This window comes from Virgibacillus litoralis, from assembly GCF_017873675.1.
In the GTDB taxonomy this organism is placed as follows: Bacteria; Bacillota; Bacilli; order Bacillales; family Amphibacillaceae; genus Lentibacillus; species Lentibacillus litoralis.
This window is the reverse complement of sequence record NZ_JAGGKK010000002.1, coordinates 57,672-115,342: the sequence shown is the minus strand read 5'-3', so window position 1 is coordinate 115,342 and position 57,671 is coordinate 57,672. Positions and strand designations below refer to the sequence as shown.

Here is a 57,671-nt window from a genome sequence, read left to right as displayed (position 1 = left end):
AACGGAAACTTGTTAATTTAAATGCTCCGTTGTTTGCATTATCTTTAATTCAATTCGATTCCCTACATAGCAATTTTCGTTTGACATATCATATACATACAAATAAAAAGGACTTACAGTATTTAGATGAAGTGATGGAAAGCAGCTTGAATCAACTGATGAGCCAGATTAAAAATACGTCTGATGAAACAGAGTTATATGAAATGCATTTACAAATGTATGAAGTATCTTCTTCATCTATGATAGAATTAAAACTTACTGTTAATGGTAATTTGCCTAGTATTGAAAAATTAATGAAAAATATAGAAAGTATGGGACAGGGTATAGAAGTACATCAGGAGCCGGATGGTTTCGTGTGTACTATAGAAATCCCATGCTAATGAGGTGAGCAATAATGTTTGTAGATCAGGTTAGTGTATATGTTAAAGCAGGTGATGGCGGAAATGGCCTTGTTGCATATCGGAGAGAAAAATATGTACCTTTAGGTGGACCTGCCGGTGGTGATGGTGGTAATGGCGGCGATGTTGTTTTCAAAGTTGATGAAGGACTTAACACGTTAATGGATTTCCGGTATAACCGCCATTTTAAAGCTAAACGCGGAGAGAATGGGATGAATCAAAATCAGCATGGTAAAAATGCAAATCCATTAGTAATAGCTGTTCCGCCAGGCACAACGGTGGTTGATGAGGATACACAAGAGGTGATTGCTGACTTAACCACACATGGTCAAGAGACTGTAATAGCTAAAAGTGGCCGTGGCGGGCGTGGTAACTCCCGTTTTGCTACTCCAAGAAATCCTGCTCCAGAGATTGCTGAAAATGGCGAGCCTGGGCAGGAACGTAATATTAAAGTAGAATTAAAATTACTTGCAGATGTAGGGTTAGTCGGTTTTCCAAGCGTTGGAAAGTCTACATTATTATCCGTAGTTAGTGCTGCGAAACCAAAGATAGCTGACTATCACTTTACAACGTTAGCACCAAATCTTGGAGTCGTTGATACAGCAGACAATCGAAGTTTTGTGATGGCTGATTTACCTGGTTTAATAGAAGGTGCCCATGAGGGGATTGGGTTAGGTCATCAGTTCTTACGTCATGTTGAGCGTACGCGAGTAATTTTACATGTGGTTGATATGTCTAGTTTTGAAGACAGAGATCCATATGATGATTTCGTGAAAATTAATCAGGAATTAGAAGAATATGATAATCAGTTGATGAACAGACCACAAATTATTGCGGCTAATAAGATGGACATGCCTGGGGCTGAGGAAAACTTACAGGAATTTAAAGCGAAATTAACAGATGAATACCCCGTCCATTCTATCTCTGCGTTAACGAAAGATGGATTGAGAGATATATTGTTTGAAATTGCAGATACATTAGATAAGATACCGAAGCATTCGAACGTGATAGAGGATGTTGATGAAAAGGTTGTCTATCGATATAAAAAAGAAGAAACTCCATTTACGATTACGCGAGATTCTGATGGTGCATATGTCTTGTCAGGTAGTAAAATAGAAAAATTATTTAAGATGACTGATTTCGCAAAAGATGAAGCAGTGCAGCGTTTTTCTAGGCAAATACGCGGAATGGGTGTTGACGACGCTCTGCGAAAACGTGGAGCTAAAGACGGTGACACTATTCGAATTATGGATTTTGAGTTCGAATTTATTGAGTAGACATAGTAGATATTTGTGATAAGGGGGACTAGGATATGGTGAAAATAGGTTATTTAGGACCGCGTGGCACATTTACAAAATTAGCTGTAGATACTGCATTTAACGGAGAAGATAAACACAGCTTTGATACGATTCCAGAATGCATCGATGCTGTTGAAGAAAATCGGATTGATATTGGTGTAGTTCCACTTGAAAATGCAATTGAGGGAACAGTACAGTTAACAGTTGATTATCTTGTACATCAAGTGAGGTTACCAATCATTGCTGAAATCGTTGTACCAATACAACAGCATTTACTTGTAGACCCTAATTTCTCAGGTGATTTATCAAACTTGGAAGAAATTCATTCGCATAGTCATGCAATTGCACAGTGTCATCAATTTATTCATAAATATATGCCTGATGCAGCAATAAATTTCACGTCTTCTACTGGTAAAGCAGCTGAGGTAGTTAGTGACAGTGACAGGAATATTGCTGCTATTGGTAATAAGCTGGCAGCCAAAGAATACGGATTAAGAATTTATCAAGAAAATATCCATGATTACCCAAACAACCATACAAGGTTTGCAGTGCTGGCAAAGAATGAAGATATTGTTAAGATTAGACACGATAAACAAGCTGAAAAGACCAGCCTATTAATAACGTTGCCAAGTGATTATGCTGGTGCACTTCATCAGGTGCTTTCTGCGTTTGCTTGGCGCAAAATGAATCTGTCAAAAATTGAGTCAAGACCCATGAAAACTGGTTTAGGAAATTATTTTTTTATAGTAGATGTTAATCAGCCATATGATGGTGTCCTTTTCCCGAGTGTTCAGGCTGAATTGGAGGCACTGGGGTGCAAGGTAACAGTTTTGGGTACTTATCCCGTTTACCAAATGAATATCTAATATTAGCCGTTTACTCCTTTAAATAGGGTAAACGGTTTTTAATTTTTGGCTAGTTCGTAAGTTTTTTTGCTTTTTAATCGTCACAGTTGATATAAACTGCGAACCAACTTAAAAAATTGCTGAGTGCTATGACACCGCTTCGGAAATACACTTCGCGCACCTAGGGCGGCTGTCGAGCCTCCTCGTGCTGCGCACTGTGGGGTCTCTTCGATGCCTTTCCTCCCGGAGGAGTCTGCGTGTATTTCCTCCGCTGTATTTGCTCACTTATTCAATAAAATAAAACGTCTAATTCAGCAGATGGAATATGCGAGACTCCTGTGGGACAGCGATCCTAAGAGACCCCACAGGGAGCGTTCTTTGCGAGCGAGGAGGCTCGTGGTGAGCCCACGGAAAGCGAGTATATTCCAACTGCGTGGTTAGAGAACTACACTATAAATACGAATTGGTTACCTTCAGTCTACTTCGCAGTTTATATCAACTACGTATTGATTTTATTTATTTACAAGGCAATAATTTGTCTTCAATTTTTGGAGATAGGAAATTGAAATTTTTGGTAACCAATATAAGTGCAGCTAAGGCTTTTGTCATTAAACCCTGGCAATAGCAAAAGATTTTAGAAAAATTTATTTCAACTTTTACAATTTCTTTGCATATGTTGTTAATGAGTGATTTGCCCAGTTTTAAATTGAAACGAAAGGAGTATGGTTTGATTTGAAAATTCACATTGTACAAAAGGGCGATACATTATGGGAGATATCTAAAAATTATGGAGTAGATTTTGAACAAGTAAAACAGTTAAACCCTCAATTATCTAGCCCGGATATGATAATGCCTGGCATGAAAATTAAAATACCCAGTACATCAAAGCCGGTTAAGAAGGAAACAATGCAGATGAAAGAAACTCAAAAGCCTACCACACAGCAACCGTATAAAGACACCTCTCCAAAGCCTATACCAGTTGTTAAAGAAGATGATGAGAAAAAGCCTAAGAGCGTACAACCGAAAATGCCAATGCAGCCGAAAATGCAACCAAAATTGCCTATGCAACCTATGTTTCAAATGCCAATGATGGAACAAGAAATGAATAACTATACCACCATAAACTTGCCAGAGATGCCTCAATATCCAATTCAAGAGGAAGAGCCAGAAAAGATGCAACAAATGCCTATGCAACAGCCAATGATTCCAATCTATTGTTTCTGCCCTCCACCTCCGATGCACCACGCTGTTCCAAATGCAATGGGGAAGAAAGATTGTGGATGTGGCGGTCCACAACCAATGGTAAGTCCAATGCAAAGTAATCAAATGCCAAATCAGTACCCGAACCAGTACGCAGGTCAGAGTCAAATGCCAAATCAGTACCCGAACCAGTACGCAGGTCAGAGTCAAATGCCAAATCAGTACCCGAACCAGTACGCAGGTCAGAGTCAAATGCCAAATCAGTACCCGAACCAGTACGCAGGTAAGAGTCAAATGCCAAATCAGTACCCGAATCAGTACGCAGGCGAGAGTCAAATGCCAAATCAGTACCCAAACCAGTACGCAGGTCAGAGTCAAATGCCAAATCAGTACCCGAACCAGTATGCAGGTCAGAGTCAAATGCCAATGAATAATAATCCATACCATTATGGAAACATGATGGAATCAATTGAGCCTTCGCCTAGTATGGAGATGCCCGTGAAACCAACACAGAGCCCTCAGTTGAATGATTACAGTCCTTTTAATGCACAGGTTCCTCCACAGACAATGGGCGCACAGCAAGGGTTTCATTCACCAAATATGCCGCCACAATCATACCCACATTTTGCAAATGCCGCTAATAATAATATGCCATATCCATCACCACCAGGTTTTGCTGAGAATTCAATGTTGGATTTCCGCGAAGATGAAGAAGAGGACGATTCGAAAGGTGAGTAGCTTTATTCAAGGAGACGAGATGAATTATGATCGTCTCTCTTCTTTTTTATATAAACATGGAATGCTTGATACAAGAAACATGACTAATATCAATCGTAATGTATTTTATTTGAAAGCTTTTAATGATAAATCTTTTATTTTAAAAAAGCATCGTAATAAGATACGAATGGAACAACAATGGAGTTTTTTTGAACAGATAAAATCTCCTGATATAATTTCGTTTGAACACTTTCCGAATCAGAAGAAGTTTATCTATGATGAATCATACTATTGGACAATATCGCCATTTATTCGTGGAAAAAAATTAAATTATTTAGTTGATAGAGATAGAATAGAAAGCCTGGAAACGTTAAAGAAATTTCACGGGCAAGCTACAGGAATTAATGTGTTAAATCGTTTAAAAAAAGATATATTTTACCTTCGTTGGTATAAAAGATTACAAACATTTAAAAAGACAGATTATATTTTTGACAATTATCATTTTAAATCATTGTTTGAGGATATAGTAAAAACGACAGAAATACAGCTGCAGATTGTATCTAAAATTCCCTGGAATAGGTTAGAGCAACAAGCTAAAATAAATGGTGATTGGGTACATGGGGATGTCGCTTCACATAATTTTATTCGTAACCAAAAAGGGATATATATCATCGACTTTGATCTTCTATTATGTGCACCGCAATTATACGATTACATTCAGCTGGGACAGCGCTTTTTACCATATATAAACTGGGACCTAAATAGGTTGCTTTCTTACAATATGGTTGAGGAAAGACATTTAAAGGCATGGTTATTAGCTATATTGATACCAAGTGACGTGCTCAGGGAATGGATACACTTTTTGTATAACACCTCAAATAGATCAATTCACATTTATTTATCCAAAATGGAAGCGGACTGGTTGAAAAGGCAATCTTTTTTAAATAGTGTTAAATTAATGCTAAAATCAATGTAGAAATCTTTACTTTAGTTAAGGGAGCGGAAAATATTATGGAAAAAGTAGTAGATGAGATTGTGCAATGGTTGCAGGAGCGCGTGAAAGAAGCTGGTGTAAACGGGTTGATGGTAGGTGTAAGTGGAGGTCTTGATTCTGCAGTTGTAGCACACTTAATTCAGCGCGCATTTCCTGAAAATTCCCTAGGTGTAATGATGCCTTTGGATAGCAATCCAAACGATATGGTTCATGCCAAAAAAGTAATTGAAAGCTCTGGAATAAGTGAACTTACTGTAGATCTTACAGAAACACATCATGTGATGTATGAAAATATTAAGAATCAATTAAAACAAAAAAATGAATTCAAAGAAAAAAATGATCAGCTGGCAGGAGCTAATCTTAGAGCAAGATTACGCATGAGTTCGTTATACACTGTTGCAGCTAATTATAATTACCTAGTTGTTGGAACAGACAATGCAGCAGAGTGGTACACAGGATATTTCACAAAATATGGCGATGGTGGAGTAGATATCTTACCAATTGTAGAATTTACAAAACAAGAAGTAAGAGAAATGGCTAGTTATTTAGGTGTTCCGGATGAAATTGTTCATAAGGATCCAAGTGCAGGACTTTGGGAAGGACAAACAGATGAAGCTGAGATGGGTACAACTTATGATAAGATTGATGCCTATTTAAAAGGTGAAGAAATTCCAGGAAAAGATAAAGAGGTTATTGAAAGAATGCATAGACGTACAGCACATAAGCGAAATCCTGTAAAGCAATTTAATTTACCGAAATGACAATTCCCTTAATTTAACTGTTTAAAAAAATCTCTCTTATACAATCTAATGGTAAGGGAGGTTTTTTTATGTCGATAAAAATTCTAACATTAATTTCTGTCATTATTTTTGCTTTGGTTGGATGTGGAACAGAAGAAGGAAAGCAAGATAACCCTGAAAATATGACTTCACAGCCTATTAATTATGAAACAAAAGAAGAGCAAAAAGAACGAACTGGTAATAAAGAACAAAGTCTTGGCGAAAAAGGTGGATATCCTCAAAGTGATCAGACTCAGATGAACGAAGGTGACGCTAGTGGACAAAGTGATTTATATACCAATCAAACATCCATTTCAATAACTAAGAAATTAAAAGAGCGAAAGGAAGTTATTCAAGCCCAAGTTGCTGTAACTGATGATAAAGCAATTGTTGGAGTGATCATTAGCCCAAATTCTCCTCCTAATATGAGGAAAATCATAAAACAAGAGGTTCATGAAATGGTACCAAACCGAGAAGTTGAAGTATATACAGATGACGTCTACTGGGATCGTATGCGAAATAAGGATGCAAAGCTGGACCAGCTGAATGGTGATATGAACGAGTTTCTAAATGAATTTTTTAATACCACTAGAGATTAAAGCGGAAGCGCTGTTTAGCCTGTATGGATTATTTCCTCATACCGCGGGTGGGTCGACGTTTCGCAACAAACTGCGGTTTTAGTCTATCTTCCATTTCCCTTGAGAATACATGAACTTAAATTATCGCCAATGAATAGATGAAGTTAAAGTGAATCCTATACTTGTAAAGCGAAAAGGACACACAAAGAGCGGAAGTGTGTAAGGTATATTGAATAAAAACGCCATATTCTGTGGCAACATCGAACTACTTAACACGTGAAGGGCATTATTGTAGACGCAGGAGGGAAGTCTACTAACCATCAGGCGCTGGGTTAGCTGGTTCTTGTTCAGCTATCTACAGTTCTTCCACTACATAATTTTTAAGTGAGAAATTAAAGAAATTAAAGTCTTTGCCATGCAAGGGCTTTTTTTATACTACTTTTTACTACTATCGTTTCTCATCCTGTTTTGGTGGCATTGTTTTAGAAAATATTTTTTAGTTTTAGATGACACTTTTTTAATCTGGATTTCGATTGTAGTAGTAGAACCATCACTTTAATGATTCAGCTATTTTTGGTATAGTTAAAAAGGGAAATATACAGAGAGGAGAATGTCCTATGGCTGGTCATTCTAAATGGAAGAACATTCAAAAGAGAAAGAATGCACAAGATGCTAAAAAAGGGAAAGTATTTATGCACCATGCTAAAGAAATCTATACGGCAGCCAAACTAGGTGGAGGAGACCCAGAAATGAATGCCTCCTTAAGATTGGCAGTTGACAAGGCTAAAGCTGATAACATGCCGAACGAAAATATTGATCGAGCAATTAAGAAAGCAACAGGAGCATTAGATGGTGCAAGCTTTGAGGAAATAACGTACGAAGGCTATGGTCCAGGTGGTGTTGCTGTTATTGTTAATATTTTAACAGATAATAAAAATAGAACTGCTGCTGAAATAAGGCATGCCTTTAAGAAGAATAATGGGAACTTAGGTGAAAATGGAAGTGTATCTTTTATGTTTGACCGAAAAGGATATATTGTTATTACAAATGAGGACGGAACAATTGACGAAGAAGAAATCACATTGGAGGCCATTGAAGCAGGTGCAGATGATATAGTCACAGAAGAGGGCGCATATGAAATAATTACAGCACCAGAGAATTTTAATGCAGTGTGTGAACATTTACGTGAAAGTGGCTATTTATTAGAGAGTTCAGAGATTACATTCATTCCGCAAACATATAGTTCTCCCTCGGAAGATGATGAGAAGAATATGCTAAACCTGATTGAAATGCTTGAAAATAATGAAGATGTTCAGGACATTCACCACAATTTAGAGGAATCAGAATAAGTGAAAAAACTTCTATTCTTGGGATTCGAGAATAGAAGTTTTTTCTTCCTTATGTGTATAGTTATGTTAAAATAGGAGCAGAAATGTAAAGGAGAAGGTCGGATGATTGCATACATAAAGGGGACATTATCAACTATTCAGGAAGATGCAGTAATTGTGGATGTACAAGGTGTTGGGTATGAAATTGTTTGTGCTAACCCTTTTTTATTTCAATCTGAATTAAATAATGAGTTAACGATAAATACGTACCATTATGTGCGGGAAGATACACAAGTACTATATGGCTTTAAAAATGAAGATGAAAAATATCTATTCACAAAGCTTATTTCCGTTTCAGGAATTGGACCAAAAGGTGCGTTAGCAGTTTTAGGAAGTGTTGACGTAACAGGCTTTGTTGAAGCTATTGAGCGAGAAGATGATAAATTTTTGACAAGTTTTCCTGGAGTAGGTAAAAAAACTGCCAGACAAATTATTTTAGATTTAAAAGGTAAATTAATATCGATGGTTTCCGTTTCAGGTGAACAAGAAATGCCGGATACAAGTAGCCAGGAGACTAAAGATGGGTTAAAAGAAGCTCAAGAAGCATTAAAATCGTTAGGTTATACAGAACGTGAAATTAAAGCTGTCGTTCCACAGCTGCAATCAGAAAGTAATAGTAATACGGATGAAATTATTCGAAAAGCGCTAGCACTACTAATGAAAAATTAACAAGGGGGGGATAATATGGATGAGCGAATGGTCACAGGTGAATTACAAAATGAAGATTCTACTGTTGAGCTTAGTCTCCGCCCTGTAAATCTGAATCAGTATATCGGTCAACAAAAAGTTAAAGAGAACTTAAGTATCTTTATTCAGGCAGCAAGAATGCGTGAGGAACCACTTGATCATGTACTTTTATACGGACCACCAGGTCTTGGCAAAACAACACTGGCGGCAATTATAGCGAATGAAATGGGCGTACAGTTCCGATCCACTTCTGGTCCTGCGATTGAAAGAGCCGGGGATTTGGCAGCTATTCTGTCATCACTGGAACCAGGTGATGTACTTTTTATCGATGAAGTGCATAGACTTCCAAGAGCTGTCGAAGAAGTGCTGTACCCTGCAATGGAGGACTTTTTTCTTGATATTGTAATTGGTACAGGCCCCAGCGCACGATCAGTTAGAATCGATTTGCCTCCATTCACGCTAGTAGGTGCAACAACACGTGCCGGTCTACTGTCAGCCCCATTACGAGATAGATTTGGTGTACTAAGCCGGCTTGAATTTTATGAAGCTAAAGATCTATGTTCAATTGTTGAACGGACTGCAGATATATTTGAAACGACAATTACCAAAGAAGCAGCTGGTGAAATTGCGCGGAGATCAAGAGGAACCCCACGAATTGCCAACCGTTTACTAAAGCGAATTCGTGATATCTCTCAAGTGAAGGGTGAAAACGAAATCAGTTTAAAAACTACTGACCTTGCATTGGAAATGCTGCAGGTAGATGATGCTGGATTAGATCATATTGATCACAAGCTGTTAAAAGGTATTATAGATGGCTTTCAAGGCGGACCAGTTGGCTTGGATACGATTGCAGCAACAGTTGGAGAAGAGTCCCAAACGATTGAAGATGTATATGAGCCATATTTATTACAAATTGGATTTATTCAGCGTACACCAAGGGGTAGGTTAGTAACCCCAAAAGCTTATCGACATTTTGGAATAGCAGGGAACGATACATGATGAACGCAGGAAAATTATTTATTCTCCTAGGTATTATATTTGTAGTGATTGGGTTGATTTGGACTTTTATTGGCAGGCTTCCTGGTGATATTAGTTTTAAGAAAGGAAATTTTTCCTTTCATTTTCCAATCATGACTTCCATTGTTGTAAGTATTATTTTGACACTTGTGTTTTATATCCTGGGTAAATTTCGGTAAGTATAGTAAGGAGAGCATCATGAACATAGAAGATTTTGATTTTGAATTACCAGAAGAATTAATTGCTCAAACACCACTGAAGGAACGTGCTTCATCCCGTTTATTAGTATTGAATCGGGAGAAGAAGGAAGTTTCGCACAAGTATTTTAGGGATATTAAGCAATACCTTAAAAAGGGTGATTGTCTTGTATTAAACGATACGAGAGTTTTACCGGCAAGGCTGTATGGTATAAAAGAAGATACAGGTGCTAAAATAGAAGTACTGCTTCTTCATCAGCAAGATAAGGATGAATGGGAAGTACTGGCAAAACCAGCCAAAAAAGTTAAAGTAGGGACAACGCTCGTATTCGGTGAAGGTAAAATTCGTGCAACATGCACGGCGCTTAAGGATCACGGTGGCCGAATTTTTGATTTCTCATATCAAGGCATTTTTTACGAAGTTCTCGATGAGCTAGGTGAAATGCCATTGCCTCCATATATAAAGCAACAGCTATCTGAAAAAGAACGCTATCAAACTGTATATGCAAAAGAAGAAGGATCAGCAGCCGCCCCTACTGCAGGCTTACACTTTACAAATTCTCTGCTGGTCGAGTTGAGGGGGATGGGTGTAACTATTGCATTTATTACATTACATGTCGGGCTTGGCACATTTCGCCCGGTCAGTGTAGATAATATTGATGACCACACGATGCATGCAGAATTTTATCATATGACAAAAGAGACTGCTAATACATTATCACAAGTTAAACAAACAGGTGGAAGAATTATTTCGGTTGGTACAACTTCTACAAGAACACTTGAAACAATTGCCAGAGATAATAATGGACAATTTGCAGAATCAAGTGGCTGGACTGATATATTTATTTATCCTCCATATCAATTTCAAGCAATTGACGGGCTAATCACCAATTTTCATTTGCCTAAATCAACATTGATTATGTTAGTAAGTGCACTCGCTGATCGGGAGAGTATTTTAAATGCATATAATGAAGCTGTTAAAGAAAAGTATCGATTTTTCAGTTTTGGTGATGCGATGTTAATCTTATAAAAAGGAACGAATACAATGACAGCAATTACGTATGAACACATTAAAACCTGTAAACAGACAGGTGCAAGACTTGGAAAAGTACACACGCCTCATGGTTCATTTGATACACCTACATTTATGCCTGTTGGTACATTGGCTACAGTTAAAACCATGAGTCCAGAAGAACTCCAGCAAATGAATGCAAATATTATTCTGTCTAATACATATCATCTTTGGCTAAGACCTGGTGAGGACATCATTAGAGAAGCTGGTGGTCTTCATAAATTCATGAATTGGGATGGAGCAATATTAACTGATTCTGGCGGATTTCAGGTTTTTAGCTTAAGTAAAATGCGTGACATTAAAGAAGAAGGTGTGCATTTTCGGAATCATTTGAGTGGTGAGAAGCTTTTTCTGTCACCAGAAAAGGCAATGGAGATTCAGAATGCATTAGGGTCAGATATAATGATGGCGTTTGATGAATGTCCGCCATACCCTGCAACGCATGATTATATGAAAGCTTCTGTGGAACGAACGTCACGCTGGGCTGAACGCTGTTTGAATTCACACCAGCGCCCCTCTGACCAAGGTTTATTTGGAATTATTCAAGGCGGGGAATACGAAGCGTTGCGCAAACAAAGTGCAGCTGATTTAACATCTATGGATTTTCCTGGATATGCTATTGGCGGACTTTCTGTTGGTGAACCCAAGGATGTTATGAATCGTGTTCTGGAATTTACCACACCACTATTGCCAAGCAATAAGCCACGGTATTTAATGGGGGTAGGGTCACCCGACTCGTTAATAGATGGAGCTATTAGAGGAATTGATATGTTTGATTGTGTACTACCGACACGTATTGCCCGCAATGGTACATGCATGACATCCAATGGCAGACTTGTCGTCAGAAATGCGAAATACGCACGAGACTTTAGTCCAATTGATGAGAATTGCGATTGTCATGTATGCAAAAATTACTCCCGTGCTTATATCCGACACCTAGTCAAATGTAATGAAACATTTGGATTCAGACTTACTACTTACCATAATCTCTATTTTCTGTTAAAATTAATGGAGCAAGTACGAGCAGCTATTAGTGATGATCGACTTGGCGATTTTAAAGAAGCATTCTTTGAACAATATGGTCTTAACCAACCGAATGCAAAAAACTTTTAGGAAAGGGGGGAATTATGAATGGATATGCTAATATCTCTAGCACCGATTATTTTAATGTTTGTTATTTTTTACTTCTTGCTTATTCGTCCGCAACAGAAAAAACAAAAGCAGGTTAAACAAATGCAGTCTGACCTTCAAAAGGGAGATGCAGTTATAACAATCGGCGGCTTTCATGGTGTTGTTCATGCAATTGACGAGAGCACTGTTATTATTCAATCTGGTGATGGTGTTAAGCTTACGTATGATCGTACAGCCATCCGCGAAGTAAAAAGCAATCAATAATAAATAGCAGCACTAATACTTTATGATTATACATAAAGGAAACAAAAGAAGCTGGTACATTATGTACTAGCTTCTTTTTTAATTGCTTTAATTATTATTTTCTGATGCAACAAAATTAACTCCGATGACTCCACCTATAACTGCTGCTAAGATAAATCCAAAATGATGGAGTGACTGTTCGAGCGAGAAAGCCTGCTGATAACCAAGATACTGAACAAGGAATGTAAAAAGTGTGAAACCAATCCCTGTTATAGAGCCGATGATCCAACCCTTTTGCTTACTCTTGACCCCTGCAACAAGCCCCCCTATAAATAAGCAAATTAAACCTATTGCTAATGTTAGCCATGATAGAGTGGTTTCTTCCATTGTTGTGAAGCGAAGTAAGAAGGCCAGAATAATGCTAGTTAAAAGAATTAAACCGAGAATTATAATCCAGCCATACATCAGGGCAGTAAATTGCTGTCTTTGCATGATGCTAATCCCCCTTTCCATTGTTTGTCCATGTACTTTCATTCTATTCAGGTAAATAAAAAATAGACTGAAAATATTTTGCATATCTCAGCATATATTTGTAATAAGAGATTAACTTTATGATGAAAGAGGATGCTGCATGGAAGTAATATTAGCAACTGTTATTTTTATAATTAGTTACATTTTTATTATGACTGAGAAAATAAATCGCGCTGTTGTTGCACTTTCCGGCGGTGCATTATTGTTGTTAACAGGTGTTTATAGTGCCAATGAAATGTTCATACACTATATTGATTGGAATACCATTGCTTTATTATTCTCTATGATGCTACTTATATCGATAACGGAAAAGACAGGGCTATTTTCCTTTATTGCTATTCGTTTTGCACAAAGAGTACGTGGGTCACCTATTCCATTGTTTATTGGTGTAAGCATATTGACTGCTATAGGATCAGCATTACTTGACAATGTTACAACGGTCTTGATATTTGTCCCGATTATTCTTAAAGTCACAAAACAATTAAGTCTTCCCGCATTTCCATACCTGCTAATCATTATTTTTAGTTCTAATATTGGAGGTACTGCCACACTAATTGGTGACCCACCAAACATAATGATTGGACAAGCTGTTGACCATCTAACCTTTCTATCGTTCGTTAACCATCTGGCACCTCTAGCTATAATTATCTTTATAATTATGTTGGCAATAATGGTAATGCTGTTTAGAAGCACATTAAATGCTCAACAAATAAACATAGATGAATTATTAGCGATGGATGCATCGTCTTTTCTGGTGAAGTCGCCTATGTTATATCAATCTATTGTTGTATTAATTCTTACATTATCAGGTTTTGTGCTTCACTCATTCCTGCATATTGAATTGACAATTATAGCTTTAAGTGGTGCGATTCTGCTTTTGCTGTTAACGGAAAAAGAAGTTGAAACTGAGTATATTTTTGCAAAAGTTGAATGGGTTACATTGTTTTTTTTCATTGGGTTATTTACCTTAGTTGGTGGTTTAGAAGAGGTTGGGATTATTGATGAAATGGCCAGAGCGATTGTTCTTTCAACAGAAGGTGATTTTTCAAAAACTGCTATACTTATACTATGGATTTCAGGTCTATTTTCAGGAATCGTCGATAACATACCATTTGTTGCAGCAATGATTCCAGTAATAGAAGAATTTGAAAGTTATGGAATGGTTTATTTGGATCCCATATGGTGGTCACTAGCATTAGGGGCATGTTTAGGAGGGAATGCAACACTGGTTGGGGCCTCTGCAAATGTCGTGGTTGCAGGATTAGCTGAGGGTTCAAATCAAAAGATACCATTTATCAGATTTATGCTGTATGGAATACCATTTGTCCTGCTCTCACTTCTTATATCCACTGTATATGTGTACGTTCGTTATTTAATTCCCTATATGTCACAAGGATTATAAGCAACATAACGCTTAGTAAAAGTGTTATGTTGTTTTATTTGCAGTTAAGAAGTATAAAATACTTTCTTACTGGCATAAGTGCAACTAAGGCTTATCTATATTAAGGCTTGGCGAATGCCAAGTTTTCTAATTACTGAATAAATATTGGTATAAACTGCGACATAATGCAGGAAAATACTTGAGTGCTATTTTTAAACGCTCTGGAACTACACTACGCTTTCCGCGGAAAACGCTTCGGCTTCGTCGAAAACGCACTTGTTACCTGATCCTGAACAGTGAAAACGAGTATATTCCAGTTGCGTGTTCAGAGTGACACACGAAATTTCACGTATTAGTTACCCTAGGTCTGTGTCGCAGTGATTTGTTATGCTTCAGGCTTGGAAAGCAGCTTTTTAATGTACCCATTTTTGGAAGAAAGGTATCTGACGTAACTCTTCTTTTGTAATAAACCTTAAAATAAACAGAAGTGCAATATATATTATCGTTATGGTTAAAAGAATAAGTATAAAAAGGAAAAGATTTGATTCAAATCCGGAATATATACTCTTGAAGAAGTTTCCAACTACATATGTTAGTGCTAATAATAATCCCATTTTCGTTAAATCTTTAACAGGTATTGAAAACCCGATTTCCTTATACAGACTAGCCAAATGTAATATCGTTACTAAAACTACGCCAACTGACATCGCGATAGCAACACCCATGATTCCAAATTCAGCATTAGATGCTAACAGAAACAGTACAATAAACTTACATGCAGCCCCGAATAAACTATTCCACATTGCAGGTTTTGCTAAATCTAACGCTTGTAATGCTGCTTGTAATGGAGCTTGAATATAGAGTAAAATAAAAAAAGGTGCCATTAATACTAAAAATCTGCTAGCATTTCCTGTTCCGTACATATACGTTAGTATTGGCACGGCAAATAATGAAAGGACAATGGTTGCTATCGCACCTGATGCAAATGAAATCCTGATGGACTGATGAATTCGGTAATGAATCAGTTTTTTGTTCTTAGTTGCTTCAGCTTCTGAAATTGATGGAACTAAAGCGATTGACAGGGATTGTGTAATAAATGTTGGCAAAAATAGTAATGGTAATACATACCCGGTTAGCTCTCCATACTGTTTTGTTGCCATGGAACTTGATACTCCAGCAATGAGTAAGCTTTGCGCTACAATTATTGGTTCAAGGAAGTAAGAAAAAGATCCAATTAACCGACTGCCTGTGCTTGGTAATGCAATTGAAAATAGCTCTACTAATGTGTTTTTGCTCGATTTTACGTATTTGAAAAAGCGGTGCCGAATACTTACTATTTTCTTTCGTCTAAACAAGTGAATCATAAATAACAGTGATGCAAGCTCACCTAGAATTACACTGAACATTGCTCCAGCTGCAGCAAATTCGACTCCAAATGGAAGTAATAATTTAATAAAGAATGCCACACACGTAATCCGGACGATTTGTTCGATTACTAATGCATAACTTTGTGGCTTCATATTTTGCCTACCTTGGAAGTACCCTTTAAGCACTGAAGAAATGGCTACAATAGGTACGATTGGACTTATTGCTATTAGTGGGTACATTGTACGTTCATCAGTAAGTAAAGTTGTGGCAATAAATGGCGCAGCAGCGATCATGCCAATTGTAAAAATGACACTTGATATACCTGTAACGAGTAATGATATCACAAGAATTTTTTTTATTTTATGTGTATCATTTCTGGCTTCGGCTTCTGATACCCGTTTGGAAATTGCGACAGGAAGGCCGAGCTGTGTTAATGTAATCACAAGGAAAAGAGTTGGCAGAGCCATCATGTAAAGACCAACACCTTCTTCGCCCATAAATCTGGCTATTACCAGGCGGTTGATGAAGCCTAATAAACGTGTGATCATACCTGCTATTATTAAAATTAATGTACCTTGTAAAAATGTTTGTTTGGTCAATATTGACGACCTACCTTCTCAAAAAATAATTTTTCATATACAATGATATATATGCAAAGATGTGGGCCAAGCATGACAAGCATTATTATATAGATTGGATTGTCTACAGGGAGGGAAACATGTGGAAGTTATAAAAAATGTGAGTGAGTGGAAACCGGAAATATTGTTAGCTTTAGAAAGTAAAGTAAATGAGTTCCAATTAATGGGCTATGCGAAGGCAACAAATGAAAATATATGGAAATGTTTAACTGAAAAAGTATGGAAAGGGAACCCTCCTAAGCGTTTATATGAGGTAATTCAAGATATTCTCCATCTTTCATCAAACATTTACATGAGTTACTTAACGGTTAATGCATATCAAGATAATGATTTAATGGCTTCAATCAATGCACTAACCGGAGGAAATCTGGAAGAGGCTGAATAAATTTTACATAATGTATTACCCACGGGATATAAAGGGAGGCAATTGGAAGATGAAAAACAGAGGCAAGATCGTTGCCTTTTTTCTAATCGTATTAATATTTGCGGGAACGATTGGGTCAACGATAACAGGAATCGCGAAAGACGTTAATCTAGGATTGGACCTTCAAGGCGGGTTTGAGGTTTTATATAAAATTGAACCTGTTGATGAAGGAGAAGAAACAGATAGAGAATTACTTGAATCCACAGTACGTATACTTAATGAACGTGTAAATCGTTTAGGAATTAGCGAAGCAAATATTAATATTGAAGGCGAAGATAGAATTCGGGTACAACTTGCCGGTGTGGAAAATCAAGGTGAAGCAAGAGAGCTGCTATCCACATCAGCAAGACTTACTTTAAGGAACGTTGAGGATGAAGTGCTTCTTGATGGGGCAGACATACAAGAAGGTAGTGCGAAACAAGATTTTAACCAGAAAACGAACCAGCCTATTGTCACCTTACAATTAAAAGATGCATCAAAATTTGGGGAAATAACAAGTAATCTTGCTGCCAAAGCAGACCCGACGGTTCCATATCCTCAAAAAAAGAACTTGCTCGTGATCTGGATGGACTATCAAGAAGGAGATTCATTTGCTGAGGAAGTGAAGAAGGAAGATCCGAAATATGTGTCAGCCCCTAAAGTTGATGAAACATTAAACACAACAAATGTTATGATTAATGGTGACTTCACAGTGGAATCTGCTCAACGACTGGCTGATATCATCAATGCAGGCTCACTTCCTGTGAATATGACAGAATTGTATTCAAATACGGTGGGTGCACAGTTTGGTGAAGAGGCGCTTAATAAGACCGTATTTGCAGGAGTTATTGGTATAAGCCTAATCTTCATATTTATGATTGCATTTTATCGCTTTCCAGGATTAATAGCTGTAATCAATTTAAGTATTTATATATATTTAATTCTATTAGTTTTTGAACTGATGAACGGGGTGCTTACGCTGCCAGGAATAGCCGCGCTAATACTTGGTGTTGGTATGGCTGTTGATGCGAATGTCATTACATTTGAACGAATTAAAGAGGAAATTCGCGAAGGTAAATCATTACTTGCATCGTTTAAAGCAGGAACGGCAAATTCATTACGGGCTATTGTTGATGCAAATATTACAACGATGCTTGCTGCTGCTGTTTTATTCATATTTGGTACAAGCTCGATTAAAGGGTTTGCAACGATGTTAATTGTTAGCATCTTAGTAAGCTTCATAACAGCTGTTTATGGTTCAAGGCTATTATTACGGTTATGGATTAAAGCAAAGTTTCTTAAAAATCGACCAGCATGGTTTGGTGTTAAGAAGAAGGACATTAAGGATATCGCCGATGCAAGTGAAGTAGAACCTAAAATCTTTAATCGGAAGGTTAATGTTGTTCAACATAGAAAAAAATTCTTTATTGCATCAGCGTCAATGGTTATTCTTGGTGGTATTTCACTAGGTATTTTTCAGTTAAACCCTGGAATTGATTTTACCAGTGGGTCAAGAATTCAACTTGCTGCAGAAGATACATTAGACACAGAGGCAATCAAAAACAGTCTTGAAGAGCTGGATTTAGAGGCCAAATCTGTTGTTCCTGCCGGTGATAATGGCGAGAATGTAATTCTTCGTTATGAAGAGGTAATTGATGAAGATAGAATATCAGAAGTACAGACGTATTTTCAGGAGAATTACAATGCAAATTCCAGTGTGAGTGTCGTTTCACCAGTTGTTGGTGAAGAACTAGTTAAAAACGCCCTTTATGCACTGGCCATTGCATCAATTGGTATGGTTATATATGTCACACTTCGATTTGAACTATTCTTTGGTTTAACAGCAATAATTGCTTTAATCCATGATGTTTTCTTCGTTTTAGCAATATTTAGCCTTACCAGAATTGAATTTGATGTTACAATAGTTGCTGCGATTCTAACCGTCATAGGTTATTCAATAAATGATACGATAGTTACCTTTGACCGGATTAGGGAAAATCTACGCAAAAAGAAACGCGTCAAATCATTTAAGGAACTTGCTGGCATTGTCAACAAGAGTTTGGTACAAACCTTTACACGCAGTATAAATACAACACTTACTACAATGATTGCTGTATTGGCGTTCTTATTCCTTGGAGCACAGCCAATTACTGGTTTTGCGATTGCACTGGCTCTAGGGTTGTTAATAGGTACGTATTCATCCTTGTTCCTTGCTTCACAACTATGGCTAGTATGGCGCGGGAAAAATATTAAGGATAAACCTGTTGTATTTGCTAAGAAGAAAAAAACAGAAGGACCACAAGTGTAATAGAAATAAGACCCCTGTTGTTGTAACTGAACTACAGGGGTCTTGTATATGGTTAATAATTTAGAAGAAAGGGTACTTTAGTAGAAGCATTGTTTTTAAAAGGAGGAATTGGAATTGAGAGGACAATCATATGTTATTCTAGCAATTATATTTGTTATTATTGTTGCAGTGTTTGCAGTAATAAATGTTGACCCGGTTGAAGTTAATTATTTATTTGGAAGTGGTGAGGCGCCATTAATACTAGTAATTCTGTTTTCAGTATTAATGGGTGGAATTATTACAGCTTCTGTTGGTTTAATTAAAATGATTCACTTGCAGCGTGAGCGGAAATATCTTCTGGCTGAGAATAATCAGTTAAAAGAATCAGTAGAGGAGGACCACACAACAGAAGTTGAAAACAAAGAAAATCCAGATGCGGAACAGAACAATCTATAAACGTTAATTGCGACCCTTGGCTCAGTCTAGTATAATGGATTAGTCAGGGGTGAATTTATGTTACAGAGTAAGACGAAATGGAAATTTCCAAGTGCGGACAATGAATTACTAGATTGGGATTCAAATCAAATATCTCCACTTATTAAAGAACTTTTAATACAGCGCGGAATTGCTTCGGAAAGAGATGCAAAAGAATTTTTGTCACCTGATTTAGAAAAATTATATAATCCACATGGCTTTTCAGATATATTAAAAGCAACGGAACGTTTACATAAAGCAATATCCAATAAAGAAAAAATTCTTATATTTGGTGATTATGATGCGGATGGCGTCAGTTCAACAACTGTTCTATTAACAACGTTGCAGGAACTTGGCGCGGACTGTGATTATTATATACCAAACCGATTCACAGAAGGTTATGGTCCAAATGAACAAGCTTTTAGAACTGCTTTTGACAATGGTTTTAGCTTAATCATAACAGTTGATACGGGAATAGCATCAACTCACGAGGCAACTGTTGCGAAACAACTTGGAATTGATTTAGTGATAACGGATCACCATGAACCACAAGAAAAATTACCCGAGGCGTTTGCGATTATTCACCCGAAGTGCTCACCTGATTATATGTTTAAAGAATTGGCTGGTGTAGGTGTGGCTTTTAAATTTGCTGAAAGCTTACTCGGTTATTTCCCAAAACATTTACTTGATTTAGTTGCTATAGGTACGATTGCTGATCTTGTCCCCTTATTAAGTGAAAATCGGATTTTGGCATCCTATGGTTTAAAAACGTTATCAGCGACTAATAGACCAGGGTTGATAGCTTTGAAAAAGGTATGCAATATCAACGGGGATGTCAGTGAAGAGGATGTTGGTTTCATGATTGGCCCAAGGCTTAATGCGGTCGGCAGATTACAAGATGCGAATCTTGCTGTACAGCTCCTTATGTCTGATGATCAGGATGAAGCAGAACACATAGCAGAAATGGTACAATCCATTAATCAGGAACGTCAAAAAATAGTTAGTGATATTGTAAAAGAAGCAGATCAAATGGTAGGCTCGCTTGAGGAACAAGGAGTGATTGTTGTAGCAAAAGAAGGCTGGAATCAAGGTGTGCTGGGGATTGTCGCCTCAAATCTTGTCCGAAAATATGACAGACCAGCAATCGTGCTGACAATTCTGCCAGAAAAAGAACAAGTAAAAGGTTCTGCCAGAAGTATCCCTGCATTTGATTTATTTTCCAACTGTATGAACATCAGAGACACGTTCACTCACTTCGGTGGGCATTCACAGGCAGCAGGTATGACCTTACCATTAGAGAATCTTCAGTTACTGCAAACAGAACTAAACAAAATCATTAATCAGCAGCTTTCCAAAGAAGACTTTTCTCAGGAAATTGAGGTAAGTAAAACAATTGCCATTCCAGAAATAAATGAAGAGCTGGTGAATGAAATTACCCGACTGGCGCCATTTGGTATGGCTAATCCAAAACCGATATTTCATTTGAATGATATCCCATCTGATATACGGCAGATTGGGAATTTGAAAAAACACTTAAAAATGCAATTTAAGCGTGAAAATCAGCTGCTTGATGGAATAGGGTTTAGCTTAGGTGGTTTATATCACCATATTTCTCCACAAACACCATTATCAGTTGTAGGCGAGTTGGGTATTAATGAGTGGAATGGTAATAAAAAGGTTCAAATAGTTATTCGGGATATGAAAATTGAAGAGAGACAAGTCTTTGATCATCGAGGAAAAAAACGTTTTGATATCACGCCTTATGTTAATAATAATACTAGTCATTTAGCAGTACATAATACGCTCCTGAATGAAAGTGGCATTGTTCCTGATGAGGTGACTTGTATTAAGTATGATGCAGACATTAGCCTGCTAGATGAAGTCAATACACTTTACCTTTTTGAAATGCCGACAAATCTGAATTCTCTTCAGGACTTGGTATGTAAAACAAATCCGTCAAATATTCATGTATGTTTTCAATTGGAAGATAGTGTGTTTATGAAGGCATTTCCTTCACGCGAGGATTTTAAATGGCTATATGCTTTTGTAGCTAAACGAAAACAAGTCAATTTGCAAAAAGAACTGCCGATGATCATGGATGCAAAAGCATGGACGAAGGATAGAATCTTATTTATGTCCAACGTGTTTTTTGAATTAGAATTTGTTAAAATAGAGAATGGTATCATTCAATTAAATGCAAATCCTATGAAGAAGGATTTATCAGATTCACCATCATATCAAGAACGGCTGAATCAGGCTGAGGTTGAAAAGATTCTATACTATTCAACCTATGAAGATTTAAGAATGTGGTTTTCAAATTGCATAAAAGATGGGGAAATGCCCAAGGAGGAAGTAACACATGGACTATAAAAAATACATTAAAATCGTTCAGGATTGGCCGAAAGAAGGGGTCCAGTTTAAGGATATTACACCACTTATGGATGATGGAAAAGCATTTAAATCAGCTGTAGATGAGATAGTTGAATTTGCTAGACAAAAAAATATTGACCTTGTGGTGGGACCAGAAGCACGTGGTTTTATAATTGGATGCCCAGTGTCTTATGCATTGGAAACCGGTTTTGCTCCAGTTAGAAAAGAAGGGAAATTGCCAAGAGAAGTTATAAAGGTTGATTATGGACTGGAATATGGCAAAAATGTTTTGACCATTCATAAAGATGCAATCAAGCCAGGTCAGCGCGTATTAATTACGGATGATTTACTTGCAACAGGTGGTACAATAGAAGCAACAATCAAATTAGTAGAAGATTTAGGCGGAATTGTAGTAGGCTGTGCATTTCTAATTGAACTTTCCTACCTTAATGGACTGGAGAAACTTAAAGGCTATGATGTATTAACATTAATGAACTATTAATATTCTTTCAAAATGTTTTAGGTCTGATTGAACTTAAGTACTGTTCGTCAGACCTGTTATTATCTTTTATTTTAAGAAATAACAATTATTCCAATGATATTAACGGTTTTTCCTTTACATTTACACAAAATTTTTCGATACTATTAGAAAGTATTCTCTAACGCGAATTTAGGTGATTATATGGCAAAAGAAGAAATATTGACAATTGAAGATGTAATCAATGAGGCTCGCCGGTATCTTACTGAAGAGGATGCTCTGTTCCTTCGTCGTGCATATGAATTTGCAGAAGATGCACACAAGGAGCAATATCGAAAATCTGGTGAGCCTTACATTATACACCCAGTTCAGGTGGCTGGAATTTTAGTTGAACTAGAAATGGATCCAGAGACAATTGCTGGTGGTTTTTTACATGATGTATTAGAGGATACAGACATTACACTTGAAGAAATGAAAAAACACTTTAGTACTGAAGTTGTAATGCTTGTTGATGGTGTTACCAAACTTGGTAAAATTAAATATAAATCAAAAGAAGCTCTGCAAGCAGAAAACCATCGAAAAATGTTTGTGGCGATGGCCAAGGACATTCGTGTAATTCTAATTAAACTTGCTGATCGATTGCATAACATGCGGACACTTAAACATTTACCTCCTGAAAAACAACGGAGAATTTCAAATGAAACATTGGAGATATTTGCACCTTTAGCGCATCGTTTAGGTATTTCTACCATCAAATGGGAGTTGGAAGATACAGCCTTACGTTATTTAAATCCACAGCAATACTATCGAATTGTTCAGTTGATGAAACAAAAACGTGATCAGCGCGAAACATATATAGATGATGTTATGAATGAGGTTACAAGCCAACTGAAAGATGTAAATATTGAGGCAGATATATCAGGAAGACCAAAGCATTTATATAGTATATATACCAAAATGGTTAAACAAAACAAGCAATTTAACGAAATATATGATTTATTAGCAGTACGTATAATTGTTGATAGTATTAAAGATTGTTATGCAGTCTTAGGAATTATTCATACATGCTGGAAACCAATGCCTGGAAGATTCAAGGATTATATTGCAATGCCAAAGCCAAATTTATATCAGTCATTGCATACAACCGTAATTGGACCAAAAGGCGATCCGCTTGAGGTACAAATTCGTACGAAAGAGATGCATGAAATAGCTGAATTTGGTATTGCTGCTCACTGGGCATATAAAGAAGGACGTCAATTGGCACGTGATAAGAAGTCATTTGAAGAAAAGCTGACTTGGTTTAGGGAAATACTTGAATGGCAAAATGAAACGCATGATGCAGAAGAATTTATGGAATCTCTTAAGGTCGATTTATTCTCTGACATGGTTTATGTATTCACTCCAAAAGGAGACGTCATAGAGCTGCCATCAGGCTCCGTACCACTTGACTTCGCATATAAAGTTCATACCGAAATAGGCAATCAGACGATTGGTTCTAAAATAAACGGAAAAATGGAACCACTCGACTATGAACTTAAAAATGGGGATATTATCGAGGTAATGACTTCCAAGCACTCTTATGGACCATCACAAGATTGGTTAAATATTACACAGACATCTCAAGCGAAAAACAAGATTAAGCAGTTCTTTAAGAAACAGCGACGAGATGAAAATATAAGTAAGGGTAAAGAGGCTGTTGATAAGGAAATACGTGCACTGGGAATAGATCCAAAAGAAGCACTAACTCAAGAAAATTTAAAACGTGTTTATGAACGATTTAATTTTATAAATGAAGATGAAATGTATGCTGCTGTAGGTTACCAGGGAATCACAGCTGCACTAATAGCTACTCGTCTAACAGAAAAGATTAGACGGACAAAATTAAAAGAACAAAACTTAGAAGAGACGCTTGAAGAAGTAAAGAATGAAGCACCAAATAAAAAAGTGCAAAAGCGTGATTCAGGTGTTCAGGTGGAAGGTGTCGATAATTTACTAGTACGGTTATCGAAATGCTGTAACCCGGTTCCTGGTGATAATATTATTGGATATATTACAAAGGGGAGAGGGGTATCTGTTCATCGTTCAGATTGTCCTAATGTCCAAACAGAAGAGGCAAAGCAGCGTTATCTCCACGTTGAATGGGAAGGATCACAAACAGATAAAAAACAGTATCATGTGGACCTGGAAATATCAGGATATGATCGTCGAGGATTGTTGAATGAAGTATTACAAGCGGTAAATGAAACGAAAACGAATATAACACAAGTAAATGGTCGATCCGATCGAAATAAAATGGCTGTAATTCATATAACAATTCTAATTCATAATACAAATCATCTAAGAAGAATTGTGGAACGGATAAAGCAAATAAAAGATGTTTATACAGTAACAAGAACAATACAATAGTTTTTTCGTTAAGATCCCCGTAGTTTACAAAAGCTTCGTGATAAGAAAAAGGAGTATGAATTTATGAAAGCAGTCATCCAACGTGCAAATAACGCCAGTGTTTCCGTAGCAGAAGATGTAATCGGGGAAATTGATAATGGGTTTGTTGTTCTACTTGGTGTAACACATGAGGATACGGAAGAGGATGCTGTCTATCTAGTGAACAAACTTGTAAATCTTCGTGTTTTTGAGGATGAAAATGAAAAGATGAATCTTTCATTAAAAGATGTATCTGGTCAGGTACTGTCTATTTCACAATTCACATTATTTGCTGACACCCGAAAAGGCAGGCGGCCAAATTTTCTTCATGCAGCAAAACCGGATCACGCGAATAAATTATATCAGCATTTCAACCAACTAGTTCAGCAACAGGGAGTTCGTGTTGAGACAGGTGAGTTTGGTGAAATGATGAACATAAAACTAACGAATCAAGGCCCGGTCACAGTTATTTTGGATAGCAAGGACAAATAGTTAGAATGAATTGCATTAAGGTAAAGCAGTTCAATTTTGGGATGCAAAAACGCAATTTGCATCTTTTAATTGAACTGCTTTTTATTGTCTAGGAAACACGACAGCCCATATTTGGCAGAAATGTCCCTAGTTTACTTTGGTCTATGTAAACAAGGGGCCTCATGTTTCCGCAAGATACTATTAAGCGTACGGGTTTCCTAATTGTTTTTAAAATATTTGTTCAATCCGTTTACAATCCCTGTGACCAACTTTTTTTGGTATGCATTAGTTTGAAGAAGTTGTTCTTTTTCCGGGTTGGAAATGAATCCTAATTCAACAAGTATAGAGGGTTTGAAATTTTGCCTGATAACGTGAAAGTCCCCGAATGTGGCGCCACGGTTTCTTGCACCGGTTTCTTTTGCTATTCCCTGAAGAACATCCTTCGCTATCTTTTGATTTTGATCATGATAATAATATGCTCCGATCCCTGTTACATTAGGCATTTCAGGAAAACTGTTGTAATGAATACTTATAAAAGCATCTGTATCGAGAATGTTGGGAAGGCTTGTCCTGCTGCCTAATGAAATGAATTCATCATTTTTTCTTGTTAAGACTACGTTCGCCCCAAGCGCAGTAAGTTCCTGTTTAAGTTCCTGTGTTGTTTTAAATGCAAAATCTTTTTCATGTGTTCCGTTCGCGCCAATTGCCCCTACATCTCTTCCACCATGACCTGCGTCGATAACAATCGTTTTGTTTTTCATGCCGCTAAAAGATGTTGTATCTTCTTTTTCGACCAGTTGTTTTAAAACATAGCCTGTGTAATTATCGTTTGTAACTTCGTACCATTCATCATTCTGGGAAAGTACCTTTAATTTAGTACCTTTATTGGCAAACTCGGTGATTTCAAAACTAGTTGAAGGGCCATCACGTAACTGGGTATTATCATGCTGAATTGTAATTATTTTCTCAGTGGTTGATTCCATATTGCTTTCACTGGTATCATCAGAATCCGTATTGCCTGGCATGCTTATATACTCGTTAGTAACCCAGCCAGTACCTTGAGTCAGCTGAATTTCTACCCACCCATCTTGTTGCTGTAAGATTGGATAAACTTCATCAGTATGTACTTGACCGATCTTCTCGAAGTTGGTGCCAGGTCCTGTTCTGACGTTTAGATTATCTGTATTAATTACTGCTTCGTTGGCACTTACTAATGTCGCGAAGGCCAGAAACAATATGCTAAAGAATAACAATGTTGTTTTCTTTATATGCAATGAAGTTCCTCCTTAAAATAATATCTTAACTCTATTTTAATAAAAAGTTTGTATTTAGGCAAAACTAGAGTTAAATAGGGAGGGATTTTAGTTATGCGATTTCAAGAAAAACATTGGAATTCAAACATGAGCAAGGACATTTATGGAGCCAATTTCCATCGGTTCATAGAAGTTGAAGATCAATATAATCATATGGAAATAGCAGAGGAGTTAGGTATCACTCTTGGTGAAGTTAAAAAGTTAAAGAAAAAAATAACTCGTACTTGACAATGTGTTAGGGAAACATTAATATAATAGTCATTCATAATTAATTAATTTAATGATAGATGTATAAATAGCCAGTGATGGAAAAAGTAATGAGAAGTATGTGAAAAGAGAGAAAATGTCATAGGCTGAGAACATTTTCACATGATGCTCTGATGAAAGACATTCCTTAGGCTCTATATCGAATACATAGTAAGTAGATATAGACGTTTTGCAGGCGTTAACTGTGAAGAGCGGGTGCTTTAAAGAGCATCAACTAGGGTGGCAACGCGGGTTAACTCTCGTCCCTTATTTTTATAAGGGTCGGGAGTTTTTTATATTTTTTTAAAGTAACGCTCTTTTCACCTGCGCAGTTGATATATACTGCGAACCAACTAAGGAAGTCCTATTGAAAGCATTTTGTGAGGCTTCCTAACGACGCAGCTGGAATATACTCGCGCACCTAGGGCTCACCACGAGCCTTCGACGCATAGGAGGTGCTAGTGCAGATGTTGCCACAGGACGTGGCGTACTTAGTCTGCCTCGCTCGCAAAAAACGCTCCCTGTGGGGTCTCTTAGGCTCGCTGTCCCACAGGAGTCTCGCATATTCCAACTGCTAGTTAAGTGGTATAAAATCTTGTTTTTTTAAGTTCTAGTGAGCAATACCCAGCGTAGGAAATACACGGAGACTCCTGTGGGGGCTGAGGCCTAGATGAGACTACGCAGCGACGTAGGAGCAAGGAGGCTCATCAGCCGCCCACGGAAAGCGAAGTGTATTTCCGTAGCGATTTTATTGCACCCAACTAGTTCGTAGTTTATATCAACTACGATATGATTTCATTACTTTAATAAAGCAACAATCTTTTAGAAATCAGCCAAAAATAATGAGGGGGTATTACAGATGAATATGAAAGCTCCACGAGGTACAGTAGATATTTTACCGCAAGAGGCAAAGAAATGGCAGTTGGTTGAAGATAAATTAAAAGATGTGTGTGGCAGGTTTCATTTTGATGAAATACGTACACCACTTTTTGAGCATACAGAATTATTCCAGCGAGGTGTAGGTGATTCAACCGATATTGTTCAAAAAGAAATGTATACATTTGAGGATCGTGGAGGTAGAAGTCTGACACTACGTCCAGAAGGTACTGCTTCGGTTGCCCGGTCATTTGTTGAGAATAAAATGTTTGGTAACCCAAGCCAGCCAGTTAAACTTTATTATTTTGCTCAAATGTTTCGTTATGAACGACCACAGAAGGGAAGAATGCGTCAATTAAACCAATTTGGTGTGGAAGTATTGGGAAGCGCTGATCCAGCAGTAGATGCTGAAGTTATTGATTTGGCAATGACGTGTTATAAGGAGTTAGGATTAACATCATTGAAATTAGTTATTAACTCATTAGGTGATAATGAAAGCCGGACTAATCACCGCCAGGCTTTGGTGGATCACTTTTCACCACATAAGGATGAGCTTTGCCATGATTGTCAAATTCGATTAGACCAAAACCCATTACGAATTCTGGATTGTAAAACGGATCGTGATCATCCAGCAATGCAGAATGCACCATCGATATTAGATTATTTAAATGAAGAATCAAGAAGTTACTTCAATCAGGTTCAGAACTATTTAACAAGGATGGGAATTGAGTACGAGGTCGATAAAAACTTAGTACGTGGACTTGATTATTATAACCATACAGCTTTTGAGATTATGAGCGAAGCTGATGGATTCGGTGCTATTGCAACGTTGGCAGGTGGCGGAAGATATAATGGTCTAATTGAAGAGTTAGGAGGACCAAGTACACCGGGAATTGGTTTTGGTATGGGAATGGAGCGACTATTAATGGCTCTTGATGCTGAAAGTAAAGAGATGTCAATTGATGATCAGTTGGATTGTTTCGTGGTTGCTGTAGGAGACGAAGCTGAAAAAGAAGCGGTTCATCTATTACATGAATTACGTAAGGATGGTATCCAGGCTGACAAAGACTATCAAGGTCGAAAAATGAAAGCCCAATTTAAAGCAGCAGATCGTTTTAAAGCAAAATATGTGTTGATACTCGGAGAAGATGAAATACAAAGAGAAATAGTCAACGTTAAAGAATTGGAAACAGGCGAACAGTTGGAAGTACCTTTATCACAACTAGTTAAAAAGATGCATGAAAAGCTTCTGGGAGGAATAGAAAATGAGTGAACGAATATTAGCTGGAACACTACGTGAAAAGGATATTGATCAACTAGTATTATTAAAAGGTTGGGTACAAAAACGCCGGGATTTAGGTGGATTAATTTTTATTGATTTACGCGATAAATCTGGTGTTGTACAAGTAGTTTTTAATCCGGCTAATTCCAGGGAAGCTTTGGGTATTGCCGAGACAGTTAGAAGTGAATATGTCATTCAAGTTGAAGGAAAAGTGGTTATTCGCGATGAAGGTACAGTCAACCCAGTGATGGGTACAGGGAAGATTGAAGTGATGGCAACAAATATTAACATTTTGAATAAAGCAAAGACCCCACCATTTCTTATCGAAAATGAGTCTGATGTATCGGAAGACCTTCGTTTAAAATATCGCTATTTGGACTTACGCAGAAGTGCTTTACAGGATACTTTTAAATTACGTCATCAAACAACACAGGTTGTCCGTAATTTTTTAAATGATGACGGATTTCTTGAAATGGAAACACCAATCTTAACCAAGAGTACCCCGGAAGGCGCGAGGGACTATTTAGTGCCTAGTCGTGTGCATAATGGTGAGTTTTATGCATTGCCACAGTCACCTCAGCTTTTCAAACAATTGATAATGATTGGTGGATTCGAGAAATATTATCAAATTGCTCGTTGTTTTCGTGATGAAGACTTACGGGCTGACCGTCAACCAGAATTCACACAAATTGATATTGAAACATCTTTTATGACTAGTGATGAAATAATGGCAATGACTGAGAAAATGATGAAAAACGTGATGAAGGATGTTAAAAATATCGACATCTCGTTGCCATTGCAACGGTTGCCGTATGATGAAGCGATGGAACGTTATGGATCAGATAAACCAGATACGAGGTTTGACATGGAGTTAATCCATGTAACAGATATTCTTGCTGATTCTAGTTTTAAAGTGTTTCAAAGTGCAATTGAATCAGGTGGGAAAGTTTGCTTGTTAAATGTAAAAGGACAGGCAGCTAATTACTCACGAAAAGATATTGATAAGCTAACTGATTTTGTGAAAGTTTATGGTGCCAAAGGTTTGGCATGGCTTAAGGTAGAAGGTGATGAATTAAAAGGGCCAATTGCTAAATTTCTAACCGATGAAGAAAAGACAGGCCTAGTTAATCAAGCAAGCGCTGATGATGGTGATTTATTATTGTTTGGTTCAGATAAAACTTCGGTAGTCTATGACAGTTTGGGAGCTTTAAGACTGAAACTCGGAAAAGAATTGCAGCTTATTGATAAGAGTAAGTTTAATTTCCTTTGGGTAACTGATTGGCCGTTATTGGAATATGATGAAGGTCTGGAGCGTTATTGTGCTGCTCATCATCCATTTACAATGCCTGTCGAGGAGGATCTTGATAAACTAGTTACAGATCCTGGAAGTACTCGGGCAAATGCATATGATCTTGTATTAAACGGGTATGAATTAGGTGGAGGATCTTTGCGCATCCATAAGAAGGAACAACAAGATAAGATGTTTGAAGTATTAGGATTCACGAAAGAAGAAGCATCTGAACAGTTTGGGTTTTTACTTGAAGCATTAGAATATGGTGCACCACCTCACGGGGGTATTGCGTTAGGGCTGGACAGGATTGTTATGCTATTAGCTGGAAGGTCAAACCTCAGGGATACAATATTATTTCCTAAGACTGCTTCAGCATCGGATTTACTAACTGATGCACCAGATGAAGTAAGTGAAGGACAACTAGATGAACTGTCTATTCAAGTTAAAAAGAAATTATGACTTAATTTGAAAATTGTAGTAAAGATGTAACAAGTGTAATAAATTCTTCATATTAATGAATATTGAAAATAGTATTTCTGTATGGTAAAATAATTTTACAATCAACAAATTAAACAATTCATAAATTAAATATCAATCCTGATGTGTACGTCTTGTATAAATGTTTTGACCGAACATCTATATAATTGGGAGCTTGTATCGTTTCCATGTTGCATGCATGCCTCTCTTCCGAGGACGCATAAAAGATATGGAACAGAGCACCCACCTGCTGAAAGCGGGATCAAAACTAGAAAAAGACGGCACGATTGGGATTGATAGAATACATATTAGAAAACATGACAATATCGTTAAAGGGGTTCTATGAAAGCCGAAAAGCTTTCGCAGAACCCCTATTACTTTGGAGTGCAAGCTCTAACTGCGAACAAAAAAGTCGCATGGAATTCTTACTAGAATTCTTTGCGACTTTTTTAGCAGTTAAAAAAGTATAAATCCTTTCTTACTGCATAAGTGCAACTAAGGCACTCGACATTAAGGCTTGGCGTATGCCAAGTTTTCTAATTATTGGTTTGATCCATTTGCAACCTGTTGAAGGTTACCATTCTTGTCCATTCTGAATGCAGGTGATTGTATAGACCCTTGGTCATCCAAAACAGTCATTTTTCTAGCCCGATCCATAATTTGCATAAAAACTTGATAGTCTTCCTGTACTGTTGCAAATTGTTTCTCAGTACTTTCCAATTTCTTTTCTAGATTACTTACATGCTCTTTTAACATAGTGTTCTCTTTTTGCATTTGTTCTAATGATAGTTTTGATTGATTGGAAGCATAGTAATCTCTTTTGACTTGTTTTAAGTAACGAATCACTGTATCCATTGTGATTGATGGCTCTTCCATTGTTGGTGATGGTAATTCTTCGTCGGTATTTTGGATAATAGGTTCTACCGACTGACTTACCTTGGTAGTTTTTACTGCATTTGCACGCTTTTTTTCCTTTCGTTGCCGCTTTGCAAGATCAATAGCATTATCATATTTTTCTCTTACTTCGGCATTCCAGCGAAATCCGCAAGCAGCGGATGTACGATTTAATTTATCGCCTACCTCTTCAAACGCATTTAGCTGAGTACTTCCTTCTCTGATATGACGCAAAACTGTTTCTGCCAACAAAAGGTCATCCTCATGTGACCAGGCATCTTGTCTAACTTTAACCAATTTGTTCAACTCCTTTTTCAATAACAGCCGTTATAAATTACATAGATTATTATCTTTATTGTCTATTGTGACCGATTGAAAAAGGAATTATACTTCTATTATCCATATTATCTAGTATTATTTTTGGCAGTAAAGAAAAGTATAAATACTTTCTTGCTGGATAAGCACAACAAAAGCTTATCGACTGTTGATATGTCAGGTTTTCTAATCAGATTGAATTTTTTCATATACTTGCATTAAAGCCTGTTCAAACTTACCGGTATCTTTAGGCTGATAGTAATCTTTGTTTTTTATAGAATCAGGTAAATATTGTTGCTTGACCCAGCCCTTTTCATAATTGTGCGGATATTTATAATCCATCCCTCGTCCCATCTTCTTAGCGCCTTGATAATGTGAGTCTTTTAAATGTGCAGGGATATCACCACTTTTACCACTTCGTATATCTGCAAGAGCCTTGTCAAGCGCTACATATGCAGTGTTTGATTTAGGAGACAAAGCAAGCTCTACTATTGCAACTGATAATGGTATCCGAGCCTCTGGAAATCCTAATCTTTCAGCTGCCTGTACTGCTGCAATCGCACGTGGACCTGCCTGTGGATTTGCTAGTCCGATATCTTCATACGCACATACAATCATACGCCGTGCAATACTTTCAAGATCACCCGCTTCAATCAATCTCCCCAAATAGTGAAGTGCTGCATTCGCATCACTGCCGCGTATTGATTTTTGGAATGCAGATAATACATCATAATGCGCATCACCATCCTTGTCGTGAGAGAAGCTTTTCTTTTGCATACACTCTTCAGCAATATTAAGTGTAATAGAAATCTGCCCCTCATTATTTTCGGGAGTAGATGACACAGCTAACTCTAGTCCATTTAATGCAGAGCGCATATCACCATTTGCAGCAAAAGAAAAATGCTCCAATGCTTCATCCGTTACGATAATTGATTGAGAACCTAATCCATTTGTCTCATCTTTAACAGCTCTTTGGATTGCTATTTTCATATCCTCTACTGTTAAAGGATGTAATTCAAATAAATGACATCTGCTTCTAATAGCAGGATTAATAGAATGATAAGGGTTGCTAGTTGTGCAGCCGATTAGTGTTACAATATTGCTTTCGATGTGTGGAAGCAGAAAGTCCTGTTTTGCTTTATCGAGCCTATGTACTTCATCAAGTACTAATACGACGTGCCCAGTCATTTTAGCCTCTTCAACAACGATTTCCATATCTTTTTTCTTGTCAACAACTGCATTTAGCATCTTAACAGGCAAATTCAGGCTTTTTGCGAGTGCTACTGCCATCGATGTCTTTCCTGTTCCAGGCGGCCCGAATAAGATCATGGATGCTAACTGATCAGCCTGAATCATTCTGTTTAATATTTTTCCATCGCCAACAAGATGTTCCTGTCCAATAATTTCATGTATATGAGTAGGTCTCATTCGATAAGCAAGTGGTTTATGTTTCATTTTAATCGTCCTTTTTATAGAATAATTGGTCGTGTATAAAAGCGTAATTCCAATTGTGTTAAAATGCAAGAATCATACTATTCATGCTATAATATCATGTATTACAAATTATAATTAATCAATAATATAAATTAATAGCTTTTTCGGCAGATAAGAAAGTAGTTAGACTTGGCGAAAAGCCAAGTTTTCTAAGCAGTTAAGAAAGTATAAATCCTTTCTTACTGCATAAGTGCAACTAAGGCACTTGCCATTAAGGCTTGGCGTATGCCAAGTTTTCTAAGAAAGAATTTGAGGTGTTAAAATGAAAATTTCAACAAAAGGACGTTATGGTCTGACAATTATGATTGAGCTTGCACGTAAGCACGGGGAAGGTCCGACTTCACTAAAAGCAATTGCACGTGAAAAGGAATTATCTGAACATTATTTGGAACAATTGGCATCACCGCTTAGAAATGCTGGTTTAATCAAGAGTATCCGCGGAGCATATGGTGGATATATTTTGGCAAAGGAACCTAGTGAAATAAATGCTGGTGACATTATTCGTGTTCTGGAAGGTCCAATATCACCGGTAGAAGGAATAGAAGATGAAGAACCAGCAAAGCAGGCGCTATGGATACGGATCAGGGATGCAGTTAAAGATGTACTGGACACAACGACATTAGAAGACTTAAAACATCATCAGGATGATCATCAACAAGATGCTTATATGTTTTATATTTAAAGGCGCAGTTAGTTTAAAGATAGGAAGGGTTTGTAAAATATGAAAGATATTTACATGGATCATGCTGCAACAACACCAATGGACAAACAAGTTGTCAGTGCGATGAATCCTGTATTTGAAGATATTTTTGGTAATCCATCAAGTGTCCATTCGTTTGGCAGAAAAGCAAGAAAGTACCTTGATGAAGCAAGACGTACAATGGCCAAAAGTATTCATGCAAATGAAAAAGAAATTATTATAACTAGCGGAGGAACTGAAGCAGATAACCTAGCGCTGATTGGTACCGCTATTGCTAATAAAGATAGAGGACGTCATATCATAACAACTGTTCAGGAACATCATGCAACACTTCATACCGCAGAACACCTTGAAAAACAAGGGTTTCAGGTAACATATTTACCGGTCGATGAAAATGGGTTAATATCTGTTGATGACTTAAAAAATGCTTTAACAGACGAAACAATTTTAGTTTCTATTATGTATGTAAATAATGAAACAGGAATGATTCAGCCTATTCAGGAAATCGGTAATTTATTAAAAGACTACCAGAAGACTTATTTTCATACAGATGCAGTACAGGCTTATGGGTTATTGGATATTGATGTTAGAGAAAATGGTATTGATATGCTGACAGTTTCATCCCATAAAATAAATGGTCCTAAAGGTATTGGCTTTTTATATGCCGCAAATGATGTGAAAATAGATGCCCTTCAATTTGGAGGGGAACAAGAACGAAAACGCCGGCCCGGAACAGAGAATGTTGCTGGTGCAGTTGGTTTTCAAAAAGCAGTAGAGCTTGTGATCAATAATAAAACGGAAAGAAATATATCCTATCAGGGTTTTAAGGATCAATTTATTTCACATTTATCTAACAATGGGATCAACTTTACGATAAATGGTGACGAGAAAAAAGCTATTGCATCGATTGTAAATGTTAGTTTCCCTGGTACAAATGTGGAGTCGCTCCTAACAAATTTTGATTTAGATGGTATTGCTGCTTCAAGCGGGAGTGCATGTACGGCTGGTTCTATTGAGCCATCCCATGTCCTATCGGCGATGTATGGCGAGAATGATGAACGGACTACCAATTCAATCCGCTTTAGTTTTGGTATTTTTAATACAACCGAGAATATAGAGGAAGCTGCAAAGAGAGTAGTTAAAATTGTTAAACGATTATCAGCGTAGAAGGTGGTGAAAGTAATGAGTAGCAATAAAGATATAAGAGTAGTTGTTGGAATGAGTGGAGGTGTTGATTCTTCCGTAGCCGCATTACTGCTGAAGGAGCAAGGATATGATGTTGTTGGTATCTTCATGAAAAATTGGGATGATACTGATGAAAATGGTGTTTGTACTGCAACAGACGACTATGATGATGTAGTTAGGGTTTGTAATCAACTGGATATTCCTTACTTTGCTGTGAATTTTGAAAAGCAATATTGGGATAAAGTATTTACTTACTTTTTGGATGAATATAAAGCAGGAAGAACCCCAAATCCTGACGTAATGTGCAATAAAGAAATTAAGTTTAAAGCATTCCTTGAGCATGCTACATCTTTAGGTGCAGACTATCTGGCAACAGGTCATTATGCACAAGTAAGAAATACAGATGGTGAATACGAGATGTTGCGTGGAGTTGATGATAATAAGGATCAGACATACTTCTTGAATCAATTGACAGAGGACGTATTAGCTAAAGTTATGTTTCCTTTGGGGCATATGAATAAGAAAGAGGTACGTGAGATTGCCATGGAGCATGATCTTGTTACGGCAACCAAGAAAGACAGTACTGGTATTTGCTTCATTGGCGAGCGAAACTTCAAAGAGTTCTTAAGTGAGTATTTACCTGCACAACCTGGTCTGATGAAGACGTTAACGGGTGTTGAAAAGGGAAAGCATGATGGTCTTATGTATTACACAATCGGCCAGCGGCAAGGTCTAGGTATAGGTGGTTCAGGTGACCCGTGGTTCGTTGTCGGGAAAAACCTGGAAAAAAATGTTTTATATGTGGAACAAGGCTTTGATAATGAAAAATTATATTCAGATGGATTGATAGCGTCTGATGTAAACTGGATCAAAAACCTTAGAGAGAATTCAATCACATGTACAGCTAAGTTCCGATATCGCCAAAAAGATAGTGCGGTTACAGTTCACAAATTGGATGATAATCAAGTACATGTTGAATTTCATGAAAAGCAACGAGCCATTACACCCGGGCAGGCAGTTGTATTTTATGATGGAGAGGTATGTTTAGGTGGAGGTACGATTGATGAAGTTATAAAAGATGAAACGTATTTGGACTATGTAGGGTAATTTAGAGGGATCATGTAGATGGTCCCATCTATTTTAGCAGTTAAGAAAGTATAAATTCCTTCTTACTGCATAAGTGCAACTAAGGCACTCGCCATTAAGGCTTGGCGAATGCCAAGTTTTCTAATTTTTTTGTTACTGAAAAAGCACAACTAAGGCTTATCTATATTAAAGCCTGACGATGAGCCAAGTTTTTAATTATTGGAGGTTAAAAAAAGATGGATCGAAATCAGGAAGCAATTAATCTAATGAAGGAACAGAAATACGAAGAAGCTGCAGAAATCTTCAATAAAGTCATCGATGAAAACCCAAAAGACCCCCTTGGCTATATTAATTTTGGAAACTTACTTCTTCATGTAAATGACCTTGAACGCGCACAGCGCTTCTTTGAGAAGGCAATAGAACTTGATGAGCATGCAGCTACAGCGTATTATGGGCTGGGCAATGTTTATTACGAAGAGTCCGTTTATCCGAAAGCACAAGAAAACTTTCAGAAAGCTATAGATATCGGCCTTGTTGAAGCAGATGTTTATTTCATGCTAGGAATGACCTTTTATCATGAGGAGCATTTCAAACTTGCATTACCATATTTATTAAGGGCAACCGAGCTTGATCCGGATGATGAGGAAGTATTATTCCAGTACGGCCTGACGCTGGCGCAAAGTGACCATATTAAAGATGCCAAGACAGTTTTTGAAAATGTTTTGAAACTGGAGGATCAGCATAGTGACGCACATTATAATTTGGGAGTAATTGCAATATATGATGAGAATCTGTCAGATGCATTGGTCCATTTTGAGAAAGCACTGGAAATCCAGCCGGAACACACACTTGCTGCAAATGGAAAAAGTCAAATTGAAGAGTTACTGAATAACACGGACATGTAGGATTGTGAGGTTGTTTAAATGATACTGGATGAGCAATCTAATACAAAACACGGCTTTATAAAAGGTGAACTTTTGTATATGATTTTTCAAAATGAAAGTGAGCACTTTTCGATAGCCAAAATAAAGGTTCATGATACAAATGAAAATTATAAAGACAAAGAAATTGTTGTGAAAGGTTATTTTTCTAATCTGCAGGATGCAACTGTTTATTGTTTTTATGGTGATTTTGAAAAGCATGCTAAGTTTGGGATGCAATATCAAGTGAAATCGTATGAGACGTATATTCCAGATACAAAAGACGGATTGATTGCTTATTTATCCAGTGATTTATTTTTTGGTATAGGTGAAAAGACTGCTACCAAGGTAGTGGATGTGTTAGGAGAAAATGCAATCTCTAAAATCTTAAATAATAATGAAGTATTAAATGAAATCCCTGGGTTAAAAAATGAAAAAGCTGAATTACTAAGCAAAACTCTGCAGGAAAACCAGGGTTTTGAACATATTGTTGTGTATTTATCCAAATATGGTATTGGTTTAAAAATGGCGCAAAAGATATACCAGGAATATAAAGATGAGGCAATTGTTGTGCTGCAAAATGATCCATATCAATACGTATTTGATATTGAAGGATTTGGCTTTCGTACAGCTGATCAGATCGCCCAGCAAAATGGTTTATCGTTAACCCATCCAAATAGAATTGGTGCTGGGTGTATTTATGTTTTACAAAAGAATATACAAGACGGGCATGTTTATTTACCTATCGATAATTGTATTAAACAGGTGCTGGAATTGCTATTAAACCCTGAACAGTCGTTGACTATGGATATGGTTTCCAACCGTCTGGAAGATTTAAATAAGGAAAAAGCAGTTATCATGAAGGATGGAAACGTTTATCTGCCTTCACTTTATTACGCAGAAGATGGGTTTGCTTCTAATATCAAACGTCTGATGAAAAAACCTATTGAACAGGATACAACAATGGCCGATTTGATGAAAATTATTGGAGATATTGAGGAATCAGAGGTTTTAAGTTATGGTAAAGAGCAATTTAATGCGATAAACCATTCATTAAAGTCAAAATTAATGATTGTTACTGGGGGGCCAGGAACAGGTAAGACTACTGTTATTAAAGGAATCTTAAAAGCATACGCAGCAATACATAATATTTCGACTGATCCAACTGATTATGATTCAGAGTCAGATTATCCATTTATATTAACGGCACCTACTGGGAGAGCATCTAAGCGCTTAACTGAATCTACTGGGCTTCCTGCATTGACTATTCATCGGTTGTTAGGCTGGGATGGCAGAGATGGTTTTGAAAAAAATGAAAATGAGCAGTTGACTGGAAAGTTTTTAATCATAGATGAATTTTCTATGGTTGATATATGGCTGGCCAATAGTCTTTTTAAGGCAATTCCTGATGATATGCAAGTGTTGCTTGTTGGTGACGAGGATCAACTTCCATCGGTTGGACCCGGCCAAGTATTAGCTGATTTGTTAGGAAGTGAGTTAATTCCTATCGTAAGTCTTAATGAGGTGTACAGGCAAAAAGAAGGTTCAAAAATAATTCAATTGGCACATTTGATCAAACATGATACATGTACGGAGGACTCCCTGATTAATGATAAGGATTTCAGTTTTATCCCCTGTATGGAGCATCAAATGATTGATGTCATTACAAAAGTGTTCCATAAAGCAAGAGATAAAGGTGTTGAATTAAGAGATATTCAAGTTTTGGCACCGATGTACCGGTCACAAGCTGGAATAACAATCATTAATCAACAGTTACAAACACTTGTTAACCCTAAATCTTCAACGAAGCGTGAAGTTAAAGCGAATGATGTTGTATACCGAACAGGTGATAAAGTACTCCAGCTTGTTAATAAACCAGAAAATGGTGTTTTTAACGGTGATATTGGAGAAATTGTAGCTATATTTGAAGAAGATGAAAACGTAGATCATGTCGAACAGTTGGTGATTGACTTTGAGGGCAAGGAGGTAGTCTATGAACGGAAAGATTATGTGAATATCATGCATGCTTATTGTATTTCAATTCATAAATCCCAAGGGAGCGAATTTCCAATTGTGATTATGCCGGTAGTATCTTCGTATAATCGAATGCTGCGTAAAAATCTACTCTATACGGCTATAACTAGAAGTAAAAAGTCATTAATTATTTGCGGACAGCAGAATGCATTTTTACGTGGCATAAGTACACTGGATACAAATAGGCGTTATACCACATTGCCAGAACAATTGAATGATAGGTTGCAGGATATTCCAATAGATATGTATGAGGATGAGGAAGAAAAAGAAATCTCACCATATGATTTCATGTAATTTAGTAGTATATTCTTTAAGATTTGGGCAAACATAAGAAAAAGTTTAGAAATCTTGGCTTATCGCCAAGCTTTTAATGGCGAAAGCCTTAGTTTACTTATGCAGTAAAAAAGTGATTATACTTTTTATCTGCCTAAAAAGGAGCTTTGATTATGTTCGTGTGCCCAAATTGCAATGGTAAAGATATAGGGAAAATAGGTTCTCAGCAATATTATTGCTGGACTTGTTTTATCGAGCTGTCAGTGTTTGGAAATGAATTAACTATCCATCAGGTAGAAGCAGACGGATCTTTAAGTTCACTTGATGATTTGTTTTCTGAAGATGAACGGAAAATTCAATGGTAACCCTCAGTAGTAAATGAAAGCTATATCACTACTAGGGAGTGTAAAATATGTTCAAAGGTAAAAAACCGTTAGATTTGATGTATTGGGCAATTACCGGAATAGTTGTCTTTCTATTTATATTTCTATTTGTAAAACTTTCCCCGATTTTTGGAGATTTCTTTTCATTTCTTTGGTACTTGCTTTCTCCCTTTCTAATTGCTATTCTTATTGCCTATCTCGTCTATCCTGTCATTAAAAAGATGCATCATTATAATATCCCTAAGAGTATTGCTATTTTAATAATCTATCTCATATTTTTTGGTGGGACTGCTTATATAATTTACCGCGTTTATCCTGCTATCATTCATCAACTAAGTGATTTAAATAAGCAACTACCACACTTCATTGACATGTACCGCAATTTTGTGTACAGCTTATACGAGTACACTGCCTTTTTGCCGGAAACAGTCCATGATAAGATGGATGAGCTGATTTATGATATAGAATCATTTATTGAAAATCTTCTAGCCAACCTTGTAAGAGGATTTACAAAAGTATTCGATTTAATCGTGTTCCTCACTGTAATACCTGTATTAGTTTTTTATTTTCTGAAGGATTTTGTCAAGATAAAAAACTATTTTAGAAACTGGATTCCATCGAAGTATCAAACTCAAATGGGTGATTTAGTTCATGCAGTAGATAAAAGCTTAGGGAAGTATATACGTGGGCAGTTACTTGTTTGTCTATTTGTAGCTTTTACGACATTTGTAGCTTTTTATATCCTTGGCGTTAAATATGCATTGTTGTTAGCAATAATAATCGGGTTAACAAATATCATACCATATTTCGGACCAATTATCGGTGCGGTTCCTGCAGTAGCTATAACTGCTGCGACTTCTGGTAAATTGGTGCTAATGGTATTATTAATCATTTTTATTATACAATTAATTGAGGGTAACTTATTATCTCCTTATATCGTTGGGAAAAGTATCAACATACATCCAATTGCCATCATTTTTGCCTTACTGTTAGGTGGACAATTAAGTGGCGTGCTCGGAATGATATTGGCAGTACCAGTGTTAACAATATTGAATGTAGTCACAACACACTTAGTTGCGATTAAACGATATAATTGACATTTCTGCATTTGTTTTCTATAATATCGCATAACTAGTAAATTAATATCAAAATGCGTTGAAAGTTCTAAGTACATGATACTCTGATTTAAGAGAGGGATTTCCTTTGGCTGTAAGAAATCCTATTTAAGAGACATGGAATGCTAAACTGGAGCACGGTTAATACCCGTCGGTCTCATACCGTTACAATGACAAAGTGATGGACGAACTTTTCGTTCATAATTAGGGTGGTACCGCGAATATCTCGTCCCTGCAAAACTGCAGAGAGGGGATTTTTTTAATTGTTATAAAAGTGTATGAAAATAATCTTAAATAGTGGAGGCGGAATTATGAAGCAGTTAACTTCAGCACAGGTACGACAAATGTTTTTAGATTTTTTTAAAGAAAAAGGACACCGTGTTGAACCAAGTGAATCTTTGGTACCAAAAGAGGATCCAACATTGTTATGGATTAATAGTGGTGTCGCCACGTTAAAAAAGTATTTTGATGGACGCGTAATCCCGGATAATCCGCGATTGGTTAATGCGCAAAAATCAATTCGGACAAATGATATTGAAAACGTAGGATTTACAGCACGACATCATACGTTTTTTGAAATGCTTGGCAATTTTTCTATAGGTGATTATTTTAAAAAAGAAGCAATTGAATGGGGATGGGAGTTTTTAACCAGTGATAAGTGGATTGGTTTTGACCCTGATTTATTAGCTGTAACTGTCCACCCTGAAGATGATGAAGCATATGATATTTGGCTACATGACGTTAAAATCCCGGAAGAACGTATTATTCGTCTTGAAGAGAACTTTTGGGACATAGGTGAGGGGCCAAGTGGACCAAATACCGAGATATTCTATGACCGTGGTGAACAATATGGAAACGATCCAAATGATCCTGAACTATATCCTGGCGGTGAAAATGAGCGTTACCTGGAAATATGGAACTTAGTATTTTCTCAATTTAATCATAATCCGGACGATACCTATTCACCATTACCTAAGAAAAATATCGATACTGGCATGGGACTGGAACGGATGGTGTCGGTTATTCAAGATGTTCCAACTAATTTTGAGACAGATCTGTTCATGCCAATAATCAGGAAAACGGAAGAATTGTCCGGGAAAGAGTATGGCAAAAATACTGCAGATGATACAGCATTCAAAGTTATTGCGGATCATGTCAGAACAGTAACATTTGCAATAGGTGATAATGCGCTCCCATCAAATGAAGGCAGAGGATATGTGTTAAGAAGGCTGTTGAGACGTGCAGTTCGATTTGCAAAGCAAATAGGTATCGATAAGCCATTTATGTATCAATTGGTCCCTGTTGTTGGAGAAATTATGAAAGACTTTTACCCTGAAGTAGTCAAACAACAAACGAATATTGAAAGTATTGTTAAAATTGAAGAGCAACGCTTCCATGAAACATTAAATGATGGCTTGGATATTCTGACATCGATCATGTCAAAAGAAAAAAGTAAGGGAAGCGATGTTTTTCCTGGCAGTGAAGTGTTTAGACTATATGATACGTACGGGTTTCCTAAAGAACTAACAGAAGAATATGTGGCGGAACAAGGATTCACTATTGATGAAGAAGGTTTTAAAGAAGAAATGGAAAAACAGCGTGAGCGAGCTAGAAATGCACGTCAAAAAGTTGACTCTATGCAAGTACAAGATGGTATATTAAGTGAGATAGAAGCAGATAGTACGTTTATTGGCTATAATCAATTAGAAACTGATACAGCGATTACAGCAATCGTAAGTGGAAGTGAAGTAGCTGAAACTGCCAAAGCTGGAGAGGAAGTAATGCTATTTTTACAAGAAACACCTTTCTATGCTGAGAGTGGTGGTCAGATTGCAGACAATGGCTGGATCTACACGGATACTGCCTCTGCATATGTTGAAGATGTACAAAAGGCTCCAAAAGGTCAGCATATTCACCGGGTGCGTGTGAAAGATGGTGAACTGCATACTGGTAACAGTGTAAAAGCAATAGTTGATAAAGGATTCCGAACAGCTATTATCAAGAATCATACAGCAACACATTTATTACATCAGGCTTTAAAAGATGTGCTTGGTGACCATGTAAATCAAGCCGGTTCAATGGTGACTCCAGATCGATTACGATTTGATTTTTCACATTTCGGTTCTGTGAAACAGGAAGAGTTACAGCATATTGAAAAAATCGTTAATGAGAAAATATGGGCTTCGTTGCCATTAGTAATTGATATTAAGAAAATAGACGAAGCTAAAGAAATGGGAGCAATGGCTTTATTTGGCGAAAAGTACGGGGATATTGTTCGTGTTGTTCAAATAGGAGATTATAGTATTGAATTATGCGGGGGATGTCATGTTCAAAATACAGCTGAAATTGGGTTGTTTAAACTTGTGTCTGAAACTGGTATAGGTGCTGGAACAAGAAGAATTGAAGCAATTTCGAGTAAACAGGCATATGAGTATGTAAATAAGAAGCTTGACGTGTTACAATCAACAGCACAGCTTCTAAAAACAAATGAAGAAAAGACTCCAGAGAGAGTTGAGGTATTGTTCCAGGAAATAAAATCACTTCAAAAAACCAATGAATCGTTGAGTGCAAAGCTATCAAATGCAGAAGCATCATCTGTAATGGAACAAGTAGAAACGATAAAGGGTGTTAACGTACTAACACAACAAGTGAATATTAAGGACATGAATCAGCTGCGAAATATGGTTGATGATCTAAAACAAAAATTAGGATCAGGCGTAATACTGCTGGCAGCAGAGAATAACCAAAAAGTACAGTTGGCATCCGGAGTATCCAAAGATTTAATTGAAAAAGGGTTACATGCCGGTAACTTAATAAAAGAAGCTGCTGAACTTTGCGGTGGCGGCGGTGGTGGTCGTCCTGATATGGCTCAGGCCGGCGGTAAAGATTCCAGTAAAATTAACGAAGCATTAAAGCTTGCCAAGGAATATGTAGAAGATAAAATACACTAAAAAAAAGCTTGTATTCTATCTAACAAAAAAAGATATAATAATAAGAGTAAACATGTTAGAATGTGAATAAGGCAAAACATGGAATGAGGTGTCACTATGAGCTCTATTGATAAAACAATGAAATTTAATTTTTCGGAGGAACCTTTTGATCAGGACATAAAGGAAATTCTGTTTACTGTCCATGGTGCGCTTAAGGAAAAAGGTTATAATCCGATCAATCAAATTGTGGGTTATTTATTATCTGGTGACCCTGCATATATACCAAGGTATAATGATGCACGGAATTTAATTCGTAAAATTGAGCGTGACGAGGTAATTGAGGAATTGGTTAAATTTTATTTAGAAGAACAGCAAAAGGATAGATAAATGAAAATAATTGGATTAGATGTTGGCTCCAAAACAATTGGTATTGCGGTAAGCGACGCGTTTGGCTGGACCGCACAAGGTTTGACCACGATAAAGTGGGATGAACAGGAATTACATTCTGCCGATGAACAGCTAGAAAAAATTATAAAAGAGCATGAAATTGAAAAAGCTGTAATAGGATTGCCCAAAAATATGAACAATACTATAGGTGAACGCGGAAAAGCATCACAAAGATATGCAAAACATGTTGAAGACACACACAGTATCCCTGCAATTCTATGGGACGAAAGACTTACTACTATTGCTGCCGAACGTGTTCTTCTGCAAGCAGATGTTAGTAGAAAGAAAAGAAAGAAAGTAATAGACAAGATGGCAGCTGTAATGATTTTACAAGGATATCTTGATCAACAGAATTAAAGGAGTGTAGTAATGGCGCTAGAAGAGAAGGAACGTATAATTATACCAGATGAAAATGGTGAGGAACATTTATTTGAAGTGTTATTTACCTTCGATGTAGATCAAACGGAACAATCTTACATTGCAGTTGTACCAGTTGAACAAAAAGACGACGAAGAAGTTGAAGTTTATGCATTTCGTTATGAAGAAAAGGAAAAAGATGACAATGATCTTTCTCTCTTCCCGATTGAATCAGAACAGGAATGGGAAATTGTTGAGGAAATGCTGAATACTCTAGCTAATGAAGAAGAGAACGAATAAGTACTAAAGGCAACAAATAATAGATTATTTAGCTGATGTCAAATAATGATATCAGCTTTTCTTTTATCATAGCTAAATTTTATTTTTTTTAGTATAATGTACCGGGTGAGGGGGATAAACGTATGTTTAAGAAGAAAAAGTCAGGTGGTTATAAGGACAACTTAATAAAGCGCAGCGAGGATGCTAGGACAGTTAGAAAAATTGTTGCCATTATTATTATCTCATTAATCCTTATACTTGTCGTAGGTGGAATATCTGGATACACATATATCAAATCCGCCTTACAGCCTGTTAATCCTGATAGTGAGAAAGAAGTAAAGGTTGAAATACCAATGGGTTCTTCAACATCTAGCATCGCAAATGCACTCGAGAAAAATGGGATTATTAAAGACAGCCGTGTTTTCAGGTTTTACATAAAATTTAAAAATGAGTCTAATTTTCAAGCAGGGGAATATACATTTACACCATCGATGAAAATAGATGAAATAATTACGGCTTTAAAAAATGGTAAGGTTTTGGAAGAACCGGTATATACAATTACTATCCCCGAAGGAAAGACCATTGATGAGATAGCTGGAATATACGCTGGAAAACTTCCTTTTAGTAAAGATGATTTCCTGGATACAGTAAATGATCCAGAGTATATTGAAATACTTATAAATACGTATCCGGATATATTAACGAACAATATATTGAATCCTGATATTCGGACACCGTTAGAAGGGTATTTATTTGCAGCAACATACAATTTTTATGAAGAAGAACCAAGTGTAGAATTCGTAGTTGAACGAATGCTGGACAAGACAGTGGAGGTTGTTACCCCTTATCTGGATGAAATTTCTGCACGCGATTTCACTGTACATGAAGCTTTAACAATGGCATCGCTGGTTGAAAAAGAATCAAGCTCCCAAGACCAACGAGAGAATATCGCAAGTGTATTTTATAATCGACTCGATGAAGGAATGCCGCTGCAAACAGACCCAACTGTTTTATACGCACTTGGCAAGCATAAAGAAAAAGTATTATCAAAGGACTTAGAAATAAAATCGCCATATAATACGTATCAAGTCAATTCTTTACCCGTTGGTCCGATATCAAATTTCGCTAAAACTTCTCTGGAAGCAACCCTAAACCCAGCGGAATCTGAATATAAATATTTCTTACATGATGGTGAAGGTAATGTGTATTTTTCAGAAACGCATGATCAGCATTTGGAATATAAAGCACAGTATATAGATTAAAGTGAAAAGGGAGTGTGGATTAGAAATTCACATTTCCTATTTTTGGGCAAATAGGAAGTTATAAATACTTTCTCACTGCATTCGTGCAGCTTAGACTTATCTGCATTATGGCTTGCACACCAATATAAAGAAAGTAACATACGCTTCTCTAAGAATTCCAAATGTCAAGTTTTCTAAAAAAAGAGGTTATTGTAGTGGATGAAAAGTTAAGAAGTTATTTAACGCGGTCTTTACCTTCTGCAGACGATTGGGTAAGGGAGCTTGAGCGAATAGCAGAAGATGAAAATGTACCAATTATGGATCCAATAGGCATAAACTTTGTAATGCAATTAATACGCTTAAAGAAGCCTAATAGAATATTAGAGGTAGGTTCTGCTATTGGATATTCAGCACTAAGAATGCTGGAGGCAAATCCGAATGCTACTATTGTGACAGTCGAACGGGATGAGCAAAGGTATAATCAAGCAGTTCAAAACGTCTGGAAATTAGGTGTTCAGGATAATATACAAGTTATTTTCGGAGATGCTATAGAAATACTAAGAGAATTTAAGGAGGATAACAAATTTGATTTAGTATTTATTGATGCAGCTAAAGGACAGTATAAACGTTTTTTTGAGCTTTCCAGTCCACTTTTATCCGAAAATGGATTTATCCTTTCTGATAATGTTTTATTCAAAGGTTTTGTAGCTGATCCAGAGAAAGAACATCCCAGATTTCAGAAATTAGCTAGGAAAATAAGAGAGTACAATGAGTGGCTAATTCAACACCCCGATTATGTAACAACAATTGTTCCAATTGGAGATGGAGTAGCTATAAGTAATAAAAAGTAGAAGAAGGGAGAACCTATTCTCATGCCTGAAAAACCAGTTGTTATAGGTGTTGCTGGAGGAAGCGGGAGCGGTAAAACGACTGTAACCCGTTCAATCTGTCAACGTTTCCAAGATAAAACAATTCTTGTAATAGAACAAGATTATTATTATAAAGATCAGAGTCATTTACCATTTGAAGAAAGACTGGATACTAATTACGATCATCCATTAGCATTTGATAATGATTTATTGATAGAACATTTGCATGATCTTATGTATGGCAAAACAATCGAGAAGCCGGTCTATGATTACAAGGTTCATACACGTTCTAAAGAAGTGATTCCAGTTGAACCGAAAGAGGTTATAATTCTGGAGGGTATTCTAATTTTGGAGGATCCTCGTTTGGTTGATTTAATGGATATAAAGGTGTTTGTTGATACAGACTCGGATGTACGAATTATTCGCAGACTGTTAAGAGATATTAAGGAGCGCGGAAGAACATTGGATTCTGTTATTGATCAATATACTAATAATGTTCGACCGATGCACCTGCAATTTGTGGAACCGACTAAAAGGTATGCTGATATCATAATTCCAGAAGGTGGTCAAAATCATGTGGCGATTGATATTATGGCCACTAAAATTGAGAAAATATTATCTAAAAATCGACAAAACAATTAATGTAAAAGTATTGAAAATTTAAATTAAATCTGCCATAGTAGTGTTTAGTATAGCTTTTCACAGGATATTAAAGACATAAATGCAGTAATATCATATTGTTTTATGATTTTATTCGAACTGTTAGATAAAAGGAGTGTATTTTAAATGGCAATAGAGAAAAGTTTTTATATGACCCAAGAGGGGAAAGAGAAGTTAGAAAATGAACTGCATTACTTGAAAACGGAGAGAAGACAAGAGGTAGTTGAACGAATAAAAGAAGCACGAGGTTTCGGCGATTTATCTGAGAACTCTGAGTACGATGCAGCTAAAGATGAACAGGCATTTGTTGAATCACGTATTAGCCATGTCGAAACAATGATTCGCAACGCAGTGATAATAGAAAATGATAATGAAAATCCAGACATAGTATCATTAGGAAAAACTGTGACGTTCAAAGAGTTCCCTGATGGAGAGGAAGAATCCTATACTATTGTGGGTAGTGCTGAGGCTGATCCATTTGAGGGTAAGATTTCCAATGATTCTCCTATGGCTAAAAGTTTACTTGGTCATGAAATCGGCACTGAAGTATCGGTGGCCACTCCTGGTGGAGATATCCAGGTACAAATCATAAAAATTGATTAATTGCTAGAACATAAGCGCAAGCGCATCTTCATTAAATTTTATAGTTTCCTAAACATGAAAAAAGCGGAATGAATAGTCATTTCGCTTTTTTTAATGGCTGTTTGTTTTACATACATTAGAGAGAATTACCCGTCAAGTTTAGAGTTACAGGACACACGAGTCCCACGTAGGCATCCCATTATTGTTTCAAAGGCTGTTTTTTCCATCGATATAAGTGCCTGCGAACAGACCAGAGGATTCGTTTTGTAGTACTTAGTGTGGATCTCCAATCACACAGCTGGAATAAACTCGGTTACACCGCCGGCACTCTGCTGAAGCTGAATTGTTGCTCTAAGGTGCGCACGTAGTGTATATCAAGAGTGTGTCATAAAACTTAAATTACATAAACAATACGTTGCAGATATTAATATCATTTATTGGAAAAAAGCAGTAATCTTCAAAAAACAAACTTTCATGATAATATAGTCATAATTATCTATTCTAAACATGACATATATCTTCTCTAACAAAATATGATATTATAGTAGTGTATAGTATGGGAGGGTAAAGGCAATGTCTGATTTCAACGATTATTCACGTGTGGATAAATTTGAAAAGCGAAGAAAAAATACTAAATCATTATCGGTTTTTCTAGTATTGGGTAGTTTACTTTTTATTGTATTACTAGGAGTAATTATTTTTGGAGGTGATAATGAGGCTGATCAATCTGCTGAAAATCAATCAAATGCAGCACCAGAAGAGTCAGAACAACCTGAAAGTCCAGATGAGTCAACTCCTAAAGAGGACGAGCAATCGGCTACAGAAGAAAATGAATCAGAGAATAGCAACAGTACGTCAGATAGTTCCAATGATACCGGTACAGAAGAAGAAAATAATAATGATGCAGAAACAGAGCAGGCTGAACCCTCGGGTGACAACGTTGCAGACGCATATACTGGAAATTGGGAGCCTGTTGGGACAGAACAGACGGGCCAGCATACAATAAACTATACTGAGAATTCCCAGGATAGAAATGAAATGCGTAAAGCTGTTGCGTTAGCGACTGATTTAAATGAAGACAATTTTACTATGTGGTGGATTGAACGTAACGGAAATCAAAAGGTCAAAACGACAACATCAAATCCGGATGAATCAAAAATTTACCGTGTATATCTAACTTGGGTTGATGGCCAGGGATGGAAACCAACTAAAGTAGAGAAACTAAAAGAAAACGACCAAAAATATCGATTTGAATAAATAGGCATATTTCATAATGGAGGCACTGCTATGACGATTGGAATAATAGGAGCAATGGACGAAGAAATAGCTCTGTTAATGGAACAGATGACAAACAAAAAAGAAGCTACTATTGCAAATTGCTTGTATGTGCAGGGCGAATTACTTGGTCAGGATGTAGTCTTACTTAAATCAGGTATTGGAAAAGTAAATGCTGCAATGGCAACGACGATTATGCATGAAAGGTATGCACCATCTAAGGTGATTAACACAGGATCCGCTGGTGGTTTTTCAAATGATTTAGAGGTTGGAGACATTGTTATTTCAACACAGGTTGTCCATCATGATGTAGATGTTACTGCTTTTGATTATGCATATGGTCAGGTTCCTGATATGCCGGCAATGTATGCTGCGGATACAGAATTAATTGCAAAAACGACACAAGCAATAAAAGACTTGGATATCAACTTTAACGAAGGTATTATTGCAACAGGCGATTCTTTTATGGATGATCCGGAAAGAGTAGCTTTTGTACACAAAAAGTTTCCTACGATGCTTGCAGCGGAAATGGAAGCAGCAGCAGTTGCACAAGTTTGCTATCAATACAATAAACCATTTGTTATTATTCGAGCATTATCTGATATAGCTGGTAAACAGTCGTCTAGTTCATTTGATGCTTTCCTTGAAGATGCAGCTAAGAATGCAGCTAACTTAATAATGAAAATGATTAAAACAATCTAATGCATCCAAGAATTACCTTCCTATAGTAATAGTTTCATATGTTATGATTCATATATAGGAAGGGGAGATACTATGAAGTTGAATATAGAGCAATTAGAATTAAAATTAAAGGACTATCGCCGTTTTACAGCAACATTGTTGATATTGGCTTCATATCTATATATGGGTGCAATTATTAATACGTATATTCGTCAATCCCCAGATGGGAGTTCATTAACACTACTCGCTTTTGCAACAACATTCGTTGCAGGATGGCTAATCTTTCAATCTCATCGTCTAAAAATAAAAATACAAGAAAATGAGCGCGTATGATTTTTAGTCATCGCGCTTTTTTGTAGTATAGGATATTATAAAATTTAAGTGCTGTGGATAACTGGACTTCCGAATCAGCGACGTCCAGCTCCGACGTACAGGACGTACTAGTGCCGGTGACGCCACAGGACGTGGCGTTCTCACCGGCCAGCGCCTAGCGCCTAGTGGACTTCCCTCCCCGTGTCTATGATAAGAAATAAAGGATGTTCGACTAAAACCACCACATCCTGTGGCAACGTCGAACTACCCCACGTCCTGTGGGGCAGCTTACGCTCTTCGTGTATCCTTTATCTCAGGGAAAAGGAAGATCGACTAAGACCGCCGCTTTGCGCGGCAACTTCGACCCACCCACAGCGCTGAGCGCAGTCCATACGGCGCTGAACAGGCGCTTGCGCTTTTGTTCTTTACATTTTACTAGCATAAGTAAAAGGCTTCTTTATATTAAGGCCTGAACTCAAAAGTATAAAGGTTTCTTAGAAAACTTGGCATTCGCCAAGCCTTAATATAGATAAGCCTTAGTTGCACTAATGCAGTAAGAAAGGATTTATACTTTCTTACTGCTAAGAAAGCGAAGTACGATTTCATAAGAATCCATTAACGAATGTCAAATTTTATTAAGCTCTTTTTTCTTTCCGATAGTATTCATGAAAAACTTTCATCAACGCTCTTTTCTCGATACGGGATACATAACTTCTGGAAATATTTAATTTCTCAGCAATTTCCCGCTGGGTCATCTCTTTTTGCTTTCCTAATCCATAACGGTAAATGATAACTTCTCTTTCCCTATTATCAAGAATAGATAGATAGTGTTTCAACTTATCGATTTCCATGTTTAGCTGAATATATTCAATAATGTTTTCATTTTCAGCTTCTAAGATATCAATCAGACTGATTTCATTTCCTTCTTTATCTTGCCCGATGGGATCGTGAAGGGAAACGTCTTTCTTCACCTTCTTTAATGCACGTAAATGCATCAGTATTTCATTTTCTATACACCGAGCGGCATATGTGGCTAGTTTAGTACCTTTGTCTGTAGAGTAGCTCTCAATTCCTTTAATTAGCCCAATCGTCCCAATAGAAATTAAGTCCTCCATATCCTCTCCAGTATTTTCAAACTTCTTAACGATGTGCGCAACCAGCCGTAAGTTGTGTTCAATTAATTTATTTCGAGCGGAATCATCACCATTTTGCATTGCCTGAATGTACCTTGCTTCATCTTCTGGTGGTAATGGTTGTGGGAACGCGTGGTTTTTTACGTAGGAGACAAAAAAGAGCGCTTCTTTAATCAGTAATGCAAGAACACTTAATATTCCAGACAAACACAAGCACCTCCTTCAATTACTGGCTGGGCTATTGCCTATATAACATCTTTATGAAGGAAGGGATGGTTCTGTGTCTGTCCGGAAAAATTTTAGCCTGGTTTATTTAACTATTTTTATTCAGGGTGGGTTTAGACTTTTTAAATTTTCTATATGATACTTCTTTAATAATTCTAGTATCGCTATATGGCTGTTTTGTATTCTCAATAATTTGGTAATTTTCTTGTCCTTTACCAGCAATTATTAATATATCGCCTGGTTCAGAAATTTCTATTGCATATGTAATTGCTTCTTTGCGATCTGCAATTAAGACATAATTATTATGCTGCATGCCTTTTTCCATATTTCTGAGTATGTTCTCAGTATTTTCATATCTGGGATCATTAATAGTTAAAATAACAAAATCTGCTGTTGATGCCTTTTCCGCCATCAGTGGCCTCTTCTCATCATCTCTATCTCCTCCAGTACCAGCCAGATAAATAAGTCTATTTGTTTTGAAAGGTAAGACAGCTTGTATCGAACTTTCTATTGCATTTGGTGTATGGGCATAGTCAAGATATAAGGTTACTGGAGCATTTATATCTAATTTTTCTAATCTGCCACTGATTGGTGATATTGATTGCAAAATAGTTACGAGTCTTTCAACAGATGATCCACTTGCATATAAGGAAGCAATTGCGGCCATTGCGTTATATATATTAAAGGTTCCTAACAAACGCATTTTTGCACAATATGAACCCTCGGGTGTATGCAAGGTGAATTCAGTAAAATCTTCGTGGAAAATAATCTTGTTAGCGTAAAAGTCTGACTGCTCCTGCAGACCATATGAAATGACCTCATGGGCAGATATGTTTTTATACGTTTCAAACCATGGATCATCGTAATTTAACACGATATATTTATTCTTGGTTAGATCATTTCCCAATTGGGCAAAAAGAATGCCTTTTGTGTACCCATATTGCTCCATTGTACCGTGAAAATCCAAATGATCATGTGAAAGGTTTGTGAACGTAACAATATCAAAATCAATACCGTTTAGTCTTCCTTGTGCAATACCATGTGAGGACACTTCCATTATCATATGGCTAATGCCATTATTTAGAGCACTCTTTAACATTCGCTGATTTGTAATCGTGTCACAAGTCGTATTTTCTGTTGATTTTAATTCATCGTTTATTGTTATTCCGTTTGTTCCCGATAATCCAGCCTGAATTTTCTCTTCTCGCAGCATAGAATAAATTAGATTGGTTACAGTAGTTTTACCATTCGTTCCGGTCACTCCGAATGTAGTCATCTTTGTAGAAGGGTAGTTAAAAAACCTATTTGCGAGGATTGCCATTGCTTTTTTTGTATCGCTAACAATGACTAAGGCGGACTTTTCAAAGTCCATATCTAGGTTTCTCTCTGAAACAATTATAGATGCTCCATTTTCCAATGCCTCTTTATAAAAGTCGTGCCCATCAAAGGTGAATCCTGTTGTACATATAAATAAACATCCAGATACTGCCTGGCGTGAATCTTGTTCAATAGCAATTACTTCTTTAGGTACTGTTCCATATATTTGTTTTACTTTTAAAGCGGATAATAAAAATTGTGTATTCATTTTAGAACCTCTCATCTATAAAATCTCTTCTTACTTTGTCCAAATTCATATTAAATATATTATTTTTATAATATGTTTAATACCCAATCATTTAAAGTTTTAATCTAATTCAAAATTCCCAAATTACTTTATTAAGGTACAAAAAAAAGTAACTTTTATATAAAAAGTTACTTTTTAAGCAGTTAAGAAAGTATAAAACCTTTCTCACTTCATAAGTGCTACTAAGGCTTATCTAAATTAAGGCTTGGCGTATGCCAAGTTTTCTAATGTTGGGTATGTTTTTGAATAGCTTCTTCATATTCGTCAGTTCTATTTTTAGTAACGGGTTTTACTCCGTTCCGATGAGCTGCCCTTGATATCATATGACCAGAGACAGGGGCGGTCAACAGTGTAAATACAATAGCTAAAAGCAACTTTCCGCTAACTATACCGTCTGATACATATAAAAATAGAAATGCACCAATTAATATACCTGCAATACCTAGTGTAGAAGCTTTGGTAGCTGCATGTAATCTTGTATAAACATCAGGAAAACGAACAATTCCAATAGAACTTGATAGAATGAAGAATGTTCCTGATAGTAAAAAGAAGGCGATTACTAAATCTAAAATGATATCAATCCAAATTTCTATCAATTATAACACCCTTTTCCAAGTATTTTGCAATTGCTATCGTCCCGATGAATAATAGGATTCCAATAAGTAAGATAACATCATTCAACATGGTTGTTGAAATAATAATTGCAACCAATGCTGCGAGACCCATTAGATTGATACCTATTGCATCAAGTGCCACAGCTCGATCGGCATTGGTTGGTCCATCAATGATTCGGTATAATAGAAGCAGTAGCGATATGGAAATGCCTACTACACATACTTTAGTAACAATTTCAAGAATGGTTTCAGTTATTGATTGTAATTCTGTCATCGTGTCACCTCAGAAATAGCTTTTTCAAATGTGTTTTTGATAGAGTGAATTTCATCTTCAATATCATCAATATGCATGGCATGGATATAAATATGGGTATTGTCACTGGAAATGGCCACGGATAAGGTACCAGGTGTTAAAGAAATTAAGTTTGCAAGTAAAGTGATTTCCCAATTGCTTTTTAATTCGGTAGGCATTGCAAAAATTCCTGGTTCAAACTCAAGCTTAGGTTTATAAACAAGTTTCACGATATCAAAGTTTGATGATATCAATTCTTTTATAAATAAAAACATTAAATAAATAATTTTATATACGCGTCTTAAATAAAAGGCATCCGGAATAAAACGATTAAATACAAGCAACAAAAGTATTCCCAGTATATATCCGGCAATAAAGCTTGCTCCGGAATAGCTTTCACTTAAAAACATCCACATAATTGCAATTATTAAGTTAATAACTACCTGAAAGGTCATAATACACTACTCCTTTAAAACAGATTCAATATATACTTCCGGATTTAACAAATATGCAGAAATAGATTCGATAGATGGATAAACAAATTCAGCTCCTATTCCCAGCACAACAGATAATGATAATAGAAATACGATTGGAGCAATTAGTCCTTTAGTGGATTTATGCTCAAGCGATTCATCCTTTTCTCCCCAGAATCCTTTAATAAATATTTTCATAATGGAATAAAGAATTAGTAAGCTTGACAGTAAACCTATAATAACAATAGCTATCTCACCACTTGATAAGGCTCCTTTTAGTAATAGTAATTTACCAATAAATCCACTGAATGGGGGGATTCCGGCTAAAACAAATGCAGCAACAAACAGCAGCCAGCCTAATAAAGGATAATAGTGAATCAGTCCACTAAATTTTCGTAAATCTGATGTGCCAGCAACGTAGGTTATCGTTCCTACGATTAAGAATAGTGTTGTCTTGATAAGCATGTCATGAATTAAATAATAAACAGATCCACTCATGGAATCTTCGTTAAAAATACCAAGCCCCATAAGAATAAAACCAATTGCAGGTATAATGTTGTACGCAACAATTAATTTGATATTATTGGTTGATAGAGCTCCGATTATTCCAAAGATCATGGACAATCCAGCAATCCATATAAACATTTCATGCGTTAAGTCAATCTTATATACAAAAATTAACGAAAATACACGAATTATAGAGTAGATGCCGACTTTAGTAAGTAATGCCCCAAATAGAGCTGAAATAACAGGATTCGGTACAAAATATGACTTAGGCATCCAGTAATACAAAGGAAATAATGCAGCCTTTGTTGCGAACACAAAGAATAAAAGTATTCCAATAGTTGTTAGGATGCCTTGCTGTTCAATATCTTGTACACGTTGGGCAATCTGTGCCATGTTAACAGTTCCTACAACAGAATATAAAAATGCAATAGCAGTTACAAACAGGATGGATGAAAATAGATTTATTAATACATATTTAATCGATTCCTGAAGCTGTACTTTTTCGCCACCCAAAACGATCAGTGCATAGGAGGCCATTAATAATACTTCAAAGAAAACGAATAAGTTGAATAAATCACCTGTAAGAAAGGCACCTGAAACCCCAGATATTAAGAAGAAAAAGAACGAATAGAAATAATATTGTTCTTTTCGATCAGTTAATGAATATGGAGCGTAAAAAGCACAAGCTACTGCGAGAATGTTTGTTGTAAAAACAAGAATTATTGCCAGTGAGTCAGCAACCAGAACAATTCCAAATGGAGCGTCCCATCCACCTGTTTCCATTATGATGGATCCACTAGTAAAGACTTTCCAGGTTATATAGCTAACAGTAACTAGATTTATAATAGAAAAAACTTTTGTTAAAAATCTGATTAAAACTAATTTTTTTGGAAAAAAAGCTAGGATTATTCCAGCAATTAACGGAATAATGATTGGTAAAACTGCTAAGTTACTCATGTTCGTTACCCCTTAACTGTTCCATATTATCTGTATTATTTTCGTTTACTGTACGATAGGCAAGCACTAGCAGTAAGCTGGTGATACCAAAACTAATAACAATAGAAGTTAGTATCAGCGCCTGTGGTAATGGGTCTGTATATTCGTTAACACCTTCTATTAGAATTGGAGGGGCACCTGTTTTTAATTTCCCCATTGTTAATATAAATAAGTGTGCACCATGTGAAAGTAGTACTGTGCCAATAATAATCCGCAACAATTGCTTTTGTAATAGATTATAAATTCCCGTGGCAAATAGTGTACCTGCTAGGATTGAGATAATAATTTCCATTATTTCTCCTCCTTATTGTTTCTTAAGTTAATCATGCTATAAATGGCGAGTGCTGCAATACCTAGAACGGCAATTTCAAATAATGTATCCAATCCGCGCATATCTACTAAAATAACGTTAACCACATTATCACCGCCACCCAGTGAATGGGAGGTTTCAATAAAGTAATCTGAAATTTTATTGAAACTGTTGGTGCTATGGGAAGCTATTGCAATCAATGTTAACAATGTACCAAAGCCAATCGAAATAATTATATTTATAGTTTTGGTACTTAAAGATTCATTACTTTTTTCAAGTTTTGGCAAGTGATAGAAACAAAGTAAAAATAGTGCTACAGAAACCGTTTCTATTACTAATTGTGTTAATGCCAAATCCGGGGCACGATAAATAACAAACAGGATTGCCACTCCATAACCAACAACTCCCACAGTTAAAATAGCGGCTACATTATGTTTGGTAAAGATTGTGCCAATTGCAGCTGCAATCATAAGCAGAACAACTGCTATTTCTACAATTGTTACCTCAGCCAACTCATTAAATTGAATCGTAAAACCATTGGTCATAAACATGATTGTGAATGTAACTACTAATGTTGTAGCAAGAATTGCAGCGAAGTAGAACCTAATGGA

56 protein-coding genes, 1 other RNA gene and 2 other annotated features (2 of these 59 cut by a window edge) are annotated in these 57,671 nt (G+C 36.7%); of the genes, 44 read left to right on the top strand and 13 right to left on the bottom strand.

Translation table 11 applies throughout. From position 1 onward, the window contains the following. The 14 genes from J2Z82_RS02845 to yajC form a co-directional block, all read left to right on the top strand. Positions 1 to 380 carry the 3' portion of a Spo0B domain-containing protein gene (locus J2Z82_RS02845; protein ID WP_209479284.1) on the top strand. It extends 148 nt beyond the left edge of the window, so 380 of the gene's 528 nt are visible here — the last part of the coding sequence; its start codon lies beyond the left edge, outside the window; its stop codon occupies positions 378 to 380. Between the two features lie 14 nt (positions 381 to 394). Continuing rightward, positions 395 to 1,675 (top strand): GTPase ObgE, encoded by a 1,281-nt coding sequence (gene obgE, locus J2Z82_RS02840; RefSeq protein ID WP_209479283.1) that lies wholly within the window; start codon positions 395 to 397, stop codon positions 1,673 to 1,675. Positions 1,676 to 1,710: 35 nt separating this feature from the next. After that, positions 1,711 to 2,562, top strand: coding sequence for a prephenate dehydratase (gene pheA / locus J2Z82_RS02835; RefSeq protein WP_209479282.1), 852 nt, complete (start codon positions 1,711 to 1,713; stop codon positions 2,560 to 2,562). 711 nt (positions 2,563 to 3,273) lie between these two features. After that, complete coding sequence (gene safA, locus J2Z82_RS02830) at positions 3,274 to 4,479, top strand: SafA/ExsA family spore coat assembly protein (RefSeq protein WP_209479281.1); 1,206 nt, start codon at positions 3,274 to 3,276, stop codon at positions 4,477 to 4,479. Further along, positions 4,472 to 5,434: a protein kinase family protein gene (locus J2Z82_RS02825; RefSeq protein ID WP_209479280.1), complete on the top strand. Its 963-nt coding sequence runs from the start codon at positions 4,472 to 4,474 to the stop codon at positions 5,432 to 5,434. Before safA ends, J2Z82_RS02825 begins: the two co-directional genes overlap by 8 nt. Before the next feature lie 35 nt (positions 5,435 to 5,469). After that, on the top strand, positions 5,470 to 6,213 hold the full coding sequence (gene nadE, locus J2Z82_RS02820; protein WP_209479279.1) for an NAD(+) synthase: 744 nt from the start codon (positions 5,470 to 5,472) through the stop codon (positions 6,211 to 6,213). 68 nt (positions 6,214 to 6,281) lie between these two features. After that, complete coding sequence (locus J2Z82_RS02815) at positions 6,282 to 6,830, top strand: YhcN/YlaJ family sporulation lipoprotein (protein ID WP_209479278.1); 549 nt, start codon at positions 6,282 to 6,284, stop codon at positions 6,828 to 6,830. A 596-nt stretch (positions 6,831 to 7,426) separates the two neighbouring features. After that, positions 7,427 to 8,158, top strand: a complete 732-nt coding sequence (locus J2Z82_RS02810; protein WP_209479277.1) for a YebC/PmpR family DNA-binding transcriptional regulator — start codon at positions 7,427 to 7,429, stop codon at positions 8,156 to 8,158. Between the two features lie 102 nt (positions 8,159 to 8,260). Next, positions 8,261 to 8,866 carry a Holliday junction branch migration protein RuvA gene (gene ruvA, locus J2Z82_RS02805; RefSeq protein ID WP_209479276.1) on the top strand — a complete coding sequence of 202 codons (606 nt, stop codon included), beginning with the start codon at positions 8,261 to 8,263 and terminating at the stop codon, positions 8,864 to 8,866. Positions 8,867 to 8,881: 15 nt separating this feature from the next. Continuing rightward, positions 8,882 to 9,883 (top strand): Holliday junction branch migration DNA helicase RuvB, encoded by a 1,002-nt coding sequence (gene ruvB / locus J2Z82_RS02800; protein ID WP_209479275.1) that lies wholly within the window; start codon positions 8,882 to 8,884, stop codon positions 9,881 to 9,883. Further along, positions 9,880 to 10,080, top strand: a complete 201-nt coding sequence (locus J2Z82_RS02795) for a DUF2905 domain-containing protein (protein WP_175559462.1) — start codon at positions 9,880 to 9,882, stop codon at positions 10,078 to 10,080. The genes ruvB and J2Z82_RS02795 overlap by 4 nt, the downstream gene beginning before the upstream one ends. 19 nt (positions 10,081 to 10,099) lie before the next feature. Further along, entirely contained in the window at positions 10,100 to 11,128 is a 1,029-nt protein-coding gene (gene queA, locus J2Z82_RS02790) for a tRNA preQ1(34) S-adenosylmethionine ribosyltransferase-isomerase QueA (RefSeq protein ID WP_209479274.1), read from the top strand. Positions 11,129 to 11,143: 15 nt separating this feature from the next. Further along, a complete protein-coding gene (gene tgt, locus J2Z82_RS02785) occupies positions 11,144 to 12,283 on the top strand; it encodes a tRNA guanosine(34) transglycosylase Tgt (RefSeq protein WP_209479273.1) in 1,140 nt (379 codons plus the stop codon). An 18-nt stretch (positions 12,284 to 12,301) separates the two neighbouring features. After that, positions 12,302 to 12,565 carry a preprotein translocase subunit YajC gene (gene yajC, locus J2Z82_RS02780; protein WP_209479272.1) on the top strand — a complete coding sequence of 88 codons (264 nt, stop codon included), beginning with the start codon at positions 12,302 to 12,304 and terminating at the stop codon, positions 12,563 to 12,565. Between the two features lie 87 nt (positions 12,566 to 12,652). Here the strand turns inward: yajC and J2Z82_RS02775 are convergent, their stop codons facing one another. Further along, the gene (locus J2Z82_RS02775) at positions 12,653 to 13,036 is read right to left on the bottom strand and encodes a TIGR04086 family membrane protein (protein ID WP_209479271.1); all 384 of its coding nucleotides are present in this window, start codon (positions 13,034 to 13,036) and stop codon (positions 12,653 to 12,655) included. A gap of 139 nt (positions 13,037 to 13,175) precedes the next feature. Here J2Z82_RS02775 and J2Z82_RS02770 point away from each other — a divergent pair, with 139 nt between their 5' ends. Then, entirely contained in the window at positions 13,176 to 14,477 is a 1,302-nt protein-coding gene (locus J2Z82_RS02770; protein ID WP_209479270.1) for an ArsB/NhaD family transporter, read from the top strand. A gap of 392 nt (positions 14,478 to 14,869) precedes the next feature. Here the strand turns inward: J2Z82_RS02770 and spoVB are convergent, their stop codons facing one another. Beyond that, positions 14,870 to 16,423, bottom strand: a complete 1,554-nt coding sequence (spoVB, locus tag J2Z82_RS02765; RefSeq protein ID WP_209479269.1) for a stage V sporulation protein B — start codon at positions 16,421 to 16,423, stop codon at positions 14,870 to 14,872. Between the two features lie 121 nt (positions 16,424 to 16,544). On the opposite strand from spoVB, the gene J2Z82_RS02760 reads away from it, so the two are divergent. The 7 genes from J2Z82_RS02760 (at position 16,545) to dtd (ending at position 25,390) form a co-directional block, all read left to right on the top strand. Further along, positions 16,545 to 16,847: a post-transcriptional regulator gene (locus tag J2Z82_RS02760; RefSeq protein WP_209479268.1), complete on the top strand. Its 303-nt coding sequence runs from the start codon at positions 16,545 to 16,547 to the stop codon at positions 16,845 to 16,847. A 49-nt stretch (positions 16,848 to 16,896) separates the two neighbouring features. Further along, positions 16,897 to 19,173, top strand: coding sequence for a protein translocase subunit SecDF (gene secDF, locus J2Z82_RS02755; protein WP_209479267.1), 2,277 nt, complete (start codon positions 16,897 to 16,899; stop codon positions 19,171 to 19,173). 114 nt (positions 19,174 to 19,287) lie between these two features. After that, entirely contained in the window at positions 19,288 to 19,608 is a 321-nt protein-coding gene (locus tag J2Z82_RS02750) for a LapA family protein (RefSeq protein ID WP_209479266.1), read from the top strand. Positions 19,609 to 19,665: 57 nt separating this feature from the next. Continuing rightward, complete coding sequence (gene recJ / locus J2Z82_RS02745) at positions 19,666 to 21,996, top strand: single-stranded-DNA-specific exonuclease RecJ (protein ID WP_209479265.1); 2,331 nt, start codon at positions 19,666 to 19,668, stop codon at positions 21,994 to 21,996. Then, positions 21,986 to 22,498, top strand: a complete 513-nt coding sequence (locus J2Z82_RS02740; RefSeq protein WP_209479264.1) for an adenine phosphoribosyltransferase — start codon at positions 21,986 to 21,988, stop codon at positions 22,496 to 22,498. The genes recJ and J2Z82_RS02740 overlap by 11 nt, the downstream gene beginning before the upstream one ends. Before the next feature lie 180 nt (positions 22,499 to 22,678). After that, positions 22,679 to 24,880, top strand: a complete 2,202-nt coding sequence (locus J2Z82_RS02735) for a RelA/SpoT family protein (protein ID WP_209479263.1) — start codon at positions 22,679 to 22,681, stop codon at positions 24,878 to 24,880. Positions 24,881 to 24,943: 63 nt separating this feature from the next. Beyond that, positions 24,944 to 25,390, top strand: coding sequence for a D-aminoacyl-tRNA deacylase (dtd, locus tag J2Z82_RS02730; RefSeq protein WP_209479262.1), 447 nt, complete (start codon positions 24,944 to 24,946; stop codon positions 25,388 to 25,390). A gap of 197 nt (positions 25,391 to 25,587) precedes the next feature. On the opposite strand, the gene J2Z82_RS02725 is transcribed toward dtd, so the two are convergent. Next, on the bottom strand, positions 25,588 to 26,643 hold the full coding sequence (locus tag J2Z82_RS02725) for an N-acetylmuramoyl-L-alanine amidase family protein (protein ID WP_209479261.1): 1,056 nt from the start codon (positions 26,641 to 26,643) through the stop codon (positions 25,588 to 25,590). A gap of 93 nt (positions 26,644 to 26,736) precedes the next feature. Between J2Z82_RS02725 and J2Z82_RS02720 the strand changes: the two genes are divergently transcribed. The 4 genes from J2Z82_RS02720 (at position 26,737) to ssrS (ending at position 31,152) form a co-directional block, all read left to right on the top strand. Further along, positions 26,737 to 26,910, top strand: coding sequence for a hypothetical protein (locus J2Z82_RS02720; RefSeq protein WP_209479260.1), 174 nt, complete (start codon positions 26,737 to 26,739; stop codon positions 26,908 to 26,910). Positions 26,911 to 26,975: 65 nt separating this feature from the next. Next, positions 26,976 to 27,199: a binding site (T-box leader), on the top strand. A 588-nt stretch (positions 27,200 to 27,787) separates the two neighbouring features. Continuing rightward, positions 27,788 to 29,077 carry a histidine--tRNA ligase gene (hisS, locus tag J2Z82_RS02715; RefSeq protein WP_209479259.1) on the top strand — a complete coding sequence of 430 codons (1,290 nt, stop codon included), beginning with the start codon at positions 27,788 to 27,790 and terminating at the stop codon, positions 29,075 to 29,077. Further along, positions 29,070 to 30,836 carry an aspartate--tRNA ligase gene (gene aspS, locus J2Z82_RS02710; RefSeq protein ID WP_209479258.1) on the top strand — a complete coding sequence of 589 codons (1,767 nt, stop codon included), beginning with the start codon at positions 29,070 to 29,072 and terminating at the stop codon, positions 30,834 to 30,836. Before hisS ends, aspS begins: the two co-directional genes overlap by 8 nt. Positions 30,837 to 30,968: 132 nt before the next feature. Beyond that, a non-coding RNA gene (gene ssrS, locus J2Z82_RS02705) (6S RNA) lies at positions 30,969 to 31,152 on the top strand. A 242-nt stretch (positions 31,153 to 31,394) separates the two neighbouring features. Here the strand turns inward: ssrS and J2Z82_RS02700 are convergent. Both J2Z82_RS02700 and J2Z82_RS02695 read right to left on the bottom strand, forming a co-directional pair. Continuing rightward, a complete protein-coding gene (locus J2Z82_RS02700; RefSeq protein WP_209479257.1) occupies positions 31,395 to 32,045 on the bottom strand; it encodes an RsfA family transcriptional regulator in 651 nt (216 codons plus the stop codon). A 204-nt stretch (positions 32,046 to 32,249) separates the two neighbouring features. Next, positions 32,250 to 33,518, bottom strand: coding sequence for a replication-associated recombination protein A (locus J2Z82_RS02695; RefSeq protein ID WP_209479256.1), 1,269 nt, complete (start codon positions 33,516 to 33,518; stop codon positions 32,250 to 32,252). 301 nt (positions 33,519 to 33,819) lie between these two features. Between J2Z82_RS02695 and cymR the strand changes: the two genes are divergently transcribed. From cymR to J2Z82_RS02605, 18 genes are all read left to right on the top strand, one after another. Then, on the top strand, positions 33,820 to 34,239 hold the full coding sequence (gene cymR, locus J2Z82_RS02690) for a cysteine metabolism transcriptional regulator CymR (protein ID WP_209479255.1): 420 nt from the start codon (positions 33,820 to 33,822) through the stop codon (positions 34,237 to 34,239). Between the two features lie 39 nt (positions 34,240 to 34,278). Further along, a complete protein-coding gene (locus tag J2Z82_RS02685) occupies positions 34,279 to 35,424 on the top strand; it encodes a cysteine desulfurase family protein (protein ID WP_209479254.1) in 1,146 nt (381 codons plus the stop codon). A 15-nt stretch (positions 35,425 to 35,439) separates the two neighbouring features. Next, positions 35,440 to 36,549 (top strand): tRNA 2-thiouridine(34) synthase MnmA, encoded by a 1,110-nt coding sequence (gene mnmA, locus J2Z82_RS02680; protein WP_209479253.1) that lies wholly within the window; start codon positions 35,440 to 35,442, stop codon positions 36,547 to 36,549. A 215-nt stretch (positions 36,550 to 36,764) separates the two neighbouring features. Continuing rightward, positions 36,765 to 37,433 (top strand): tetratricopeptide repeat protein, encoded by a 669-nt coding sequence (locus J2Z82_RS02675; RefSeq protein WP_209479252.1) that lies wholly within the window; start codon positions 36,765 to 36,767, stop codon positions 37,431 to 37,433. 18 nt (positions 37,434 to 37,451) lie between these two features. Then, the gene (gene recD2 / locus J2Z82_RS02670) at positions 37,452 to 39,776 is read left to right on the top strand and encodes an SF1B family DNA helicase RecD2 (protein WP_209479251.1); all 2,325 of its coding nucleotides are present in this window, start codon (positions 37,452 to 37,454) and stop codon (positions 39,774 to 39,776) included. A gap of 152 nt (positions 39,777 to 39,928) precedes the next feature. Continuing rightward, positions 39,929 to 40,120, top strand: a complete 192-nt coding sequence (locus J2Z82_RS02665; protein ID WP_092492472.1) for a hypothetical protein — start codon at positions 39,929 to 39,931, stop codon at positions 40,118 to 40,120. Positions 40,121 to 40,167: 47 nt separating this feature from the next. Beyond that, on the top strand, positions 40,168 to 41,235 hold the full coding sequence (locus J2Z82_RS02660; protein ID WP_209479250.1) for an AI-2E family transporter: 1,068 nt from the start codon (positions 40,168 to 40,170) through the stop codon (positions 41,233 to 41,235). A gap of 49 nt (positions 41,236 to 41,284) precedes the next feature. Further along, positions 41,285 to 41,490, top strand: a binding site (T-box leader). Positions 41,491 to 41,564: 74 nt separating this feature from the next. Next, the gene (gene alaS, locus J2Z82_RS02655; protein WP_209479249.1) at positions 41,565 to 44,204 is read left to right on the top strand and encodes an alanine--tRNA ligase; all 2,640 of its coding nucleotides are present in this window, start codon (positions 41,565 to 41,567) and stop codon (positions 44,202 to 44,204) included. A 96-nt stretch (positions 44,205 to 44,300) separates the two neighbouring features. Next, positions 44,301 to 44,570, top strand: coding sequence for an IreB family regulatory phosphoprotein (locus J2Z82_RS02650; protein WP_092492475.1), 270 nt, complete (start codon positions 44,301 to 44,303; stop codon positions 44,568 to 44,570). Next, entirely contained in the window at positions 44,571 to 44,987 is a 417-nt protein-coding gene (gene ruvX / locus J2Z82_RS02645) for a Holliday junction resolvase RuvX (RefSeq protein WP_209479248.1), read from the top strand. 12 nt (positions 44,988 to 44,999) lie between these two features. Then, positions 45,000 to 45,287, top strand: coding sequence for a DUF1292 domain-containing protein (locus J2Z82_RS02640; protein WP_092492477.1), 288 nt, complete (start codon positions 45,000 to 45,002; stop codon positions 45,285 to 45,287). A gap of 122 nt (positions 45,288 to 45,409) precedes the next feature. After that, complete coding sequence (gene mltG / locus J2Z82_RS02635) at positions 45,410 to 46,528, top strand: endolytic transglycosylase MltG (RefSeq protein WP_209479247.1); 1,119 nt, start codon at positions 45,410 to 45,412, stop codon at positions 46,526 to 46,528. Positions 46,529 to 46,722: 194 nt separating this feature from the next. Next, positions 46,723 to 47,358 carry an O-methyltransferase gene (locus tag J2Z82_RS02630; protein WP_209479246.1) on the top strand — a complete coding sequence of 212 codons (636 nt, stop codon included), beginning with the start codon at positions 46,723 to 46,725 and terminating at the stop codon, positions 47,356 to 47,358. A gap of 21 nt (positions 47,359 to 47,379) precedes the next feature. Further along, positions 47,380 to 48,018, top strand: a complete 639-nt coding sequence (gene udk, locus J2Z82_RS02625) for a uridine kinase (protein WP_209479245.1) — start codon at positions 47,380 to 47,382, stop codon at positions 48,016 to 48,018. Between the two features lie 144 nt (positions 48,019 to 48,162). Continuing rightward, positions 48,163 to 48,639, top strand: coding sequence for a transcription elongation factor GreA (greA, locus tag J2Z82_RS02620; RefSeq protein WP_209479244.1), 477 nt, complete (start codon positions 48,163 to 48,165; stop codon positions 48,637 to 48,639). A gap of 552 nt (positions 48,640 to 49,191) precedes the next feature. Further along, positions 49,192 to 49,875 carry a YrrS family protein gene (locus J2Z82_RS02615; protein ID WP_209479243.1) on the top strand — a complete coding sequence of 228 codons (684 nt, stop codon included), beginning with the start codon at positions 49,192 to 49,194 and terminating at the stop codon, positions 49,873 to 49,875. Positions 49,876 to 49,905: 30 nt separating this feature from the next. Further along, positions 49,906 to 50,595, top strand: coding sequence for a 5'-methylthioadenosine/S-adenosylhomocysteine nucleosidase (mtnN, locus tag J2Z82_RS02610; protein WP_209479242.1), 690 nt, complete (start codon positions 49,906 to 49,908; stop codon positions 50,593 to 50,595). A gap of 72 nt (positions 50,596 to 50,667) precedes the next feature. Next, positions 50,668 to 50,907 carry a YrhC family protein gene (locus J2Z82_RS02605; protein ID WP_209479241.1) on the top strand — a complete coding sequence of 80 codons (240 nt, stop codon included), beginning with the start codon at positions 50,668 to 50,670 and terminating at the stop codon, positions 50,905 to 50,907. Positions 50,908 to 51,521: 614 nt separating this feature from the next. Here J2Z82_RS02605 and sigK read toward each other — a convergent pair. The 8 genes from sigK to J2Z82_RS02565 form a co-directional block, all read right to left on the bottom strand. After that, a complete protein-coding gene (gene sigK, locus J2Z82_RS02600; RefSeq protein ID WP_209479240.1) occupies positions 51,522 to 52,226 on the bottom strand; it encodes an RNA polymerase sporulation sigma factor SigK in 705 nt (234 codons plus the stop codon). Positions 52,227 to 52,332: 106 nt separating this feature from the next. Further along, the gene (locus J2Z82_RS02595; RefSeq protein ID WP_209479239.1) at positions 52,333 to 53,829 is read right to left on the bottom strand and encodes a UDP-N-acetylmuramoyl-L-alanyl-D-glutamate--2,6-diaminopimelate ligase; all 1,497 of its coding nucleotides are present in this window, start codon (positions 53,827 to 53,829) and stop codon (positions 52,333 to 52,335) included. Positions 53,830 to 54,092: 263 nt separating this feature from the next. Next, positions 54,093 to 54,464 (bottom strand): monovalent cation/H(+) antiporter subunit G, encoded by a 372-nt coding sequence (gene mnhG / locus J2Z82_RS02590; protein ID WP_209479238.1) that lies wholly within the window; start codon positions 54,462 to 54,464, stop codon positions 54,093 to 54,095. Next, on the bottom strand, positions 54,445 to 54,756 hold the full coding sequence (locus tag J2Z82_RS02585) for a Na(+)/H(+) antiporter subunit F1 (RefSeq protein ID WP_209479237.1): 312 nt from the start codon (positions 54,754 to 54,756) through the stop codon (positions 54,445 to 54,447). The genes mnhG and J2Z82_RS02585 overlap by 20 nt, the downstream gene beginning before the upstream one ends. Then, the gene (locus J2Z82_RS02580) at positions 54,753 to 55,229 is read right to left on the bottom strand and encodes a Na+/H+ antiporter subunit E (protein ID WP_209479236.1); all 477 of its coding nucleotides are present in this window, start codon (positions 55,227 to 55,229) and stop codon (positions 54,753 to 54,755) included. The genes J2Z82_RS02585 and J2Z82_RS02580 overlap by 4 nt, the downstream gene beginning before the upstream one ends. A gap of 6 nt (positions 55,230 to 55,235) precedes the next feature. After that, positions 55,236 to 56,711: a Na+/H+ antiporter subunit D gene (locus J2Z82_RS02575; protein ID WP_209479235.1), complete on the bottom strand. Its 1,476-nt coding sequence runs from the start codon at positions 56,709 to 56,711 to the stop codon at positions 55,236 to 55,238. Next, the gene (locus J2Z82_RS02570; RefSeq protein WP_092492491.1) at positions 56,704 to 57,042 is read right to left on the bottom strand and encodes a Na(+)/H(+) antiporter subunit C; all 339 of its coding nucleotides are present in this window, start codon (positions 57,040 to 57,042) and stop codon (positions 56,704 to 56,706) included. Before J2Z82_RS02570 ends, J2Z82_RS02575 begins: the two co-directional genes overlap by 8 nt. Beyond that, positions 57,042 to 57,671, bottom strand: the end of a protein-coding gene (locus J2Z82_RS02565; RefSeq protein WP_209479234.1) for a Na+/H+ antiporter subunit A. The gene runs 1,707 nt beyond the window's last position; the window shows 630 of its 2,337 coding nt (coding positions 1,708-2,337); the start codon falls outside the window, past its right edge; its stop codon occupies positions 57,042 to 57,044. Before J2Z82_RS02565 ends, J2Z82_RS02570 begins: the two co-directional genes overlap by 1 nt.

Coding starts and splice junctions, on each gene's coding strand:
- J2Z82_RS02685 (WP_209479254.1), top strand. CDS start 34,279: ATGAAAGATATTTACATGGATCATGCTGCAACAACACCAATGGACAAA.
- J2Z82_RS02585 (WP_209479237.1), bottom strand. CDS start 54,756: ATGACAGAATTACAATCAATAACTGAAACCATTCTTGAAATTGTTACT.
- secDF (WP_209479267.1), top strand. CDS start 16,897: ATGAAAAACAGAGGCAAGATCGTTGCCTTTTTTCTAATCGTATTAATA.
- J2Z82_RS02595 (WP_209479239.1), bottom strand. CDS start 53,829: ATGAATACACAATTTTTATTATCCGCTTTAAAAGTAAAACAAATATAT.
- J2Z82_RS02660 (WP_209479250.1), top strand. CDS start 40,168: ATGTTCAAAGGTAAAAAACCGTTAGATTTGATGTATTGGGCAATTACC.
- greA (WP_209479244.1), top strand. CDS start 48,163: ATGGCAATAGAGAAAAGTTTTTATATGACCCAAGAGGGGAAAGAGAAG.
- J2Z82_RS02695 (WP_209479256.1), bottom strand. CDS start 33,518: ATGAAACATAAACCACTTGCTTATCGAATGAGACCTACTCATATACAT.
- J2Z82_RS02640 (WP_092492477.1), top strand. CDS start 45,000: ATGGCGCTAGAAGAGAAGGAACGTATAATTATACCAGATGAAAATGGT.
- J2Z82_RS02575 (WP_209479235.1), bottom strand. CDS start 56,711: ATGAGTAACTTAGCAGTTTTACCAATCATTATTCCGTTAATTGCTGGA.
- mnmA (WP_209479253.1), top strand. CDS start 35,440: ATGAGTAGCAATAAAGATATAAGAGTAGTTGTTGGAATGAGTGGAGGT.
- J2Z82_RS02815 (WP_209479278.1), top strand. CDS start 6,282: ATGTCGATAAAAATTCTAACATTAATTTCTGTCATTATTTTTGCTTTG.
- alaS (WP_209479249.1), top strand. CDS start 41,565: ATGAAGCAGTTAACTTCAGCACAGGTACGACAAATGTTTTTAGATTTT.
- aspS (WP_209479258.1), top strand. CDS start 29,070: ATGAGTGAACGAATATTAGCTGGAACACTACGTGAAAAGGATATTGAT.
- ruvX (WP_209479248.1), top strand. CDS start 44,571: ATGAAAATAATTGGATTAGATGTTGGCTCCAAAACAATTGGTATTGCG.
- mtnN (WP_209479242.1), top strand. CDS start 49,906: ATGACGATTGGAATAATAGGAGCAATGGACGAAGAAATAGCTCTGTTA.
- J2Z82_RS02605 (WP_209479241.1), top strand. CDS start 50,668: ATGAAGTTGAATATAGAGCAATTAGAATTAAAATTAAAGGACTATCGC.
- J2Z82_RS02580 (WP_209479236.1), bottom strand. CDS start 55,229: ATGACCTTTCAGGTAGTTATTAACTTAATAATTGCAATTATGTGGATG.
- J2Z82_RS02675 (WP_209479252.1), top strand. CDS start 36,765: ATGGATCGAAATCAGGAAGCAATTAATCTAATGAAGGAACAGAAATAC.
- pheA (WP_209479282.1), top strand. CDS start 1,711: ATGGTGAAAATAGGTTATTTAGGACCGCGTGGCACATTTACAAAATTA.
- cymR (WP_209479255.1), top strand. CDS start 33,820: ATGAAAATTTCAACAAAAGGACGTTATGGTCTGACAATTATGATTGAG.
- yajC (WP_209479272.1), top strand. CDS start 12,302: ATGGATATGCTAATATCTCTAGCACCGATTATTTTAATGTTTGTTATT.
- queA (WP_209479274.1), top strand. CDS start 10,100: ATGAACATAGAAGATTTTGATTTTGAATTACCAGAAGAATTAATTGCT.
- ruvB (WP_209479275.1), top strand. CDS start 8,882: ATGGATGAGCGAATGGTCACAGGTGAATTACAAAATGAAGATTCTACT.
- tgt (WP_209479273.1), top strand. CDS start 11,144: ATGACAGCAATTACGTATGAACACATTAAAACCTGTAAACAGACAGGT.
- nadE (WP_209479279.1), top strand. CDS start 5,470: ATGGAAAAAGTAGTAGATGAGATTGTGCAATGGTTGCAGGAGCGCGTG.
- J2Z82_RS02650 (WP_092492475.1), top strand. CDS start 44,301: ATGAGCTCTATTGATAAAACAATGAAATTTAATTTTTCGGAGGAACCT.
- mltG (WP_209479247.1), top strand. CDS start 45,410: ATGTTTAAGAAGAAAAAGTCAGGTGGTTATAAGGACAACTTAATAAAG.
- obgE (WP_209479283.1), top strand. CDS start 395: ATGTTTGTAGATCAGGTTAGTGTATATGTTAAAGCAGGTGATGGCGGA.
- J2Z82_RS02665 (WP_092492472.1), top strand. CDS start 39,929: ATGTTCGTGTGCCCAAATTGCAATGGTAAAGATATAGGGAAAATAGGT.
- J2Z82_RS02720 (WP_209479260.1), top strand. CDS start 26,737: ATGCGATTTCAAGAAAAACATTGGAATTCAAACATGAGCAAGGACATT.
- dtd (WP_209479262.1), top strand. CDS start 24,944: ATGAAAGCAGTCATCCAACGTGCAAATAACGCCAGTGTTTCCGTAGCA.
- J2Z82_RS02810 (WP_209479277.1), top strand. CDS start 7,427: ATGGCTGGTCATTCTAAATGGAAGAACATTCAAAAGAGAAAGAATGCA.
- J2Z82_RS02775 (WP_209479271.1), bottom strand. CDS start 13,036: ATGCAAAGACAGCAATTTACTGCCCTGATGTATGGCTGGATTATAATT.
- recD2 (WP_209479251.1), top strand. CDS start 37,452: ATGATACTGGATGAGCAATCTAATACAAAACACGGCTTTATAAAAGGT.
- hisS (WP_209479259.1), top strand. CDS start 27,788: ATGAATATGAAAGCTCCACGAGGTACAGTAGATATTTTACCGCAAGAG.
- J2Z82_RS02615 (WP_209479243.1), top strand. CDS start 49,192: ATGTCTGATTTCAACGATTATTCACGTGTGGATAAATTTGAAAAGCGA.
- J2Z82_RS02735 (WP_209479263.1), top strand. CDS start 22,679: ATGGCAAAAGAAGAAATATTGACAATTGAAGATGTAATCAATGAGGCT.
- recJ (WP_209479265.1), top strand. CDS start 19,666: ATGTTACAGAGTAAGACGAAATGGAAATTTCCAAGTGCGGACAATGAA.
- ruvA (WP_209479276.1), top strand. CDS start 8,261: ATGATTGCATACATAAAGGGGACATTATCAACTATTCAGGAAGATGCA.
- udk (WP_209479245.1), top strand. CDS start 47,380: ATGCCTGAAAAACCAGTTGTTATAGGTGTTGCTGGAGGAAGCGGGAGC.
- J2Z82_RS02795 (WP_175559462.1), top strand. CDS start 9,880: ATGATGAACGCAGGAAAATTATTTATTCTCCTAGGTATTATATTTGTA.
- J2Z82_RS02570 (WP_092492491.1), bottom strand. CDS start 57,042: ATGGAAATTATTATCTCAATCCTAGCAGGTACACTATTTGCCACGGGA.
- J2Z82_RS02770 (WP_209479270.1), top strand. CDS start 13,176: ATGGAAGTAATATTAGCAACTGTTATTTTTATAATTAGTTACATTTTT.
- J2Z82_RS02740 (WP_209479264.1), top strand. CDS start 21,986: ATGGACTATAAAAAATACATTAAAATCGTTCAGGATTGGCCGAAAGAA.